This window comes from Aeromonas sp. Y318-1 (genome assembly GCF_027706125.1).
GTDB lineage: Bacteria > Pseudomonadota > Gammaproteobacteria > Enterobacterales > Aeromonadaceae > Aeromonas > Aeromonas hydrophila.
The window spans coordinates 485,461-543,131 of sequence record NZ_JAPDCM010000001.1 but is presented as its reverse complement, the minus strand read 5'-3'; the positions used below and the strand labels follow the sequence as shown (position 1 = coordinate 543,131).

The 57,671-nt window shown below is 64.1% G+C and carries 41 protein-coding genes and 1 tRNA gene (2 of these 42 only partly in view); 18 read left to right on the top strand and 24 right to left on the bottom strand.

What is annotated here, in order from left to right; genetic code table 11:
* From OKB87_RS02350 to OKB87_RS02340, 3 genes are all read left to right on the top strand, one after another.
* Positions 1-1,017, top strand: partial view of an inosine/guanosine kinase gene (locus OKB87_RS02350; RefSeq protein WP_011706316.1) — the 3' portion only. 288 nt of this gene lie to the left of the window's left edge; 1,017 of the gene's 1,305 nt are visible here — the last part of the coding sequence; its start codon lies off the left edge, out of view; the stop codon is at positions 1,015-1,017.
* Positions 1,018-1,204: 187 nt separating this feature from the next.
* The gene (locus OKB87_RS02345; RefSeq protein ID WP_010674427.1) at positions 1,205-1,567 is read left to right on the top strand and encodes a DUF2750 domain-containing protein; all 363 of its coding nucleotides are present in this window, start codon (positions 1,205-1,207) and stop codon (positions 1,565-1,567) included.
* Between the two features lie 168 nt (positions 1,568-1,735).
* Entirely contained in the window at positions 1,736-2,230 is a 495-nt protein-coding gene (locus tag OKB87_RS02340; RefSeq protein WP_017408190.1) for a hypothetical protein, read from the top strand.
* Here the strand turns inward: OKB87_RS02340 and OKB87_RS02335 are convergent.
* On the bottom strand, positions 2,193-3,833 hold the full coding sequence (locus tag OKB87_RS02335; RefSeq protein ID WP_226031814.1) for an EAL domain-containing protein: 1,641 nt from the start codon (positions 3,831-3,833) through the stop codon (positions 2,193-2,195). The two genes, OKB87_RS02340 and OKB87_RS02335, sit on opposite strands and share 38 nt — an antisense overlap.
* Before the next feature lie 188 nt (positions 3,834-4,021).
* On the opposite strand from OKB87_RS02335, the gene glgC reads away from it, so the two are divergent.
* Positions 4,022-5,296 (top strand): glucose-1-phosphate adenylyltransferase, encoded by a 1,275-nt coding sequence (gene glgC / locus OKB87_RS02330; RefSeq protein WP_011706313.1) that lies wholly within the window; start codon positions 4,022-4,024, stop codon positions 5,294-5,296.
* A gap of 77 nt (positions 5,297-5,373) precedes the next feature.
* Here glgC and OKB87_RS02325 read toward each other — a convergent pair whose 3' ends face one another.
* Positions 5,374-7,374: a hypothetical protein gene (locus OKB87_RS02325; RefSeq protein WP_270826320.1), complete on the bottom strand. Its 2,001-nt coding sequence runs from the start codon at positions 7,372-7,374 to the stop codon at positions 5,374-5,376.
* Positions 7,375-7,519: 145 nt separating this feature from the next.
* Entirely contained in the window at positions 7,520-8,071 is a 552-nt protein-coding gene (locus OKB87_RS02320; RefSeq protein WP_024944003.1) for a lipoprotein, read from the bottom strand.
* A 325-nt stretch (positions 8,072-8,396) separates the two neighbouring features.
* Between OKB87_RS02320 and amoC the strand changes: the two genes are divergently transcribed.
* From amoC to amoH, 7 genes are all read left to right on the top strand, one after another.
* Positions 8,397-9,590 carry an amonabactin biosynthesis isochorismate synthase AmoC gene (gene amoC, locus OKB87_RS02315; protein WP_270826319.1) on the top strand — a complete coding sequence of 398 codons (1,194 nt, stop codon included), beginning with the start codon at positions 8,397-8,399 and terminating at the stop codon, positions 9,588-9,590.
* 76 nt (positions 9,591-9,666) lie between these two features.
* A complete protein-coding gene (amoE, locus tag OKB87_RS02310) occupies positions 9,667-11,328 on the top strand; it encodes an amonabactin biosynthesis (2,3-dihydroxybenzoyl)adenylate synthase AmoE (protein ID WP_270826317.1) in 1,662 nt (553 codons plus the stop codon).
* A 22-nt stretch (positions 11,329-11,350) separates the two neighbouring features.
* Complete coding sequence (amoB, locus tag OKB87_RS02305; protein ID WP_270826315.1) at positions 11,351-12,289, top strand: amonabactin biosynthesis bifunctional protein AmoB; 939 nt, start codon at positions 11,351-11,353, stop codon at positions 12,287-12,289.
* Complete coding sequence (amoF, locus tag OKB87_RS02300) at positions 12,286-15,390, top strand: amonabactin biosynthesis non-ribosomal peptide synthetase AmoF (protein ID WP_270826313.1); 3,105 nt, start codon at positions 12,286-12,288, stop codon at positions 15,388-15,390. The genes amoB and amoF overlap by 4 nt, the downstream gene beginning before the upstream one ends.
* 20 nt (positions 15,391-15,410) lie before the next feature.
* Positions 15,411-16,160, top strand: coding sequence for an amonabactin biosynthesis protein AmoA (gene amoA / locus OKB87_RS02295; RefSeq protein WP_095592612.1), 750 nt, complete (start codon positions 15,411-15,413; stop codon positions 16,158-16,160).
* Between the two features lie 14 nt (positions 16,161-16,174).
* A complete protein-coding gene (gene amoG / locus OKB87_RS02290) occupies positions 16,175-22,435 on the top strand; it encodes an amonabactin biosynthesis non-ribosomal peptide synthetase AmoG (protein WP_270826311.1) in 6,261 nt (2,086 codons plus the stop codon).
* Positions 22,432-23,976: an amonabactin biosynthesis glycine adenylation protein AmoH gene (gene amoH, locus OKB87_RS02285; RefSeq protein WP_270826310.1), complete on the top strand. Its 1,545-nt coding sequence runs from the start codon at positions 22,432-22,434 to the stop codon at positions 23,974-23,976. The genes amoG and amoH overlap by 4 nt, the downstream gene beginning before the upstream one ends.
* A gap of 93 nt (positions 23,977-24,069) precedes the next feature.
* Here amoH and pbpG read toward each other — a convergent pair whose 3' ends face one another.
* The 13 genes from pbpG to OKB87_RS02220 all read right to left on the bottom strand — a co-directional run bounded on the left by pbpG (position 24,070) and on the right by OKB87_RS02220 (position 39,311).
* Positions 24,070-24,990, bottom strand: coding sequence for a D-alanyl-D-alanine endopeptidase (gene pbpG / locus OKB87_RS02280; RefSeq protein WP_043122569.1), 921 nt, complete (start codon positions 24,988-24,990; stop codon positions 24,070-24,072).
* A gap of 402 nt (positions 24,991-25,392) precedes the next feature.
* Positions 25,393-25,848: an NUDIX hydrolase gene (locus tag OKB87_RS02275; RefSeq protein WP_270826308.1), complete on the bottom strand. Its 456-nt coding sequence runs from the start codon at positions 25,846-25,848 to the stop codon at positions 25,393-25,395.
* 136 nt (positions 25,849-25,984) lie between these two features.
* Entirely contained in the window at positions 25,985-27,175 is a 1,191-nt protein-coding gene (gene nrfF, locus OKB87_RS02270; protein WP_270826306.1) for a heme lyase NrfEFG subunit NrfF, read from the bottom strand.
* Positions 27,172-27,747: a DsbE family thiol:disulfide interchange protein gene (locus OKB87_RS02265; protein WP_270826305.1), complete on the bottom strand. Its 576-nt coding sequence runs from the start codon at positions 27,745-27,747 to the stop codon at positions 27,172-27,174. The genes nrfF and OKB87_RS02265 overlap by 4 nt, the downstream gene beginning before the upstream one ends.
* Positions 27,744-29,705: a heme lyase NrfEFG subunit NrfE gene (nrfE, locus tag OKB87_RS02260; protein WP_270826303.1), complete on the bottom strand. Its 1,962-nt coding sequence runs from the start codon at positions 29,703-29,705 to the stop codon at positions 27,744-27,746. The genes OKB87_RS02265 and nrfE overlap by 4 nt, the downstream gene beginning before the upstream one ends.
* Positions 29,706-30,012: 307 nt before the next feature.
* Complete coding sequence (gene nrfD, locus OKB87_RS02255) at positions 30,013-30,966, bottom strand: cytochrome c nitrite reductase subunit NrfD (RefSeq protein WP_270826301.1); 954 nt, start codon at positions 30,964-30,966, stop codon at positions 30,013-30,015.
* 87 nt (positions 30,967-31,053) lie between these two features.
* Positions 31,054-31,746: a 4Fe-4S dicluster domain-containing protein gene (locus OKB87_RS02250; protein WP_076360881.1), complete on the bottom strand. Its 693-nt coding sequence runs from the start codon at positions 31,744-31,746 to the stop codon at positions 31,054-31,056.
* On the bottom strand, positions 31,743-32,357 hold the full coding sequence (nrfB, locus tag OKB87_RS02245) for a cytochrome c nitrite reductase pentaheme subunit (RefSeq protein ID WP_187268545.1): 615 nt from the start codon (positions 32,355-32,357) through the stop codon (positions 31,743-31,745). The genes OKB87_RS02250 and nrfB overlap by 4 nt, the downstream gene beginning before the upstream one ends.
* Positions 32,358-32,408: 51 nt before the next feature.
* Positions 32,409-33,854 (bottom strand): ammonia-forming nitrite reductase cytochrome c552 subunit, encoded by a 1,446-nt coding sequence (gene nrfA / locus OKB87_RS02240; RefSeq protein WP_077096828.1) that lies wholly within the window; start codon positions 33,852-33,854, stop codon positions 32,409-32,411.
* Between the two features lie 604 nt (positions 33,855-34,458).
* Entirely contained in the window at positions 34,459-35,661 is a 1,203-nt protein-coding gene (gene glpC, locus OKB87_RS02235; protein WP_270826296.1) for an anaerobic glycerol-3-phosphate dehydrogenase subunit GlpC, read from the bottom strand.
* Positions 35,662-35,712: 51 nt separating this feature from the next.
* Entirely contained in the window at positions 35,713-36,993 is a 1,281-nt protein-coding gene (glpB, locus tag OKB87_RS02230; protein ID WP_270826294.1) for a glycerol-3-phosphate dehydrogenase subunit GlpB, read from the bottom strand.
* Positions 36,983-38,662 (bottom strand): anaerobic glycerol-3-phosphate dehydrogenase subunit A, encoded by a 1,680-nt coding sequence (gene glpA, locus OKB87_RS02225; RefSeq protein WP_226033454.1) that lies wholly within the window; start codon positions 38,660-38,662, stop codon positions 36,983-36,985. Before glpA ends, glpB begins: the two co-directional genes overlap by 11 nt.
* Before the next feature lie 193 nt (positions 38,663-38,855).
* Complete coding sequence (locus OKB87_RS02220; RefSeq protein WP_270826292.1) at positions 38,856-39,311, bottom strand: YchJ family protein; 456 nt, start codon at positions 39,309-39,311, stop codon at positions 38,856-38,858.
* A 131-nt stretch (positions 39,312-39,442) separates the two neighbouring features.
* Here OKB87_RS02220 and OKB87_RS02215 point away from each other — a divergent pair, with 131 nt between their 5' ends.
* The 4 genes from OKB87_RS02215 (at position 39,443) to OKB87_RS02200 (ending at position 44,699) form a co-directional block, all read left to right on the top strand.
* Positions 39,443-41,110: a methyl-accepting chemotaxis protein gene (locus OKB87_RS02215; protein WP_039215216.1), complete on the top strand. Its 1,668-nt coding sequence runs from the start codon at positions 39,443-39,445 to the stop codon at positions 41,108-41,110.
* A 131-nt stretch (positions 41,111-41,241) separates the two neighbouring features.
* Positions 41,242-42,453, top strand: coding sequence for an ROK family transcriptional regulator (locus OKB87_RS02210; RefSeq protein WP_270826291.1), 1,212 nt, complete (start codon positions 41,242-41,244; stop codon positions 42,451-42,453).
* The gene (locus OKB87_RS02205; protein ID WP_270826290.1) at positions 42,450-44,033 is read left to right on the top strand and encodes an ATP-binding protein; all 1,584 of its coding nucleotides are present in this window, start codon (positions 42,450-42,452) and stop codon (positions 44,031-44,033) included. The genes OKB87_RS02210 and OKB87_RS02205 overlap by 4 nt, the downstream gene beginning before the upstream one ends.
* Positions 44,034-44,699, top strand: coding sequence for a response regulator (locus tag OKB87_RS02200; RefSeq protein ID WP_252377097.1), 666 nt, complete (start codon positions 44,034-44,036; stop codon positions 44,697-44,699).
* A gap of 78 nt (positions 44,700-44,777) precedes the next feature.
* Here the strand turns inward: OKB87_RS02200 and OKB87_RS02195 are convergent, their stop codons facing one another.
* The 6 genes from OKB87_RS02195 to OKB87_RS02170 form a co-directional block, all read right to left on the bottom strand.
* Positions 44,778-46,310: a tripartite tricarboxylate transporter permease gene (locus tag OKB87_RS02195; RefSeq protein WP_270826288.1), complete on the bottom strand. Its 1,533-nt coding sequence runs from the start codon at positions 46,308-46,310 to the stop codon at positions 44,778-44,780.
* 9 nt (positions 46,311-46,319) lie between these two features.
* Positions 46,320-46,781, bottom strand: a complete 462-nt coding sequence (locus OKB87_RS02190; RefSeq protein WP_010634132.1) for a tripartite tricarboxylate transporter TctB family protein — start codon at positions 46,779-46,781, stop codon at positions 46,320-46,322.
* A gap of 42 nt (positions 46,782-46,823) precedes the next feature.
* Complete coding sequence (locus tag OKB87_RS02185; RefSeq protein WP_029301042.1) at positions 46,824-47,789, bottom strand: tripartite tricarboxylate transporter substrate binding protein; 966 nt, start codon at positions 47,787-47,789, stop codon at positions 46,824-46,826.
* Positions 47,790-48,019: 230 nt separating this feature from the next.
* On the bottom strand, positions 48,020-49,552 hold the full coding sequence (locus tag OKB87_RS02180) for a lytic transglycosylase F (RefSeq protein ID WP_270826287.1): 1,533 nt from the start codon (positions 49,550-49,552) through the stop codon (positions 48,020-48,022).
* 214 nt (positions 49,553-49,766) lie between these two features.
* Positions 49,767-51,452 carry an aspartate:alanine antiporter gene (locus OKB87_RS02175; RefSeq protein WP_011706282.1) on the bottom strand — a complete coding sequence of 562 codons (1,686 nt, stop codon included), beginning with the start codon at positions 51,450-51,452 and terminating at the stop codon, positions 49,767-49,769.
* A 775-nt stretch (positions 51,453-52,227) separates the two neighbouring features.
* A tRNA-Asn gene (locus OKB87_RS02170) sits at positions 52,228-52,303 on the bottom strand.
* A 135-nt stretch (positions 52,304-52,438) separates the two neighbouring features.
* Between OKB87_RS02170 and uvrB the strand changes: the two genes are divergently transcribed.
* From uvrB to OKB87_RS02155, 3 genes are all read left to right on the top strand, one after another.
* Complete coding sequence (uvrB, locus tag OKB87_RS02165) at positions 52,439-54,451, top strand: excinuclease ABC subunit UvrB (RefSeq protein ID WP_270826286.1); 2,013 nt, start codon at positions 52,439-52,441, stop codon at positions 54,449-54,451.
* A complete protein-coding gene (locus OKB87_RS02160; RefSeq protein ID WP_270826284.1) occupies positions 54,448-54,717 on the top strand; it encodes a YkvA family protein in 270 nt (89 codons plus the stop codon). Before uvrB ends, OKB87_RS02160 begins: the two co-directional genes overlap by 4 nt.
* 156 nt (positions 54,718-54,873) lie before the next feature.
* Positions 54,874-55,527 carry a DedA family protein gene (locus OKB87_RS02155; RefSeq protein ID WP_011706279.1) on the top strand — a complete coding sequence of 218 codons (654 nt, stop codon included), beginning with the start codon at positions 54,874-54,876 and terminating at the stop codon, positions 55,525-55,527.
* A gap of 87 nt (positions 55,528-55,614) precedes the next feature.
* Here the strand turns inward: OKB87_RS02155 and dsbB are convergent, their stop codons facing one another.
* A complete protein-coding gene (gene dsbB, locus OKB87_RS02150; RefSeq protein ID WP_016350563.1) occupies positions 55,615-56,136 on the bottom strand; it encodes a disulfide bond formation protein DsbB in 522 nt (173 codons plus the stop codon).
* 85 nt (positions 56,137-56,221) lie between these two features.
* Positions 56,222-57,671 carry the 3' portion of a Na(+)/H(+) antiporter NhaB gene (gene nhaB / locus OKB87_RS02145; protein WP_016350564.1) on the bottom strand. The gene runs 131 nt beyond the window's last position, so the window shows 1,450 of its 1,581 coding nt (coding positions 132-1,581); the start codon falls outside the window, past its right edge — the gene reads right to left on this strand; the stop codon is at positions 56,222-56,224.

Genomic DNA, 57,671 nt, shown 5'->3' with positions numbered 1-57,671 from the left:
AACACCATGCACAACTACTCGGTGCTGGCGGACTCCCACTCCATCCTGCTCGGCGTCATGAGCCAGGACATCCGCATCGGCAGCTACGCCTACCGCTACCTGTGCAACACCTCGTCACGGGTCAACCTCGACTACCTGCAGCCGGTAGACGGCCCGGTCGGCCGCTGCTTCACCTTCATCACCGAAGGGGGCGAGCGCAGCTTCGGCATCAACGCCGGCAAGATGGACCATCTGGATGTGGCCCACATCCCCGAGACCATCATCAAGGAGTCCTCCGCCCTGGTCATCACCGCCTACCTGGTGCGCGGTGAAGATGGCACCCCGATGAAGGACGCGGCCATGACCGCGGTACGCTATGCCCGCGAGGCCGGCGTGCCGGTGGTGCTGACCCTGGGTACCCGCTTCGTCATCGAGTCCGACCCCCAGTGGTGGCGCGATTTCATCAGCGAGAACGTCACCGTGCTCGCCATGAACGAGGAGGAGGGCGAGGCCCTGACCGGCTTCTCCGATCCGCTGGCCGCCGCCGACAAGGCGCTGGACTGGGCCGACATGGTGCTCTGCACCGCAGGGCCGGTGGGGCTCTACATGGCTGCCTACACCGAAGAGGACTTCAAGCGCGAAACCACGCTGCCACTGCTGCCCGGTGTCATCCCCGAGTTCAACATGTACGAGTTCAGCCGCCCCATGACCCGCAGCGGCTGCCGCGTGCCCAAGCGCATCTACTCCCACATCTCTCCCTACATGGGCGGGCCGGAGAAGATCAAGAACACCAACGGGGCAGGGGACGGGGCCCTCTCCGCCGTGCTGCACGACATGGTGGCCAACGCCTATCACCGCAGCGCCGTGCCCAACTCCGCCAAGCACGTGGCCGAGTTCCTCACCTACTCCTCGCTCTCCCAGGTGTGCAAGTACGCCAACCGGGTGAGCTACGAGGTGCTGGCCCAGAGCAGCCCGCGTTTGTCGCGCGGTCTGCCGGAGAAGGAAGACAGCCTGGAAGAGGTGTACTGGGAGCGTTGATCTCGCCCCTTGCGCTGAAAACGCCTCCTTCGGGAGGCGTTTTGTCAGGTAAAACCCGGCCGCAGGCAGTTTTTTGTGTGATAAACCCCAAGATGCTTGAGTCCATGTCACTTTTGCGACACCATTTGGCCACCGCATTGCCACTCGGCACTGCCGTGGCCGCAGCACCCGATAGAGAGAGAGCCCCATGAGTAAGTTAACTGACAATCTTGACGCCAATTTCCAACTGTTCATCGAAGAAGTCCGCGAGTCGGGTCAGGTATGGGGCTTGCGTTACGGTGAAGACTGGGTCGTCTGCCGCTCTGCCGAGTTCGAAGATGCCGACGTGATGCCGCTCTGGTCTGCCGAAGGGGATGCTCGCCTGCACTGCGTGGACGAGTGGGCCGACTACGAGCCGGAAGTGATCGAGCTGGAAGAGTTTCTCGACATCTGGATCAACGATCTGGACGAAGACGACGTGCTGGTCGGCCCGAACTGGAACGCCGATCTGGAAGGGCAGGAGCTCGAACCCATCGAGCTGGCCAAGGCGCTGGTGGAACTGGACGCCTGAACCACACTGCATTGAGCCGGGCCTTGGCCCGTCTGATTAGAACCGATATCCGCGAGGATGTCGGTTTTTTTATGGCCGGCTTGCAGAATACTGAATGAAAAGGCGATTTGGCTTTGCACCCGTCAGAGGGATGGTCCATCATCAACCTTTTGCCGAGCGGGAGGAGCCATGTTTGTATTCGACGTCACCGGCGTTGCAGGGGCGCGAGCCGAGATCCGGGTTCAGGCGCTGGACTGGGGGCAGAGCGGCCCCGTCACCTTCCGCTGCGATGACGATCAACTGGCGGTACTGCTGCTGACCGACTGCCGCTGCGATGCGGTGGGTTTCTTCAATCTGCTGGCGGGCTGCAAGCCGCTCTACCTGGAGCAGTGGCTCAGTTATCTGCAGGAGACCGGCCGCATCGCCAAGCAGAGCTGTCAGCTGGAGAGCCCGGCCCAGGAGGATTACCTCGCCAAGGCCGGTCTTGAACACGAAGAGCTCAATGCTCTGCTGGGGCAGGTCTATCAGGTGGCGGGTTTCAACCGGCTGCAGATCAACCGTTACCTCAAGAATCGCCACAATCCCACCACCCTGGCGACCCGTTACGATCAGAAGGAGCTGGAGCGCTATCGCCAGCTCAACGACATCATTCTGACTCTGTTGAAGTTGAAGCATCCTCAGTAAACAGCCCGAGCTGGCTGATATCCGGTCGCAGCTGCTGGGGCTTGGCGATGAGATAGCCCTGCAGCCCGTCCACATACATGCCCTGCAGCAGCTGCTTCTGACCCAGCTGCTCCACCCCTTCCGCAATCACCTGACAACCCATCCTGTGTGACACGTCGACGATCATCCGCACGAACTGCTGGTTGGTCAGATCCTGCTCCAGCCCGGTGATGAGGGCGGGATCCAGCTTGATGTAGTCGGGCTTGAGCTCGCGAAACAGGTTGAATGACCCTATCCCCTTGCCGAAGTTGCAGATGGCGGAGCGGCTGCCGTTGCGCCTGAGCAGCTCGAACACCCGCTTGGCCCCGGTCAGGTTGCGCTCCAGATGTTCTTCATCCAGTTCGAACACCAGGTTGGCGCTGGTGTTGGGGTCGTTGAGCAGCTGTCGGTCCAGCCAGATCAGAAAGGCGCTGTTTTGCAGCAGGTTGCTGGAGAGGTTGATGCCCCAACGACTCTGATTCGAGCCAAAGGCCCGGTACTGGCGCATGACGTGGGTCACCAGCATCTGTTCCAGCCGCATCACCATGTCCAGCCGCTGGGCCATGGCGAACAGGGTGTCGGTGGGCAGCACAGTGCCGTCGGCACTGCTGAAACGGGTGTAGATCTCGTTGTAGGCCAGCATGCTGCGGTGCATGGGCTGGATCGGCTGGTAGGTGAAGCTGATCCGCTCCTGCTCCAGCAGCTCGGTCAGCACCAGCTTCCAGTGATGCTGCCCCTGCAGCTCCACCACGCTGTCATCCTGCTGGATGGCCCAGCCGTTGACCGTCTCGGTCTGGGCGCGGGCCAGCGCCAGATCCGCCCTGGCCAGAATGGCCTCGATCTTCTGGCCGCTGCTGAGCCGGGTCAGCCCGGAGTAGGCGGCGCTCTCCAGTTCATGCTGCTGCTGATAGTGATCGAAGGCGATCTTCAGATCCCGCCCGAGCAGGGGGGGCGGGATGTTGGCGACGGGCTGCACCAGCACCGCGAAGTCGGCACCCGAGATGCGATAGACCTGATGGCCGGGGAAGCGGCTCACCACCCTGGTGATGATATTGGCGATATCCTTGATGTAGGCATCCCCCGACTGAAAGCCGCGCTGGGCGTTGAGCTTGCCGAGTTCGGTAGCGCGGATCAGCACCAGGGTGGCGGTCTGGGTGTCCTGATCCCGCTGCAGCAGCTCGGTCATGTCGCGGCGAAAGGCGTGGCGGTTTTGCAGCTGGGTCAGCTCGTCCTGGGTGGCCTGGTTGTGCAGCTCGCTGATCTGGCGGTGGGCGTCGCGCTCGGCTTCGTTGAAGTGGGCGAGCAGTTGCTGCAGGGCGGCCTGGGCCTCAGGGGTGGTCAGACAGGTGGGGTCGCGCAGCTGCAGCGCCCGGCACCACACCTGCTCCTGATGGCTGTGCTCTGCCTGCTGGAGGCGCAGGGTCAGCATGCTCAGCAAGCCAAAGCCGAGCAGGCTGGTGGCGAGGATGATAAACAGGGTCAGCAGCGTGCTGGTGAAGGCGAGCCAGAGCCCCTGCAACAGCAGCAGGGGAGCGCAGAGGAGAGCGATCACCAGCAACTGGTTGCTCCCGAGCTTGTTCAACATGGTGTCATCCTTGATGATGTCGTTGATGCTGAAATTCTAACCAAGCTCGCGCCGCAAAGCATGAGATCCCGCTCAACTCCTGGAAAAGGGCCAATTGAAATCAGTTAAATGTGAGTGAAACCACTTTCATGGCGCCGGAAACAGGCGAAGATGAATCGAAAATGGACCAAAACAAGGCAGAGGTAATTATGTTGTTAGAACCCGTAAATACTGCCAAAGCACGGCAACTATTGAACCAGAGTATGGCCTTGGTGCTCGCGGGGGGACGGGGCAGTCGCCTGAAGCAGTTGACCGACAACCGCGCCAAGCCTGCCGTCCATTTTGGCGGCAAGTTCCGCATCATCGACTTCGTGCTCTCCAACTGCATCAACTCCGGCATTCGCCGGGTCGGGGTGGTGACCCAGTACAAGTCCCACAGCCTGCTGCGCCACCTGCAATCGGGCTGGTCCTTCCTGCGTTACCAGATGAACGAGTTCATCGACTTGTTGCCCGCCCAGCAGCGGGTGGACGAGGTGCACTGGTATCGCGGCACCGCCGACGCCATCTACCAGAACGTCGACATCATCCGTGACTACGGCCCCAAATACATAGTGGTGCTGGCGGGGGATCACATCTACAAGATGGACTACGCCGCCATGCTGCTCGATCACGTGCGCCTCGGCGCCAAGGTGACGGTGGCCTGCATCGAGGTACCGCGCGCGGAGGCCTCCGCCTTCGGGGTGATGGACATCGATGAGCAGCGCAAGATCCGCGCCTTCGTGGAGAAGCCGGCCAACCCGCCCGCCATGCCGGGCAACGAAAACGTCTCCCTGGCCTCCATGGGCATCTACATCTTCGAGGCGGAGTATCTCTATCAGCTGCTGGAAGAGGACATTCACAACCAGGAGTCCAAACACGATTTCGGCATGGACGTGATCCCGCGCATCGTGGGAGAGGGCAAGGCGTTTGCCCACCCGTTCACCATGTCCTGCGTGGGGGCCAAGGAGGGGCAGAAACCCTACTGGCGCGACGTGGGTACCCTGGATTCGTTCTGGGAGGCCAACATGGATCTCGCCTCCGTGGTGCCCGAGCTCGACATCTATGACGAGAACTGGCCCATCTGGACCAGCCAGACCATGACGCCGCCGGCCAAGTTCGTACAGGACAGAAACGGCCAGCACGGCATGACCATCAACTCCATGTTCGCGGGGGGCTCGATCGTCAGCGGCTCCTTCGTGCTCAACTCCGTGCTGTTCACCCATGTGCGGGTGCACTCCTTCTGCACCCTGGATCAGGCCATCATTTTCCCTGGCGTCGAGATTGGCTCGGGTTGCCGGTTGCGGCGGGTGGTGGTGGACAAGGGCTGCAAACTGCCTGACGGGCTGGTGGTAGGGGAGAACGCCGATGAGGACAGCCGCCGCTTCTATCGCTCCGAGCAGGGTATCGTGCTGGTAACCAAGGAGATGCTGGCCAAGCTGGGGTGATGTCACGCCCAACGCCAGACGCCACAACTAAAAAGGGAGCCGATATGGCTCCCTTTTTCTATTCAGCGAGTGGCTGATTATTTTTCGGTGATCAGCGCCTTGGCGGCCATCACCATGGCGGTGCCGTGCTTGCCACCGGCGGCGGTCACTTGCGGGACGCCATCTTCGTCGGTGTCGCCACCGGCCCCTTCGATGACGTTCTCGCCGGAGTCGCCGATCCACTCGGCCATCTGCATGCCGCCGTTGACGGTGCCACGGAACCAGCTCACGTAGCGCTGGGTCAGCTGGGCCAGCTCCAGCGCCGGAGCTTTCTCGCCGCCTTCGTTGCGCAGGTTCAGCATGGCGGAGCGCAGGGCGCCGGAGATGGCGGCCTGGGTCCAGGGGGTGTATTCACCCTGCTTGCCGGCGAGCCAGGTACCGGCCTTCTGGTTGAAGTAGGCCTTGTCGGCGGCGATGAACAGCTCGCGCGCCGCCGTGCGGTACTTGGCATCCGAGGTCGCCAGGAAGGCGGCGGTCAGGCCGCGGATGGCGGCAAATTGCGCATCGATGGACTGGCCGGCATCGAGCTTGCCACCCAGGGTGATCCCATCGTGCACCAGCCCATTTTTGCCCTTGAGATTGGCGAGGATGAAGTCGGCCTGCTGGCGGATCAGCACCAGCGCCTGCTGGCCCTGAGCGGTCTTCAGGTTCAGCTCGCCATTGTCACCGGCGGCGTAGCCGACCGGCAGCGCATCCTGGGCGCGCTGGAAGATCTGCAGGGCGACCAGGCTGTAGGCGGCGTCAAAGGTGGTGACGTGCTTGCCCTGTTTGCCTGCTTGCCAGCTATCGACCAGGGTGCCGGCCTTGGGCTCGAAGTGCAGGGCATTGAGGTTCTTGAACACCATGCCGGAGAGGTTCAGTGCCAGGGAGAAGGCATCGTCACCCGCTACTAGCTTGGTGGCATCGCTGCCCTTGTTGGCGGCCGGTGTGGCGGCGAACGGGGCACCGTCGAACACGGCGTGGAAGGCCGGGTTCTGGTTGGTGTTGGCGCTGCGCTGATCGGTGAAGGCGTAGAACTCGGAGAGCGGCCACAGCATCATCCAGGCGTCGCGCAGCTGGGCGGAGCCGTCCACCACCTCGAGCTTGCCGATGGCGCCGACGTCGTTCTTGCCGGTCTCGGTCACTTTTACCTGATGGGGGAAGTAAACGATACCCTTGGCCGGATCGTACTGCGGGGTGATCTTGGCGCCCAGCTGCTTGCCGTCAAAGCCGAGCTGACCCTGCAGGATGGCCAGCTTGTCGATGGACTGCTCGGTCAGCATCATGCCGTTGAAGCCGTCGGCGGCAGAGACCCCCAGCTTGTGCTTGCCGTCCTGATCCATGGTGGCGGACGCGGCTTCCACCTCTTCATCGGTCTCGGCCACGTGCATGCCACCGAGGAAGTCCTGGGACCACATCACCTCTTTGAGCAGGATGCCGCCCACGGCCGCCGGCACCAGCAGATTGTCACTGCCGCTCCAGCGCAGGGTGGTGTAGTCGCGGAAGTAGGCCGGCACCTGGGTCTTGACGCTCTTCTCGTTGCCCTTGGCGGTCTTGATGGTGATCTGGTCGCCGTTGACCGGGGTGGCGTTGACGGCTTGCGCGAACTCTGGGTTGGCGGAGGAGTAGGGCAGGGAGAGGGGATACATGCCCTGCGGCACTTCATCGGCCGGGAAACCGACCGCATCGGCCATGGCCAGCACCCGCTGGCCGAGGGAGGCCATGGTGCCACCGCGAGCCTGGTTTTGCGGCCCGTTCACCAGATGGGGGCCCATGCCGGATTGGTAGTTGAGGGCGTACATCGCCTCTTCGGAGTATTCGTAGGATTCGATGCCGGCGGCGAAGTCGAACGGAGTCGGCTCATCGGCGCGGTTGGCGTCCAGTACATCCAGATCCAGACCGAGGGCCTCGGCCAGCGGCTCGCCGGAGAGCTCGAACTCGGTGTAGGCCAGCATGTTGGCGGCGGTGTTGAATGTCTTGTCTTCTACCTTGACGGCGGCGTGTGCGGCGCCGCTCAGGAGCGCGCAGGCGATCGCCTGGACCAGTACGGTTTTTCTCATGTCCCTTCTCACCATATGTTTGATTTTATTATGACGCTTCTCATGAATCTAAATGAGAATGGTGTGCATTATGAGGCAAAGGGGGGAGCTTGAGAAGAAAAAACCGCGCCCCTGGAGTTGAAGATAAGAGGGGCGCGGTTGGGGATCAGAGCAGCTTGAAGGGGATGACCAGTCGGCCCGGTTCCACCTTGAGGGCTTCGACTTTATCCTTGATCCTGGCTTCGTTCTTGCGACTGCCGTCAAGCCGGTAGACGGGGGTCTGGGAGAGGAACAGCGAGAGCGACTGGTTGAAGGTGGGCAGCAGCGGGGTGAGGGCGGTGCCCACGTCGGCCGGCTCGGTCTTGACCGAGATGAGCTCGAGATCGCGCAGGTAGATGGCGCCCTGCTCGGCCACGTAGTCGGGGCGGGCGCTCAGGGAGAGGCGGATCTTCATCTGCTGGCTGCCAAGGGGGCTCGCCACCTGCAGATCGCCGGCGGCATCCAGTTCGACCCGGTCGGCCTGGCGGCGACCGATGCGGCTTTGCATCTCATCGAGGCGGATCTTGCTCGACATGATGCCGGGGATCCCCAGCTGCTTTTCGAAGGCGACCCTCTCTTTGAGGTATTGGTTGATCTCCCCTTCGCTGACGTTGTACTGGGTGAGTGAACAGGCGGCCAGCAGCAGGCTGAGGGGGAGCAGAAGCAGGTGCTTTAACATCGAGGATCCTGTGGGTTGAGGCAATGGTCATAAAGATGGCGCCATCTTAGGGGGAAATGGCGTTCGCTGCCAGCGCGGGCGGCGAGCCCGCGGTTTTTGTCGCAGCCTCATATGGGGGGTTGGCTGCGGTGCTCATACGGACAAGGCTGGCCGGACCTGCACGGTGGGCCGCAGCAGCCGTGGCACCCGCCATATCCACAGATAAGTTCCAGTTTTATCGGCATAAAAATCCCATTGACCGGGGGATTTCAAAGCGAGTATTTTACCGCCGCACAAATACAAACTGATAATCATTATCATTTTGAATCATATTTGAGGGTGTAACGTGGATACTCTTGTGATGGAAAATAGCGCGCCTGCCCAGGCTGCGTCTTCGCCCGAATTCTTGTTTACCTCGGGTCAGGGTACGCTCAGTGCCACTGATCTGGGCCTGCCTATCACCACCCCCGCCTGTGAATGGCCTTTGCTAGAACAACAGATCGCCGACGCGCTGGCAGCGGCCAGTGCCGCCGGCCAGGCCAACCCCCTGCTTATCGGTGCCTTCGCGTTCGACCCGGCGGAAGCCTCCTGCCTCTATGTGCCCGGTCACTATGAGCGGGGCGATCGCCCTGTCCCGCTGGCACAGGCGCCGGCGACAGCGGCGATGGCAGAGCAGGCCATTGAGGCCAACCGGGTCATCTCGGTGCAGAGCACCCCGCCGGCCAGCGAATTCCAGGCCTCGGTCAGCGCAGCGCTGGATGCGTTTGCACAAGGTCGGCTCGCCAAGGTGGTGTTGTCGCGCAAACTCACCCTTACCCTGCATCAGCCCGCCGACCCTAAGCAGGTGATGGCCCGTTTGATGGCCCAGAATCCCCACGCCTTCCACTTCTCCCTGCCGCTCGGCCAGGACCGCCGCCTGCTTGGCGCCAGCCCGGAGCTGCTGCTGAGGGTCAGCGGGGGAGAGGTGTTCACCCACCCGCTGGCGGGCTCCGCCCGTCGGGCGAGCGAGCCGGCGCAAGATGAAATGGTGGCCCGGGATCTGCTGGCCTCTCGCAAGGATCAGCATGAGCACCGCCTGGTGATCGACGAGATCCGCCGGGTGCTGACGCCCCACTGCCGCGAGCTGGCGATCCCGTCCAGCCCCTCGCTGATGAGCACGGATACCCTCTGGCATCTGGGCACCCCCATCGCCGGCCGGCTCAATGGCGACGAGGCATCGGTGCTCTCTCTGGCCTGCCAGCTTCATCCCACCCCGGCCCTATGCGGCTATCCCACCGATCTCGCCCGCCAGTTCATCCGTGAGCAGGAGCCCTTCCGGCGCGCCCTGTTCAGCGGCATCGTCGGCTGGTGCGACAGCCAGGGCAACGGCGAGTGGGCCGTGGTGATCCGCTGCGGCGTGCTCGACGGCCATCAGGTCGAGCTGTTCGCCGGCGCCGGCATCGTCGCGGGCTCGGATCCTGCCATGGAGTGGGCCGAGACCGGCACCAAGCTGGGCACCATGCTCAAGGCCCTTGGCCTGGATTTGGAGGTAGCGCAATGAGCCGGCTTCAATATATGGGTTGGCAGAGTGGGCAGCCGAATCTGCAAGCCCTGGGCCTGGATTTGGAGGTAGCGCAATGACCCAGTCCAACCGCTTCCTGCCCTATACCCGCTGGCCCGATGCCTTGGCCCAGCTGTACCGCGCCAAGGGCTATTGGCGCGGCGAGCCGCTGACCGCCATGCTGGCGCGTCAGTGTGAGTTGGCCCCCGACGCCGAGGCCATTCTCTGCGGCGAGCGCCGCTTCAGTTATAGCGAGCTGGACGCCGCCTCGAGCCGGCTGGCCGCGAATCTGGCCCGCCATGGCCTGGGGGTAGGGGACACAGCGCTGGTGCAGCTCCCCAACGTGGCCGAGTTCTATCTGGTGTTCTTTGCCCTGCTTAAAGCCGGCATCGCGCCGGTCAACGCGCTCTTTAGCCACAACCGGCTGGAGCTCCTCTCTTATGCCGAGCAGATCACACCGCGCCTCTTTATCGGCTCGCTGGCCCATCCGCTGTTTGCGAACAAGGGGGGCGAGAGCGAGCTGCTGACAGCCATCGGCGCCGAGCTGGTGCTGCTGGATGGCGACGCAGGAGAGCTGGGGCTGACCCGCTGGTTGGCGAAGGGGGCTGAGAGTGAGCCGGTGAAATCAGGCCCGACCCCGGCGGACGAGGTGGCCTTCTTCCAGCTCTCCGGCGGTAGCACCGGCACCCCCAAGCTCATTCCCCGCACTCATGACGACTACCTGTACAGCGTGCGCCGCAGCAACGAAATTTGTGGCCTCGGCCCCCACACCCGCTATCTGTGCGCCCTGCCGGCGCCCCACAACTTTCCCCTGAGCTCCCCTGGCGCTTTGGGAGTATTCGAGGCGGGCGGCACCGTCGTGCTTGCCCCCGACCCCAGCCCCATCAGCTGTTTCCCGCTGATCGCCCGCCACCGGGTCAATCTCACCTCGCTGGTGCCGCCGGCGGTCTCGCTCTGGCTGCAGGCCGCGGAAGCGGATCCCACCGCGCGCACCCAACTCGAGAGCCTCGACTTGCTGCAAGTGGGCGGCGCCAAGCTGGGGGAGGCGGTGGCCAGCAAGATAGGGCCGCTGCTCGGTTGCCGGCTGCAGCAGGTGTTCGGCATGGCGGAAGGGCTGGTCAACTACACCCGGCTGGACGACCCCGACGAGAAGGTCATTCACACCCAGGGCCGCCCCATGAGCCCGGATGACGAGGTGCGCATCCTCGATGAGGCGGGCAACCCGGTTGCCCCCGGCGAGCCTGGCGCCCTGCACACCCGTGGCCCCTATACCTTCCGCGGGTACTACCAGAGCCCGGCCCACAACGCCCGGGTGTTCGATGCCGAGGGCTTCTACTGTTCCGGCGATCTGGTGGTACAGGATGCCGATGGTTACCTCACCGTGGTCGGGCGGCAGAAGGATCAGATCAACCGGGGCGGCGAGAAGATCGCGGCGGAAGAGGTGGAAAACCAGCTGCTGCACCACCCGGCCATCACCCATGCGGCCCTGGTCTCCATGCCCGACAGCGCCATGGGGGAAAAGAGCTGTGCCTTCATCGTCAGCACGGATCCCGCCTTGAAGCCGCTGGCCTTGCGCAAGTTTCTGCGCGAGCGCGGGGTGGCGGACTTCAAGCTGCCCGACCGTTTCGAAACCCTGGACGCCCTGCCCATGACGGCGGTGGGCAAGATTGACAAGCAGGGGCTGCGGGCGCGCATTGCGCACGCCATCGCCGCCAACCAGTCCCTGACAACAGCATAAAACTAAAAGGAATCATGACGTTATGGCTATCCCAACCCTGAACAATTACGCCATGCCCAGCCAGTGGAAGGCCAACAAGGTCAACTGGTCTCTGGATCCCAAACGCGCCGCCCTATTGATCCACGACATGCAGGAGTACTTCACCGCTTTTTATGGTGAAAACAGCCCGCTGATCCAGGCGCTCACCGAGCGCCTGGCCGCCGTGCGCAAGCAGTGCAAGGCCCTCGGCATCCCGGTCTTCTACACCGCCCAGCCCAAGGATCAATCCCCTGAAGATCGCGCCCTGCTCAACGACATGTGGGGCCCGGGGCTCAACAAACGGCCCGAGCAGCAGCAGGTGGTGGCAGCCCTGCGCCCGGAGCGTGACGACACCGTGCTGGTCAAGTGGCGCTACAGCGCCTTCCAGCGCTCCGAGCTGGAGCAGATGCTCAAAGAACTGGGGCGGGATCAGCTGATCATCGGCGGCATCTACGGCCATATCGGCTGCATGATGACCGCCTGCGATGCCTTCATGCGCGACATTCAGCCCTTCTTCCTGGCGGACGGGGTGGCGGACTTCTCCCTGGCCGATCACCAGATGGCGCTCGACTACGTGGCGACCCGCTGCGGCAAGGTGATCCGCTGCGAGGAGGTGCTGGCCCTCGCCCCGGCCTCCGCTTCTGCCACCCAGAGCAATTCGTTGTCCGCCAATCCATTACTGACCAATCCGTTGCTGACGTATGAGGGGCTCAAGGCACGGCTGCTGAGTCACATCGACGAGGACGAAGATGAGTTTGACCCCGACGAGAACCTCATCGACTACGGTCTGGATTCGGTGCGGATCATGGCCCTGCTCACCGAGTGGCGCGCCGCCGGGGTGGAGCTCGGCTTCGTGGATCTCGCCAAACTGCCGACCCTCAACGGCTGGTGGCGCCTCATCGAGGGCAAGCTGGCAGCCCAGGCGCTGGAGGTGACCCCATGAACCGCTTCCCCTTGACCATCCCCCAGCAGGGGCTCTGGTCCGGACATCTGCTCAACGACGACAAGGCGATGTTCAACACCGCCGAGTGCATCGCCTTCGACGGCAAGGTCGATGCGGCCGTGCTGGTCGCAGCCCTTGCCAAGGCGGTGGGGGAGTGCGAGGCGCTCAAGGGCCACTTCGAAGACGATAAGGAGAGGGTCTGCTTCGTCTCGCATGAGCTGCCCCTGGCCTATGAAGAGGTCTCTCTCGAGCGCGACGACGAAACGCTGGCCCGCGCCTGGGCCTGGGCCGATCTGCGCCGCCCGTTCGAGTTGACCCAAGAAGCGCCCTGCCGTTTCGCCCTGCTGCGCGGCCCCGGCCGCGATTATCTCTACAGCTGCGTGCACCACATCGCCCTCGACGGCTTTGGCACCACCTTGCTGTTCCAGCGCATCGCCGAGCTGTATGCAGAGGGGCTGGCCGGTGAGATGAACTCCCCATCCCCCTTCGGCTCGTTGGCGGAGGTGCTGGCCGAAGAGGCGAGCCGCGAGCAGAGCGGCAAGAACGCCGCCGCTCGCACCTTCTGGCAGGAGCAGCTGCAAGCCTGGCCCGAGGTGAAGTCCTTTGGCGAGACCCGCGCACCGATTGCCGCCGAATTTATCCGCGAGAGCCGTCCGCTGCCGGCGGCGCTGTGGCAATCCCTGACCGGCTTTGCCGACGAGCACAAGCTGGGCTGGCCCGATCTGCTGCTGGCCGGCCTCTCTGCCCAGCTGTCGCTGGCGAGCGGCCAGGATAAGACCCTGCTCGGCCTGATGATGATGAACCGCATCGGCTCGGCGTCGTTGACCGTGCCCTGCATGCAGATGAACATCACCCCCCTGGCTCTGGAGCTTGATGACGCGTTGGATCTGGCGGGGGCCGCCGGCGCCGTGGCCAAGGCCAAGCGCGGGGTGCGCAAGCACCAGCACTACCGCTACGAGCTGCTGCGCCGCGACCTTGGCCTGGTGGGGGGCGACAAACGCCTGTTCGGCCCGCTGGTCAACATCATGCCGTTCGATCACGCTCGCCGTTTCGGGCCGCTATCTGCCCATATTCTCAACATCAGCGCCGGCCCGGTGGAGGATCTCACCATCGAGGTGCAGGTCGGCGTCGATGGCCAGCCACGTCTGGATCTGGACGCCAACCCCGGCTGCTACCAGCAGGCAGATCTGGCGGCCATCGCCGATACCCTGTTCACCCTGCTGGGCCGCTGGCTGGCCGAGCCTGCCCAGACCCTGGGGACGCTCAAGGCCGACTGGCTGGCCGAGCAGCGGGCCAGGGCCCTGATCGCCGGCCCCACCCATGAAGTGATCAAGGCACGGCCGGTGCTGGAGGCGCTCTGCCACTTCGCCGCCCAGACCCCGGACAAGGTTGCGCTGGAGCAGGGAGAGGCCCGCTTCAGCTACGAGGCGCTGCTGGCCCGTTCCGAACAGATGGCGGCCGCCCTGCAAGCCGCAGGCGTCGCCCCCGGCGACAAGGTGGGGGTCATGCTGGCCCGCACCCCCCAGGCCATCTTCGCCCAGTTGGCGGTGCTGCTGGCGGGTGCCGTCTACGTGCCGCTCGACCCCGAGCAGCCGCTGGAGCGCCAGGGCCATATTCTGCGGCTGGGGGAGGTCAAGACCCTGATCACCCAGGCCGAGTACCGCCACAAGCTGGCCAGCCTGTTTGAGGGGCGTACTCTCTTGGTTGGGGATCTGCTGGCGGGGGATCTGGTGAGCGATAACCGCTTGAACCAGCCGGCCGCCGGCCGCGCCGTCGCCTACCTGATGTTCACCTCGGGCTCCACCGGTCTGCCCAAGGGGGTAGCGGTGAGCCACGGCGCGCTGGATCACTTCGCCGCCGCGGCCCGCTGCCGCTATCACCTGGATGAAGACGCGCGGATGCTGCAATTCGCCCCCTTCAACTTCGACGCCAGCATCGAGGAGGTGTTCGCCACCCTGAGCGCCGGTGCCACCCTGGTGCTACGCACCGACGCCCTGCTCGAATCCATGCCCGCCTTTGCGGCCGGGGTGGAGCAGATGGGGATCACCCACCTCGACCTGCCCACCGCGTTCTGGAACGAATGGGTGGTGGCGTTGACGGCGGGTCAGGCCCATATCCCTGCCAATCTGGCCACCGTCATCATCGGTGGCGAGGCGGTCTACCCCGAGCAGCTGGCCCAGTGGCAGCGCCAGGGCCGCTCCGATGTGCGCCTCTTCAACACCTACGGCCCCACCGAAACCACCGTGGTGGTGACCAGCCAGGAGCTGCAGCAGGAAGATCCGAGCCAGGCCCAGTTGCCCATCGGCCTGCCGCTGCCCGGCATGCAGGCACTTATCCTGGGGGCGGGGGAGCAACCTGCCGAGGAAGGAGAGTTGGTGCTGCTCGGCCCGCAACTGGCCAACGGTTATGTGGGGGGCGTGCAAGGCAGCTTTGGCACCCTGCGGATCGGCGAAGAGGAGCTGCCTGTCTATCGCACCGGCGATCGGGTGCGCTTGGTGGCTGGCCGGCTGGTCTACCTCGGCCGGCGCGACAACGAATTCAAGATAAGCGGCTATCGTATCCAGCCCGGTGAGGTGGAAGCCCAGCTGCTGGCCCTGCCGGGAGTGGATGAGGCGTGCGTGCAGGGAGTGAGCATCGGCAGCGTGCGCCGGCTGGTGGCCTTCGTGGCCGGGTCGGAGCGCGACAGTCGGGTCATCAAGGCGCAGCTGGCCAAGGTGCTGCCTGCCGCCATGATCCCCACCGACTATCGCCACTATGACCAGCTGCCCCGCACCGGCTCCAACAAGCTGGATCGCAAGGCCCTGCTGGCCGCCTACCAGGCGGGCGGCGAAGCCCTGAGCCTGGGTAGCGAGACCGAGAACCGGGTCGGCACCATCTGGCAGCAGATCCTGGGGCTGGCCACCATGGCGCCTGCCGACAACTTCTTCGAACTGGGGGGCCAGTCCCTGCAGACCATCCAGATCGTCAACCGACTCGGCGCCGAGTTCGGGGTGCAGGTCAAGGTCTCCGATGTGTTCGATCACCCTCGGCTGGATGACTTCTGCCGTTTCCTCGACGGCCTGCTTGCCGAGGACGAAGAGAGCGTGGAGATGGTGTGGTGATGGATAAGGAGCAACAAGCAATGGCCTTTGATTTCACTGGCAAGCGGGTCTGGGTAACCGGGGCCGGGCGTGGCATCGGCCGCGAGGTGGCCACGCAGTTCGTGGCGGCCGGAGCAATCGTGGTGGGGCTGGATCTGGCGTTTCCCGAAGCCGATTACCCCTATGCCACCCGGCTGCTCGATATTGGCGATTCGAAGGCGGTCAACGCCTGCTGCGCAGCGCTGCTGGTAGACGGCGGGCTCGATGTGCTGGTCAACGGGGCCGGTGTGCTGCGCCTCGGCTCCACCGAGACTCTGAGCGATGACGACTGGCACGACTGCATGACGGTCAACGCCAGCGGGGTCTTCTATCTGCTGCGGGCCCTGGTGCCCCACTTCAAGGAGCAGCGGCGCGGCGCCATCGTCACCATCGGTTCCAACGCCGCCCATGTGCCGCGCATGCAGATGGCAGCCTATTGCGCCTCCAAGGCGGCGGTCACCAGCCTGACCCAGACGGTGGGGCTGGAGCTGGCCCCCTTCGGCGTGCGCGCCAACCTGGTGTCGCCGGGCTCGACGGATACCCCCATGCTGCGCGGCATGCTGCCAAGCGAGGAGGCCATGGCCCGCACCATTGCCGGGTTGCCGGAGCAGTTCAAGCTCGGCATCCCCCTGCGCAAGGTAGCCACTCCGGCGGAGATCGCCCATACCGTCCTCTTCCTGGCCTCGGATCTGGCCAGCCACATCACGCTGCAGGATCTGGTCGTCGACGGTGGCGCCACCCTGAGTGCCTGAGGCTTGAGAAACAGATGAACAATATGATTTTGCTGTTGAAACAGCTGGAACGGCAGGGGGTTAAGCTGGCACTGAACGACAAGGGCCAGCTTATCTCCCAGTCGAGCAAGGAGGCGGTGACGCCGGCCATCGGCGCCACCATCAAGGCCCACAAGGATGAGCTGGTGCGCTGCCTCGCGGCCCGTGCCGCCTTCGAGGCCCCTATCGTCGCCGAGGGCGCCCGGCAGGGGCCGCTCTCCTCGTCCCAGAGCGGGCTCTGGTTTATCGAGCAGTACGAGGAGGCCTCCCACCTCTACAACATGCCGGTCTATTTTCGCGTCAAGGGAGAGCTGGACACGGCGGCGCTGGAGTTTGCCTTCGACCACCTGTTTGCCCGCCACCCCAGCATGCGCACCCGCTTCATCAAGGACGAGGCGGGCAGGGGGGCGCAGGAGATCCTGCCCCACACGCCCTTCACGCTGCAGATTGAGGACGTGAGCGCAGAGCCCATTGCCGAGCGCGAGGCCTATGTGGCCCGCCGGGTGCGCGAGGAGATCGGGCGCCCTTTCTCCCTGACCCAGGGGGATCTGAGCCGGGTGCACCTTATTCGGCTGGGCAGCCGCGAGCACGTGCTGCTGATCACCCAGCACCACATCATCTCCGACGGCTGGTCGGTCAAGAACATGTTCGCGGATCTCAAGCGCGCCTTTCTTGCCCATCAGAACCGCGAGCCCCTGCAGGTGAGCGAGCTGCCGCTCACCTACATCGACTATGCCCGCTGGTTCAACTCACCGCGTTTTCTCGATTATCACGCCGAGTTCAAGCCGTTCTGGGTCGATCGGCTCGGTGGCAGCCCCGAGGTGCACGGTCTGCCGCTCGACAAGCCGCGCCCGGCCCATCAGGCCAGCGGCGGCGAGCTGGTCTTCTCCACCATTGACAACACGCTGTGGGAGAGCTTCAAGCGCCTGTGCCAACGGCACAGCACCTCCAACTTCATCGGCCTGCACGCCCTGTTCGCCCTGCTGATGGTGCGCCAGAGCGGCGAGAAGGAGGTGGTGATCGGCACCCCGCTCGCCTATCGCGAGCGCCACGAGATCGAGTCCCTGGTGGGCTTTTTCGTCAACACCCTGGTGCTGAGAACCCAGCTGACAGGGCGGCCCAGTTTTGTCGACTATCTGCAGCAGTGCCGGGAGGAGGATCTGGCGGCCTTCGATCACCAGCTCTACCGTTTCGAGGCGCTGGCCGAGGCCATCGGCGCCGATCGCACTACTGCCATCAACCCCATCTTCCAGATCATGCTGGTCTATCAGGCCAAGGTGGACTTCAACGATCTCATCCCCGGCTGCCAGCTGGTGGAGGAGACCTCGCCTGTGCTGCCGGCCAAGACCGACATCTCGGTCAAGGTGACCGAGCTGATGGACTCCGTCAGAGTGGACTGGCTGTTTGCCACCGCCCTGTTTGAACGAGAGACCATCCAGGCGCTTGCCGATCGCCTGCTGCACCTGATGCGCGCCGTGGTGGCGGCCCCCGAGACCGACATCTGGCAGTTGCCGCTGGAGGCGGGCACCGACCAGGCGGCGCTCGCCGCACAGCTTGCCGACTTGCCGCGAGATTACCCGAGCCGTGACACCCTGCTCTGTCATATCGAGCGGCGCGCTATTCAGTTGCCGGACGCGCTGGCGGTGAGCGACGGCGAGCAATCGTTGACCTATGGCGAGCTGGAGGTGCGTGCCAACCGGCTGGCCCACTGGCTGCTGGCTCAGGGCGTCACCCCGGGCGCCGCCATCGGCATCCAGGCCAGACGCGATGTCGCCTTCGTCATCGCCCTGCTCGCCTGCTGGAAGGCGGGGGCGGCCTATGTGCCGCTCGACCCGGCCTATCCCGCCGAGCGGCTGGCCCATATCCTCACCGACGCTGGCATCAGCCTGGTGTTGGGGGGCGTGCCGGATCCGCGGCTTGGCGAGGCGCTGGCGGGCACGACTGCCGAATATCATGATCTGCACCAGCTTGCGCTGGACAAGGTGCCAACCAGCACACCCGCACTGCCCCGGGACGCAGCCATGCTGGCCCAGATCATCTACACCTCCGGCAGCACCGGCCTGCCCAAGGGGGTCATGGTGGAGCAGGGCAGCCTGGTCAACCTGATGGCGGATCACGGTGAGCGCATTGCCCTTGATCAGAATGGCGCCATGTTCAACTGCATGTCCCTCTCGTTCGATGCCGGCAACATGACCAGCTTGCTGCCGCTGTACTGCGGCGCGGCCCTGCACTTCGGCGAGCCGGGCGAGGGGGTGATCGGTGCCGCGATCGCTTGTGGTGCCAGCCATATGATTTTGCCGACCGCCCTGCTCGCGAACCTGCTGCCAGCGGCGGATCTCGGTTCCCTCAAGGCCATCGGCTTTGGCGGCGAGGCGTGCCCGAGCAGCCTGGTGGAGCGTTGGGGGGAGCGGGTGGCCCTCTTCAACATGTACGGCCCGACCGAGTGCACCGTCACCGCGCTCTGCGCGCGGCTCACCCCGGGGACGCCCATCACCATAGGTCGACCGGTCAACCACCTGAAGGCGCTGATCCTGGACGAGGCGGGCAACCTCTGCCCGGTGGGGGTGCCCGGCGAGCTCTGCCTGGCAGGGTTGGGGCTGGCCCGCGGCTACCTCAATCTGCCGGAGCGCACCCAGGAGGCCTTTATCGAGTTGGCGCTGGCGGAACGTACCCATCGCCTCTATCGCACCGGCGATCGGGCCCTGCTGCGCCGCGATGGCAACATCCAGTATCTGGGCCGGATAGACGAGCAGATCAAGCTGCGCGGCTATCGTATCGAGCCGGGGGAGATAGAGACCCGGCTTGCCGAATTGTGCCCGGTCATCCGCCAGATCAAGGTGGTGGTGCAGGAGGGTCGTCTGCTGGCGTATGCCTGTTTGCAGGCCGGGGCAAGGGAGCCCGACGGCGACGCCCTGTTGCAGCGGGCCGGCGAGTGCCTGCCCGAATACATGGTGCCGGCACGCCTCTGCTGGCTGCCCGAGATGCCGCTCACCCCCAACGGCAAGCTGGACTTGCGCCGCCTGCCCGCCATCGTCTGGCAGCAGAGCAAGGGCGAGCCGCAAAACAAACTGGAGCAGACCGTGCTCGCCATCTGGCAAGGGGTGCTCAAACAACCGCTCGGGGTTGAGGATGACTTCTTCCGCCTGGGCGGTGACTCCATCCTCAGCATCCAGCTCACCACCCGGTTGCGGGATGCGGGACTGCACTGCAGCGTGAAGGACGTGTTCGAAGCCAAGACGGTGCGCCGCCTCTGCCGCCAGCTCGGCCAGCAGCAGGCCGTCAGCCACAGAAGCGAGCAGGGCAGCCTGACCGGCGAGTTCCCGCTCCACCCCATTCAGCACTGGTTCTTCGAGCAGGGCTTTGCCAAGTCCGGTCACTGGAACCAGGGGGTGATCCTGCGCCTGCCGGCCGGGGTGGATGATGAGGCCCTGCGCGGCTGGCTGGATGCGTTGCGCCAGCACCACGATGCCCTGCGTCTGGCGGTGACCCCGACCGGCCAGCGCTACCTGGCCGAACTGCCATTGCCGCCGCTGCCGACCCTGGATGCCGGCAGCCTCGATGAGGCCGAACTGCAGGCCCGCCTGACCGAGCTGCAGGGGGATCTCGACCCTGCCAGCGGCCACACCCTGGCCTGGGCCCGCCTGCGCAATCTCGCCCTCGAGGGGGATCGCGAGGGCGAGACGGTGGAGGGGCTCTTCCTCGCCTTCCATCACCTGGTCATCGATGCGGTCTCCTGGCGCATCTTGGCCGAAGATCTGGCACGGGTGAGCAGGGGCGAGCCGCTGCCAGCCAAGGGCAGCAGCTATCGCCAGTGGGGCGAGGGGCTCGCGGCCTACGCCAAACGGGAAGAGGAACAGCTTGGCTTCTGGCTGGCTCAGGGGGAAGGCAGCCAGGGTCACCTGCTGGAAGCGGCGCGCGCCGCCGATGGCCGCGCCGCCGCCAGCCTGCTGCAACTGAGTCAGGAGACCACGGCTCGTCTCATCGACGCCGCCAACCAGGCCTACTTCACCCGGGTGCCCGACCTGCTGCTGGCGGCCCTGACCCGTACCCTGAGCGAGCAGGGTTACGGCAGCCGTCACTGCGTGATGCTGGAAGGACACGGTCGTGAGGCCATCGATGCTGAACTGGACGTGAGCCGAACCCTGGGCTGGTTTACCAGCGCCTATCCGCTGGCGCTGGCGGATGCCAAAGAGTGGGACTCGCTGGTCTGCGCCACCAAGGAGCAGCTGCGCGCCGTGCCGGACAAGGGGGTGGGCTTCAACGCCCTGCGGCTGCACCACCCACGTGGCTGGGCACTGCCCGAAGCCCTGGTGGTCTTCAATTACCTGGGGGTCAGCCATCAGGGCGAGGCTGCTCAGCCCTGGCAGCCCCTGCCGCTGGCGCCGGGGGCCCCCACGTCCCCTGACAACCTGCCGCGCGAGCTGGTCAGTCTGCACGGTGGCGTGTTTGATGGCCGCCTCACCCTGCGCCAGGTGGGCGCCCTCAACCAGCAGGCGAGCGACGCCCTGATGGCACGGCTGGCGGACAATCTGACGGCGCTGGTGGAGCACTGCTGCACCGTGAAGGTCCCACGCCATACCCCGAGCGACTTCCCGGGGCTTGGCCTCTCGCAAGCCGGGCTCGATCGGGTGCTGGCCGGGCGCGAAGTGGAGACCCTGCTGCCCATGACCTCGCTTCAGCAGAGCATGTTCCATCACAGGGCGTTGCTACCCCGGGATCACGCCTATCACCTGCAGACCGAGATCGCCTATCACCAGCCGCTGGACGTGGCGGTCTACCGTCAGGCCTGGCGGGGGCAGATCGCCCTTTGGCAGGCCCTTCGCAGCGAACTGGTGCTGGCGGATGGGGTCGCGTTGCAGCGCATTCTCAAGCGCACCGAGTTGTCATTCCACTATGAGGACTTGTCCGAGGTGGAAAATGCAGAGGCACGGGTCCAGGCCTACCGCGAGCAGGATCTGGCCCGCCCGATCCCGCTCGAGCAGGCGCCCCTGCTGCGCCTTGCCTGTTTCAAATTGGCCCCCGATCACCACAAGGTGATCTTCAGCGCCCATCACAGCGTGCTGGATGGCTGGAGCGGCCCCGTGTTGTTGGGTTCCTTGCATCGCGGCTATCAGGCGCTGATGAACGGCCTGTTGCCGCAGGGCGAGCCGGATACCGCCTGGCTCGAGTTTGGCCGCCATATCGCCAGCCAAGCCCGCAGCGCCGACGCTTACTGGCAGGGGCGGGGCGAGCTCTTGGCCAAGCCCAACGATCTCGCCTGCCTGTTCGGGGTGACGCTGGACGCTAGCTCAAGCGGGCGCCATACCCAGCAGAGACCGGCGGTGTGCGCCACGGCGCTGCCGGCCGAGGTGGCGACCCTGCTCGCCCATCGTGCCCGCGACCTTGGCGTGACCGCAGGACTGTTGGCCCAATATGCCTGGCACCGTCTGCTGGCTCGCCGCTCTGGCGATGCCGTTACCCTGGTAGGCAACGTGACCCCGGGCCGTGACTATCCCATCGAGGGGATCACCGCGAGCGTCGGGCTCTACATCAACAGCCTGCCGTTGACGCTGGCGTGGCGCACTGAGTTGAGCCTGGCCGAGCATATCGCCCGGTTGCAGACCGATCTGATGGCGCTCAATGAGCACGGCACCCAGTCACTGGCGGCACTGACCAAAGGCCGGGTGCGTCTGTTCCAGAGCCTGTTCGTGTTTGAAAACTACCCCATGCCGGCGGCCCCTGCCGCCCCCGAACCTCACCAGCTGGTGCCGCGCTTTGGCACCGTGGTGGAGAAGGTGGAGCTGCCGCTCTCCTTGGTGGTCAGCAGCCGGGGCGAGACGCTCCAGCTGCGCCTCGAATTCGACGGCGAGCAGATCCCCGAGGCCCGGGCCGAGGCGGTGCTGGCTGCCTGGCTGGCCGAGCTCGACTGGCTGGCGCAGGCGGATCTGAGCCAGCCGGCCAGCGTGGCGGCGGCACCGTCCCCGGCGAAGGCGCAAGTGGCCGCCACCAGGGCTGAGCCCGGCCTGGCTCAGCCGCCGGCCGAGGCCCGCGCGCTGGTGGCCCTGTGGGAGCGCCAGTGCGGCGTGCCCGGTATCTGGCAGCAGACCCTGTGTGAACTCGGGGTGGATTCGGTGCAGCAGCTCGCCCTGCTGGCGGCTCTCAACGAGGCGTTTGGCCAGGAGCGGGCGCCGCTCACCCTGCAGACCCTCAAGGCCCACCCATCCCCCAGCCGGCTCTATCGGCATTGGCTGGTGCGCCAAACGGAGGCCGCGCTATGACAGTGACCATCAAGCATGAGGCTTCGCTCGTGCAAACCCGGCCTGCCCCCCGTGAGGGGGCGGCCAACCTGGGCGCGCGGCTGGCGGCATGTCTGGCCGCCACTCCGCTGGCCCCCGCCATCCGTATGGGCGGGGAGGGCATCAGTGAGGGCGGATCAGATGAGCAGTGGCTTAGCTATGGCGCGCTCAATGATCGGGTGGCCCAGATTGCCGCCCGCCTGCAGGGGCTGGCGGTGGGGGAGCGGGTCGGCCTCTATCTCTCCCGTAGCCCCGATCTGGTGGCCAGCTTGCTGGCCTGCCTGCGGCTCGGCCTCACCTTTGTGCCGCTCGAGCCGGACTTTCCGGTGGAGCGGCTGCAGGGGATCGCCCGCCAGGCGCGTTTGTCGGCGGTGATCTGCGACGGCGACAGGCCGGCCCCCGCCTTCGGCTGTCCGCTGCGCACCCTCGACGGGCCGGCAGCGGCAGGGGCCGTCTCCTGGCCCCAGGTGGATGACGCCCTGGCCGCCTACATGATGTTCACCTCGGGCTCCACCGGCGAGCCCAAGGGGGTGGTCATCAGCCGGCGGGCCCTGCTCTGCTTCCTCGACGGGATCCGCGAGCGGCTCGGGCTCTCACCGAGCGGCCATTGGCTCTTCATCACCACCCCGGCCTTCGACATCTCCCTGCTGGAGATGCTGGGGCCGCTTTGGGTCGGTGGCCGGCTGACGGTGGCCGGCGGCGAGCACAACAAGGATCCGCTGGGAATGATGGCGCTGCTCGAGGCCGATCCCTCCATCAACTGGCTGCAGGCCACCCCGGCCTGCTGGCGCATGCTGCTTAAAGCTGGCTGGCAGGGGCGCAATACCCTCACCGCCCTGTGTGGCGGTGAGGCGCTGGACTCGGGATTGGCCGAGCAGCTTTGTGCCCGCACCCGGCGACTGTGGAACTGCTACGGGCCGACCGAGGCCACCGTCTGGTCCCTGGTGAGCGAGGTGCGCTGGCCACCGACTGATGGCCAGATCACCATAGGTCACAGCCTGCCCGGCTATCGGCACTGGGTGCTGGATGAGGCGGGGCAGCCGGTGGCAGAGGGGGAGTGCGGCGAGCTCTGCATCGAGAGCCCGGCCCTGTGCGAGGGGTACTGGCGCAAGCCGGCCTTGACCAGCGCCGCCTTCCTGCGCCTTGCCACCCATCGCCTCTATCGCACCGGCGATCGGGTGCGGCGACTGGGGGCGGACCGCTTCCTCTATCTGGGACGGCGCGACGATCAGGTCAAGCTGCGCGGTTTTCGCATCGAGCTCGGCGAGGTGGAGGCGGGACTGCGCCGCCAGGCCGGGGTGCAGGAAGCGGCGGTGCGTCTGGTGGGTGAGGGGGAGGACGCCATGCTGGTGGGCTACGTGGAGGCGAAAAGCGGGGTGACCCTCAACCGGCTGGCCCTGCGCAAGGGGCTGCAGGCGACGCTGCCGCACTACATGGTGCCGGCGCGGCTCATGCTGCTGGATGCCCTGCCCAAGACCGGCAGCGGCAAGCTGGACAGAAAGGCGCTGCCGTTAAACGAGTAAGAGATATGTCGGAAGGCCATAAACCCGAAACAAAATAACAAAAGCCCCCGCACCTAGGTGCGGGGGCTTTTTTGACGAGGATGGCCGGGCGCGTTACTGGCTGCTGAACAGCTTGGTCTGGGGAGTGGACTGGGCGGTCAGGCTCATGCGACCGGAAGTCTCCAGCCAGGATTTGATCCGCTTGGCATCGGCCACCCGGGCGTTGGGGGTATCGGCATTGAGCAGCACCATGATCACCGGCTCGCGGTTGATCTGGGTGGCCATCACCAGGCAGCGACCCGCCTCGCGGATGTAGCCGGTCTTGGAGAGGGAGATGGGCCAGCTCCCTTCGCGCACCAGCCGGTTGGAGTTGAGGTAGTGCAGCTGACGCTTACCGTTGCGCACCATGCGCTCCTCGGTGGAGGAGTACTGGCGAATGAGCGGATAGGTGGATGCCGCCGCCACCAGCTTGGCGAGATCGTGGGCGCTGGAGACGTTGCGGGGGGTGAGGCCGGTACTGTCGGAAAACTGGGTGCTCCACATGCCGAGCATGCGGGCCTTGGCGTTCATCGCCTCGATGAAGGCACGCTGGCCACCCGGGTAGTTTCTGGCCAGCGCCGAGGCGGCACGGTTTTCCGACGACATCAGGGCGATGTGCAGCATGTCGGCCCGGCTCAGGCGCGAGCCCACCGCCAGCCGCGACCCGGTGCCCTTGAGTCTGTCCACGTCGGCCATGGTGACGGTCAGCATCTCGGAGAGCCGCTGGTTGGCATCGAGCACCACCAGCGCCGTCATCAGCTTGGTGATGGAGGCTATCGGCATCACCCGGTTGGCGTTGCGCTCCGACAGCACTTCACCGGTGCGCGGGTTGGCCACCACGAAGGCGGCGGAGCTCAGCGCCAGATCGTTGCGTTGCTCCAGAAAGCTGTTGGGGGAGTGGGGCTGGGCTGAAAACGGATTGGCCTGGGCGCTCTCCATGCTGACGGGAACAAGGAAGGCACCGAGCAACAGGGTAAGAAAAGGGCGAGTAATCATGATTTGACGCTACCGTACGGCTGACAGGGATATTTGGCTAAGTTATATGACGGTAATTGACGCTTCACAACGTCTAATGGCCCGATATTTCAATTTTATGGGATGGCGCACCTTGAAATAACGGTAATGGCGGCTATGGGTGGCTTCATACGAGTAATTATGGGGTGGGCAGGAGTGGGGAACCTGGTCGCGGCGCGCGGCTGGCGGCGCCTCCTGGCCACCAGATAGTCACTCTTTTACCTCTCTCTGCTGCTTGTTTCCTTCCTCTCGCTCATTCTGGGTGATCATCTCTGCTGAAAATGGCCTGATCAGGGGCGGCAACATGTGCTGATGGTCGCCATGGCCGGGTGTGGATCATCACAGGATCAAGGGGATAACGGCAGGGATCTTGGCATGCGTCCGCTATGGTGTCATGGCCACCCGCATCAGCGCCGAGGGGCTGTTTTCGACAAAGTAGTGCCAGAGGTAATCATAGAGTGCCTGCTGGCCGGGGAAGCCCGCCAGCGCCTTGGCCTCGGCCAGGCTGGACCAGAGGTACTCGGTGTGCTCGTGATTGAGGGTCACCGCCTGCGTTGGCGGGCAGTAGACCACGAACACCGGCACCAGACAGACGGTGTTGGTGGCGTGCTCGTAAAACTGCTCCAGATACTGGCCGTTGTAGAGTTCGTGCACGACGATGCCTGTCTCCTCGCGAAATTCGCGCACTATGGTCTGCCAACCGGTTTCCCCTGCCTCGACCGTGCCCGCCACATGACACCAGAAGCCGCCCTTGACCCGTTTCATCATCAGCAACCGGGTCTCGCCCTGGACGGTGGAGAGCGCGACGCCGGAGACGGTGTGACAGCGAATGGGGATCATGGGAGAGGCTCCAGAAACAGGTTCAATGGACGCCTATGTTCGGCCGCCGACGGGAGCTTGGCAAGTGATTTCCCTGCCGGCGGCGTTTGTGCTGGCCCAACGTGACAGGGGCAATCAGCCCCGGTCACGCGTGCGGTCAGCCCCCCATCATGCGGGCAGTCTGGATCGCCTCGATCAGCGCGGCCCGGTTGATGCGGGGGCGCTCCTCGTCCAGCAACTGCTGCCAGAGGGCGATGGCCTGGGAGTAGCGGCCGTGCAGGAAGTGATCGGAGGCGAGCAGCATCAGGGCGCTCACCTCACCCTTGTCCTGCTTGAGCGCGCTATCGAGCAGGCGCAGCGCCTCAGGGGTGAGCTGCTGGCCCGCCTGGTAGTAGAGCACGGTGGCCTGGGCGGCCTGGGTCGCCGCGCTGGCGCCCCCTTCTTGCAGGGCGAGGCGCTGGTAGGCGAGCAGGGCGTTGGCGTACTCGTCCCGATAGAGATAGAGCTGACCGAGCGCCGCCCAGCCGTCGAGATCGGCAGGGTTGGCTTGCAGGCGCTGGTGCAAGGCGCCCAGCTCCTTGTCCTGCAGATCCCGCGGGCTCAATCCCGCCAGCGGATCGGGGCGTGACTGATAAGCCTGCCACGCCTGATAGCGGCCGGTGCCGGCATAAATGCCGGCCATCAGCGCCAGCAGCAGGGCCCCAAGCAGTATCCATGAGCGCAGCCAGAGCTGTGGACGAGCGGTGCTATCTCTTACCAGCCGCTCGCGCAGGGCCTGCTCGGCAGGTGGGGTGGGGTTGGCGAGGCGAGCCAGCTCCAGCTCCCGGTAGAGGCGGCTGTGGGGGGCAAGCCCCGCCTGCTGCTCGGCCATGATCAGCCGGTTCAGCTCGGCCCTGGGGTCGTGGGCGAGCATCCCCTCGGCTCTGTCGCCGATAAGCGGCACCCGTGCCGGTTGCCGGCGATGCAGGCTCCTGCGCAGGCGATTGAGTGCCAGCAGCAGCAAGAGGGCGGGACCGCCCCACAGCAGCGCCGTGCTGGCCTTGAGGGGGGGATCGTAGCGCACGAAATCGCCGAAGCGCTCCGTCATGCGGGCGATCACCTGCTCATCAGACTGCCCCTCGTCCACCCAGCGGTAGACCTCGAGCCGCAGATCCCGCGCAATGGGGGAGTTGGATTCCACCAGGTTCTGGTTCTGGCACTGGGGGCAGCGCAGGGCGCGGGCCAGATCCTGAGCGCGGGTCTGCCGCTCGGGGTGGCGAAACTCATAGGTGTCGACCCCGCTGGCAAGGGCTCCGAGGCTCAAGGCCAGCAAGAGCGGCGCGATCAGGGCGTGGCCGAGACGGCTCATGGCTTGCTCTCCTGCACTTGTCTCTCCACTTCGGGCTGGCTGGCGGTGTTGCTGCGGGCCTTTGCAAGCAAGGGGGCAAACTGGCGTTGCCAGATCTCCCGGGTGAGCAGGCCGGTATGGCGGGTCAGCAGGGTGCCGTCGCCGGCGAAGAGATAGGTCTCCGGCGTGCCGTAGACGCCGAGCTCCAACGCGAGTCGGCCGTCGGGGTCGGCCAGCACGGCGCGATAGGGGTTGCCCGCCTCGGTGAGCCAGGCGCGGGCGGCGTCCCCCTTGTCCCGGTAGTTGAGGCCATAGAGGGGCACGGCGCTGGCCAGCTCACCCAGCAGCGGATGCTCGGCGCGGCAGTTGGGGCACCAGCTGGCCCAGACGTTGAGCACGAAGGGCTCCCCCTTGAGCGCCGAGGTGTGAATGGGGGCGCCGCCAAACAGATCGTCACTCTGCCACGCGGGCAGGGTGCGCCCTGCGACGGCCTCATCCTGGCTGTAGGGGTTGTTGCCAAGGCCGAGCCAGAGCAGGGCACCGAGCCCCAGGGTGAGCACGAGTGGCACGAACAGGCGCAGACGGGCGTTCATAAGAACTCCTGTTCGAGCCGAGGGTAGGGGGCGGTCGCTGGCGCAGGATGGTTAGCCAGCAGCGGCCGGCGGGCGAGCAGACGCACGGTGCCGCCCGTCATCATCAACAGGCCACCGAACCAGATCCAGCGCACCAGTGGCTTGTAGTGCAGCCGCATGGCATAGGCGCCGGGTCCCATCTTCTCGCCAAGCACCACGTAGAGATCGCCAAGCATTCCCCATTTGATCCCGGGTTCGTTCATGTTCATGGTACGCACGCTGTAGTGACGCCGCTCCGGCGTCAGCCGCGCCACCTCTTTACCGTCCTTATGCACGCTAAGCGTGATGCGCTCGGCGGTGTAGTTGGGGCCGATGAGCGGCTCGCTCCCCTCATAGCGAAACTCGAAGGCGCCGAGTTGATAGGGCTGGCCTGCGGCGAGCACCGCGCCCCCCTCCTGACTGTGGTGACTCACCTGCGCAATGCCGAGGGCGCACACCGCCACCCCGAGGTGGGCCAGCAGGCTGCCGAACTGATTGAGGGTGAGCTTGCGCAGGGCGACCGGGTGCAAGAGCGGGAGCAGCAGGCTGGCCATCAGCCAGAGGCTCAGCACGTTGGCCGCAAGCCCCAGCCAGTTTGCCCGCAACGGCTCGGGATAGGCGAGACTTAGCAAGGCGCCCCCCAGCAGGCCGAGCAGGCATGGGAGCAGCACCTTGATGCGGCGCTGGGCTGCCAGATGCTGCCAGCGCAGGCGCGGCAGCTGGGTCATCAGCGCCATCAGGCTGAGGGCCAGCGGCACGAAGATGGTATTGAAATAGGGGGCGCCCACCGAGAGTGAACCCAGATGGAGCGACTGGAACACCATGGGGTAGAAGGTACCGAGCAGCACGCTGGCGCAGGCCACGCTGAGCAGCAGGATGGCGGCGCCGAGCAGCCCCTCTTTTGACAGCAAGCCAAAGCGGGCATAGGGGGCGCGAATGTCCGCCCGCAAGGCAAACAGGGTGAGGGCGCAGGTCAATAGCAAGCCGAGCAGCAACAGGAGGGTGAGACCGCGGCTGGGGTCCACCGCAAAGGCGTGCACCGAGGTGAGTACCCCGGAGCGCACCACGAAGGTGCCGAGCAGGCTCAGCGAAAAGGTAAAGATGGAGAGCAGCAGCACGGTGTGACCGTAAGCGCCGCGCTTCTCGCACACCACCAGGGCGTGCAGCAGGGCGGTGCCGAGCAGCCAGGGCAAGAGGGAGGCATTTTCCACCGGATCCCAGAACCACCAGCCGCCCCAGCCGAGCTCGTAGTAGGCCCACCAGGAGCCCAGCACAATGCCAGCGGTGAGAAACACCCAGGAGCCGAGCGCCCAGGGGCGGCTCCAGTGGGCCACGGCGCCATCGAGCCGACCCGAGTGCAGCGCCGCCATGGCGAAGGCGAAGTTGACCGCAAAGCCGACGTAACCGAGATAGAGCAGGGGCGGGTGGATGATGAGGCCGATGTCCTGCAGCATGGGGTTGAGATCGCGCCCCTCCAGCGGCCCCGGGAACTGGCGGTCAAACGGGCTGGAGAAGATCAGGGTATAGAGGCCGAACAGCCCGACGATCAGCCCCATGATGGCCAATACCCGGGTTGTGATCAGCGGATCGACCCGCCTGGAGCAAAGGGCCACCAAAGCGCCCCACAGCCCCAGCGCAAAGACAAAGAACAGCATGGAGCCCTCGTGGCCGCCCCACACCGCTGCCAGCTTGAAGCCAAGGGGCAGGGCGCTGTTGGCGTGCTGGGCCACATAGACCAGGGTGAAGTCATCCTGGCCAAAACAGCTGGCGAGCAGCAGCAGGGCGGCCCCGAGCAGGAGCGCGACCAGGAGGGCCAGCGGTGTTGCGCAGCCGAGCAGCGGACGTGAGGCGAGCCGCAGCCCCAGCCAGGGCAGCAGCCCTTGCAGCAGGGCGAGCCCGGTCGCCAGCAACAGTGAGAGATAGCCGAGCTCCGCCAGCACACAACCTCCAGTCAATCATTTGTCTATGTTATGCCGCAGCGTCTGCACCGTACCGGCGCTGGGGAATAACATCCACATTTCTGGCAACAACCAATCGCAACAACTCATCGCAACAAATAAGCGCCAGTCACCCGAAGGGCGGCTGGCGCTTATCCCCAGCTTTCAATAACCGATTCACGATCCGTCGTGAGAGGTCGTCAGCAAGGTAAAGAGCAGCGCAGGAACCGGAGTGTATGTTAATACATGAGGATTCCGAGCAGCACATGAGCCTTGATCACGGCCTCGCAACAGGAGCGTGAACCGGTTTTTAAACTACCGTCATCTGGCCGGCATAAAGCACGAAGTAGCGCAGCAGCAGGATCCCCACCAGGGTCAGGCTGCAGACCAGCACCAGATAGCCGTTTTTGGCCCGCAGCGGCGCGGGGGCCAGCAGGGCCAGCAACTGGGGCAGCAGCATGCCGATGCCAACTACCCCGAGCCAGAACACCTGAGCCCAGAAGCCGCTGCCGATGGCGGCCCACATGGCAGCCTCCTTCTGGCCGCCACCGAAGTAGAGGCCGGTAAAGAAGCAGACCAGCAGCAATACCTCCACCGCCAGCACCGGCCGCTCGAAGCGGTGGACAAAGCTCACCCCCTGGCTGTGATGGTTCTCCTTGAACAGGGTGACAGCCAGCAAGATGGTGGAAGCGATGCCGGAGCTGACGCCGGAGATGAGGAACAGCACCGGCAGCACCGGGTTGTTCAACAGCGGATAGGTCTTGAGCGCCGACAGCAGAAAGCCGGTGTAGGCCCCCAAGAGCACGGCAAGCAGCAGCAAGAGCGGCGCCAGCAGCCGCTCGATGCGGGCAAGCCAAGCGATCAGACCATCCACAAAGGCGAACTTCTCTTGCAGCAGGTGACGGCGCAATGTCTCGATCTCGGAGCGAAACACCACCGCCAGCCAGGCGAACAGCACCGCCATGTAGACCTGGAACAGCATGACCCCCATCGACATCACGGAGTCGAACTGGTAGTGGAACATCAGCTTCCAGAAGGTCCAGGGACGGGCCAGGTGGAAGATGAGGATCAGTAACCCCAGCACCACGCTCACCGGCGCCAGAATGGCAGTCGCCTTGATGATGCCGCTCTCGCTGCCGGCTCCCTTGCGGCGCAGCAGCACCGAGAGGGTGGTGGCCCCGGCGGAGATGCCGAGCAGAAAGAGATAGATGGCGATCGGCCAGTCCCACACCAGCGAGGAGAAGTGAAATGCGTCATGCAACATGATCCATTCCTCCTTCTGTTACTGCGGTAGATGGCGATCGGACAAATCCCCAGACGAGGGAAGGGAAGTGAAACGCCTCTTGCATCGTCATGACTTTATCTCCCCTTTGGGCACGCGGTACATCTTGGGCGAGGTGCCGAGTGCCTGCTTGTAGCGATAGGTGGTCTCCTTTACCAGCCGTTTGGCGATGGGGCTGTCCGGGTCATCCAGATTGCCGAACACCAGCGCCTTGGTGGGACAGGATTCCACGCAGGCCGGCTCCTTGCCCGCCGCCAGGTTGGTCTTGCGGCAAAAGTCGCACTTGTCGGCCACCTTGGTCACAGGGTTGATAAAGCGCACCTGATAGGGGCAGGCGGCCAGACAGTACATGCAGCCGACGCAGAGATCCGGGTTGACGTCGACGATGCCATCCTCCTTGCGGATATGGGAGGCACCGGTCGGGCAGACGTGTACGCAGGGAGCGTTGTCGCAGTGCTGGCAGGACTTGCGAAAGAAGTGGTACTCGGCATCGGGGAAGGTGCCGATGGGGCCGGAGCGGATGATCTCGAGGCGCGAGACCCCCTCTGGCACCTGATTCACCTCCCGGCAGGCATCCATGCAGGCGGTACAGCCGATGCAGGCCGTTTCGTCGTGGAGCATGCCAAAGCGTACCCCGTCGATGGTCTGGCTGTGGGCGAGGGTGGTGGCAAGGGAGCGGGTGTTGGCACGAGCAGCCCCCGTCATCATGATGAGGGCCCCCGCGCTCATCCCCGCCATGAAGTGACGGCGAGAGCAGCTCATTGTGCCTCCTTGCCCGAGGTGGTGTTCGCCTTGGCCGCCTTGACGGCCTCATGCTGCTTGCTGTGGCAGTCGACGCAGAGCTTGATGCGGGACTTTTCCGGGATCGCCACCATGGGCTCTTTGGCCGGGTGAAGCTGGTGGCAGCTGGTGCAGGTGAGCTTGGTGGCGTGCACGTCGTGGGCCCAGAGCGCCTCGCGCAGCGGTTTGGGTTCGTGACAGCTCATGCAGACCCCGTTCTGCTCGGCGATGGGGTAGCTCTCGGTGCTCTGCTTGTCCTTGAAGCTGTCGCTAAAGCGCATCACATCCTTGACCCCTTCCCGGTGTTTGGGGGAGGGCTGACCATGGCAGTTGGTGCAGGTGACCGGCGCCAGGTTGTTGGGGTTGGTCGCCTGACCGTGCTTGCCGTGCATGCCGTATGCCTGCTCCTTGTGGCAGTCGGTACAGGCGGCATCGGGATTGCGCAAAAACTCCACCTCGTGTGTGGCAGAGACAGGTGTGGCGGGGAGGGCCGCAGGCGCATTGGCCGCATCGGCGGCCTGGCCCTGCAGGCTGGTCAGCAGCATGGCTGCCATCAGCATCAGTCGTAAGAAATCCATCGTTAAATCACCCATAGGAAGCCTCCATCCGGCTGCGGGCCCGACACTGCGGGCCCGCATGCCTCGTCATTGTGCGAGCCGTCCGGCCGCTTTGGCCTCGGCATCCCAGGCGGGGACTGTGGTCTTGAGGAACTGGGCCTTGTCGCTGTTGAACTGTTTCATGTCCATGCCAAGAGCGGCCTGGGCCTTCTCCTTGCTGGAGATGTCAGGAATGGCGATCTCGTGGCTGATCCCCTTGGCGGCCAGCAGACGTGCCAGCTTGGTGCGGGCATCGGCGGCCTTGTCCAAGGCGGTTCCCAGCATGCGCAGCGCCACTTCCGGGGCGTGCATCTGCACCCCGTGGGAGGCGATGGAGAAGTCCCAGCGCCATTGGGCGTGACGGATGTCCTGCAGAATGTCCTTCATCTCGGCCTCGGTGGCGCCGGCATCCCAGGCGGCCTTGGCTTCAAAGTGGGCGTGCACCAGCTGCTTCTCGACTTTGAGCTTGATTTCGGTGACGGCATCCTTGCGCTGCTTGACCACCCCTTGCAGCATCTCTTTGCTCTGGGTGTGGCAGTTGCGGCAGGTCTGATCGAAGCGATCGAAGGGGTTGCCCACCTTGTGATCGGTGTAGACCTTGCCCTGCTCGTTCTGCACCTTGGGCATGTGGCAGTCGACGCAGGCGACATTGTTCTGGCCGTGAATGCCGGCGCGCCAGGTCTCGTACTCGGGGTGCTGGGCTTTGAGCATGGGGGTCTTGGAGAGGGCATGGGTCCAGTCGGCAAAGCCTATTTCATCGTAATACTGCTCCATCTGCTCAACTGTGGTGCCCTTGTCCCAGGGGAATTTCACCGCCTTGGTCGGGCCGCTGAAGTAGTACTCCACGTGGCACTGGCCGCACACCTGAGACTGCTGATCGAAGCGCCCCTGCTCCTTGAACGGCTTGCCGATGGCAGTCATGGCCCGGTCGGCATAGGGACGGGAGAGGTGCAGGGCGGGTTTCCCTTCCTTGAACTCTTTCGAGGCGGTGTCGTGGCAGTCAGCGCAGCCGATGGTGTTGACGATCTCGGGGCCGCCTTTTGCCCACATGCCCTTGAAGTAGCCATCCTCACCCTTCTCGTCGATGACGCGGGCCACGTCCGGGCCTTTGCAACTCCAGCAGGCCATGGGCAGCGGACCGTCTTCGGCGGTCTTGGGGGCGCCGGTACGCAGGGTTTCCCGCACGTCGGTCAGCGCATAGAAGTGGCCGCGCGGCTTGTTGTAATCCTTGGAGAAGGGGTAGCCGGCCCAGAGCACCACCATCTGCGGATCTTCCGCCAGGGCATCGGTGCGCTCGCGGCTCTCGCTGGTGCCTTTCCAGCTGGTGAACTGATCGGCGTGATCCTTGGCGAACAGCTCGCTGCGCGCCTCGATCTTGCCCTTGGGCTGAGCCTCGTCGGCCGCCTGTGCCCAGCCGCTGGTGCCAAGGCAAGTGGTAAGCAGCAGGGCGGCGAGGCCCAGCCTGGTCTGTCTGTTGTGTGAACTCACGATCATCACTCCCAAATCGATCTCATTGCCAAGCCTGACCGTTCCATCCTGGATGTGGGCATCAGCCCCCGCACTAGGCAGGAGCAGGCAGGCCGATTAATTGTTATTAGTGAATAAAACCCATGTATTTATGCGATTGCTCGAGCTGGATATTACCAAATGGGTAAAACGAATGATGATTTATCGGGAGCGGGATTGCGCTAGATCAATTGTCGGAGCAGGCAACGAGCGGAAATGAGATCCCGGTTAAATTATGAGGAAACTCAACTTATTGCATCATTGTTAATGCGGTACACCACGCATCCTGGCGGCCATGGCCCGCCAGCCCGCGTCCCACAAGGGGAGACAACTAAAATTGCTTGCCTTCTATCCATTTGGAGATAATAAAAGCAATGTGAATAAATATGCTGTTGTGGCGGCACTAAAGGGGAGGGAATGGATCCTGTTGGTTGCCGGATTCAATCAGTGAGCTGCTCATGGGGACCATGGCTCATTCGAGCGATGCCCCAATAAAAAGAGCCGGCACTTGCCGGCTCTTTTTCTATCTGGTTTTTGCCGAGCGGGCCCTCAGGTGGATGGGGGCTCGCAAGCGGATATGGATGTGTTCATCTCAGGCCAAGGCTTTGGCCAGCAGGTGAATGGGGTGTTCACAGCGGAACGGCGTGCTCATCTCGATCTGCCACTTGCAGGTCTCGCAGTCGGTGATGACCAGATCGGGCTTGAGCCGGTTTATCTGATCAAACAGCCCTTCGCCGATGGCCTGGCTGGTCTGGTAGTTCTCCGACTTGAAGCCGTAGGTGCCGGCGATGCCGCAGCACTGGGAGTCCAGCACCGTCACCTTGACCCCTGGGATGGCGCGCAGCAGCTCGAGGGTATAGATGACGCCCCCCATCTTCTCCATGTGGCAGGGGGTGTGGTAGGCGATGTGCAGATTGAGCGGCTTCATCGCCGGCTTGTTGCCCTTGTAAAACTCGTTCCACAGGAAGCGGGTCACCAGCGAGATGCGATCGCGCACCTTGTGGTTGTCCTGCTCCAGCAGGTGCGTATATTCGTCGCGCAGGGTGAAGCCGCAGGTGGAAGAGGTGGCCAGCAGCGGCATCTCGTTGCCAAGCAGGGTGTTTTCCAGCTGCTTGATGTTGAAGGCAGCCTGCTGCTTGGCCTTGTCCATGAAGCCGTTGGCAATCAGCGGCACGCCGCAGCACTTCTCCCGCTCCAGCAGCTGGACGCCGATGTTCATGGCGTTGAGCACCTGCACCAGCTCCTTGCCGAGCTGCGGGTGGTTGTAGTTGACGTAGCAGCCGTGGAAGTAGGCGATTTGGCGCTCGAAGCGGGCCTGACTCGCTTTCTGCTTCTTGTACCAGCCGCGGAAGGTGCCCTGGGAGTATTTGGGCAGGTCACGGTGGGAGGAGACCCCCAGCGCCTTGTCCAGCACCAGCTTCATCGGTTTGAGGCCGGTGGTGAAGTTGACCACCGGGGCCATCAGGGTAGACATGCTGCCCATCAGATCGGTGTGGGAGAGCACGAACTCGCGGATCCCCGGCTTGAAGCCGCTGTACTGGTGCTTGGCCTTGGCGATGATGTCGCCGATGCGCACCCCGCTCGGGCAGGCCACTTCGCAGCGCTTGCAGTTGGTGCAGTATTTGAGGGCGCTGTCAAAGAGCTCGGGGCTCTTGATGCGCAGCCGCTCCCCATCCGGGCCCGCCTGCTTGGGGCCGGGGTAGGCCGGGTTGGCCTTGGCCACCGGGCAGTAGGCGGTACAGACGGTGCATTTGATGCACTGATCGAAAGTCTGGTTGGCATGATCCAGTAGCATGTCAGTTCTCCTCCCGTTGGGTGTGAAGGCACGGGATATGGGACAAAATCATCATTGGGCTGAACTCAAAATATGACCGGCAGCCTGCCAGCCGGTGGCAACTGCCACGCCTGAGCCGGAACCTTCTTTAATGGGGTCATAGTGCGCCAGCACGCTGCCCGCGCCGTAGAGGTTGGTGAGTGGCTTGCCGCCACGCAGCACTCTGAGCTTGTCGTCGGTCTTGACCCCGAAGCCCATGAAGGGGTGGTGGTCGAACAGGCGACGGCCGGCCCAGGCGTCCCGCTCGGGCAGGCTCAGTACGTCGGCGTTGAAGATGGGCTCGCGAATGCCACGCAGGCGCGACTCCAGCCCGCGGCTGAAGAAGCTGCCGGAGGCGAGCACGAAGTGGTCCGCCTCGAACAGCTGATCGTCGCCATTCTGGCTGTGCACGCCAATCACCCGATCGCCCTCGTAACGGGCGCCCAGCACCCGCTCGCTGGTGAGGAAGGTGCCGCCAAGGGCCATGAAACGGCGCTTGAGCGCCTCCTGCATCCGCATGCCGATGAGGGACGGCGGCATGGTGGCCACCTCCTTGATGATGCAGCCGGTGCGCTGCTCCAGCTCCGCCAAGCGCGGGCCGACCAGCCCGAGTGACAGGCAGGCGGGCAGCACCAGGTGGTGGCAGCGTGGCTCACCGCTCTCTTGCACCAGACGGCTGATCTCGCGGGCCAGATCCGTCAGCAGGTCACGCTGGCCATTGCCCTGCTTGTCGAACAGGCGGGCGATGTCGGCGGAGCGAAACTCGTGGGGATTGCGGCTGAACTCGGCCAGCTGGGGCAGGCGGAGCTCCCCGGTCAGGATGCGGCAGTGGGCGAAGCGCGTGTGGGTCGCCAGGTTGGCCGCCGCGAGCTCGGGGTGAAAATCGCGAAATCCCTCCAGGGTCGCCAGCAGGATGGCGTCGGGGGCCGGCGCATCGGTCACACAGGCGCAGGTGTCGGGGGAGAGCCAGGTGGCTTTGAGGGTGCCGATGGGGGTCAGCCGCTGGTGGTTGCGCTCCTGGCGAAACAGCGGCAATCCCTGCGCGGCGCAGTGGCGCTGCAGATCATCGAGGCTCGCCGCGATATGGGTCAGCCCCACCTTGTTGTAGGGATGCTCGGGGTTGGCGGCCATGAAGGCGGGCAGAGCGGCGCGGGGGTCCCCCTCGCTCTCCAGCAGATCGACCGAGCCGGAGGAGAAGTGCAGGGCGCTCTGGCCGGAGGCCATCAGCAGGGTCTTCTGGCCGGCCTCGGCCAGGCGCAGGGCCGCCGAGAGGCCCGCCATGCCGCTGCCGATAACGATGCTGTCAAATTTCATGGCTGCGCTCCTTGGTGGGATTTGCGGTGCTGGCATCGAGCGGGAAGGACGGCTCGGCCACCAGGTGGGGGGCCGTCCACTCGCCAAGGCCGAACAGCCCCTCGTAGATCCAGTAGGTAAATTCGGCTTCGCGCAGGGCATCGCCCCACAGCACGGGGCGGGTGCCCTTGTAGCGCTCCTCCAGGAACTGGCGCAGCATGACGCAGGCCTGACGACCGTCGGCCTTGCCGTACTCCTGCATCAGGCCGGCGGCGCGATAGGCGCACAACTCCCCCTGACAGGGGCCCATGCCGAGGCGGGTGCGGCGGCGCAGATCCACCAGGTTGTCCACATCCAGCTCGCGCAGGGCGTATTCAATCTCGCCGGCAGTGACCATCTCGCACTCGCAGATGAGGGCGTTGGCCTTGGGGTTGTCGCGGAAAAAGGCGATGACCCGCTCGCCGTGGCGGTACTGGGCCGAGCCTTCGGCAGGCACCGAGAGGCCGGGGGCGGAGACCTTCTCCGGATCCCGCGAGCCGGGCAGGCTCAGTTCGGCGGTGCGGCAGGGCTTGCTGTTGCCAAGCTTCTTGGCCAGCAGATCGGTGGCCCATTCGGCCATCAGCCGGTAGGTCATCAGCTTGCCGCCGGTGATGGTGTTGAACCCCTTGAGGCCGTCACGTTCGGCGTGATCCAGCAGCACTATGCCGCGGCTGATGTTGCGGCCGGACTCGTCGCCATCCACCGCCACCAGCGGGCGCACGCCGGCGTAGGCGCGCAGTAATCGGGTGCGGGCCATGATGGGGGCGAGCTTGATCCCCTCGCGCAGCAGCACCTCCACCTCTTCAGGCTCGACGGTGAGCTGGTCAATCTTGTGGTAATCGATGCGGCTCGAGGTGGTGCCGATGAGGGAGATGGTATCGCCCGGCACCAGGATGTCCGCGTCCGCCGGTTTGCGGGCGCGGTTGAGCACCAGCTGGTTGATGCGGTAATCCATGATGAGCAGGGAGCCCTTGGCCGGGAACATGCGGATGCCGAGATCGGCGTACTCGCAGATCTGCTGGCCCCAGATGCCGGCGGCATTGATCACCTCCTGGCACTCCACCTCGAACGCTTCACCGGTGCGGGTGTTGATCGCCTTGACGCCGTGCACCCGATCCTGGGTGCGCAAAAGCCCCAGCACCTTGCTGTGGGTGAAGATGCGGGCGCCGTGCTCCTTGGCATCCAGCACGTTGGCGGCGGCCAGGCGGAACGGATCGACCGTGCCGTCCGGCACCTGGATGGCGCCGATCAGCGCCGGGTTGACGTTGGGTTCGAGGCGCAGCGCATCGGCGGGATCCAGCTGGCGGGCGTCGATGCCCGCCAGGGCGCAGGCGTCCATGAAGGTATTTTGAAAATTGATGTCATCTTCCGGCAGGGTAATGAAGAGGCCGCCGGTGTCCTCGACGCAGTGGCTGGCGATCCGCTTGAGGATGCGGTTCTCCTGAATGCACTCGCGGGCGGACTCCTGATCCGTCACCGCGTAGCGGGCGCCGGAGTGGAGCAGGCCGTGGTTGCGGCCCGTGGTGCCGGCGGCGATGTCGTCCCGCTCAAGCAGGATGCAGTCGATGCCGCGCAGTGCGCAATCGCGCATGATGCCGGCTCCGGTGGCGCCACCCCCTATGATGACGACTTGTGTGGTTATTCTTTTCATTCTTGCCCGTCTCATCTCTTCCAGATGGTGCCAGTGTGGCCTGTCTCTGGGCGAAAATGTTTGATATGGGCCAAGTTAATGTTCGCAAACGCTCAAGTTGAGGGGTGTTAATGAGCAAATCGTGATTGTTGTCACACTCCAGCAACAGCAGAGGGGGCCGCTGGGCCCCCTCTGTCGACACGAGTCACGGCGCTCAGCCGCAGCACTTCTTGAACTTCTTGCCGCTGCCGCAGGGGCAGGGGTCGTTGCGCCCCACCCGCAGCGGTGCCGGATCCTGCTCGCCGTCGGTGTAGACCCAGCGCCCCTGATGGTGCACGAAGCGGGAGCGCTCATGCAGGCAGTGGCGCGCTTCACCTTCCATGAACCAGGCCTTGAACTCCACCATGCCAAGGGGGTCATCGGGGCCGCCCTGGCTGGCGATGATCTCGAGCCCGTCCCATTGGGTGTCGGTCTGGGAGAGCTGCTCCGCAGTCAGATCCCCCAGATAGTCAGGGTGCCAGCTGTGCACCAGGTACTCCCCCAATCCCAGCACGAAGGCGCTGTAGCGCGAGCGCATCAGCTGCTCCGGGGTCTGGGCGGCGGCTCCCCGGTGCAGTGATCCACAGCACAATTCGAGAGAAAGAGTTGAACCGCAAGGACATTTGTTCATGTGTCTGGCCATCAGAGTCGATAGATATAGAGGGCGGGGATTGTAGCGAAAGCGGGTCCCCGTCGACCAGCATCCTATACTGGTCTGGTAGGAACGGAACGCCCATAAAAATAGCTGCAAGGATGTGAAAGATGACGCTAAAGCAGAAAATTCTGTTGTTGGGAGCCGTCCCCGTGCTCCTGATGGCCCTGGTGGTCAATCTCAGCAACTACATGATTTCAAAGAGTGACCTGGAAGCCGATCTGGTGGTGGCGCGAGAAAATGCCATCAAGGAGCGCAAAGCGTTGCTCAGCAGCTACCTGATGCTGGCCAAGACTGCCGTCGACACTGCCTACAACCAGCCAGACACCCCGGAAGCGCGCAAGCAGGTCACCGAGATCCTGCGGCCGCTGCGCTACAGCAGTGACGGCTACTTCTTCGTCTACGACTTCCAGGGCAATACGGTATTGCTGCCGACCCGCCCCGAGATGGAAGGCAAGAACCGCTGGCAGGACAAGGATGCCAAGGGCAAGCTGCTGATCCAGGAGATCGTCAAGGCGGCGCGCCAGGGGGACGGTTTCTCCGAATACTGGACCGCCAAGCCCTCTATCGGCCGGGATGCGCCCAAGCTCTCCTTCAACCTGGTGCTTGACAAGTACCAGTGGGTCATCGGCACCGGTTTTTATATCGACGACATCGACAACGAGCTGGCGGTGCTGCGCACCGAGCGCGAGAGCAACATGCGCGACTCGCTGCAGAGCAGCGTGCTGCTGATCCTGGTGATCCTGGGGGTGACCCTGGCCGCCACCGTGGTGATCGGCAACCGGGTCACCCGGCCGCTGGCGGACGCGGTCTCGGCCCTCAACGACATCGCCGACGGGGAGGGGGATCTGACCCAGCGCCTCAAGGTGCAGAGCCATGACGAGATTGGTCAGCTGGCCACCGCCTTCAACCGCTTCGTGACGCGGATCCAGTCGGTGGTGAGCCAGGTGGGGGAGACCAGCAATCACCTGTTCAGCGCGGTGGAGAAGCTGCACCACCTGAGCGAGCACTATGACCATCAGATGCACGGCCACAGCCGGGAGACCGACCAGGTGGTCACCGCAGTGACCGAGATGAGCTCCACCGCCCAGGAAGTGGCGGCCAGCGCCTCCAACGCGGCCACCGCCACCAGCGACGCGGCGCGCGAGTCCGATGCCGCTCGCGGCGTGGTGGGTACCGCCATCAACAGCATCAACCGGCTGGTGGGCGAGGTGCACACCGCCTCCGGTGTCATCGAGCAGCTGGCGCAGGAGACCGCCAAGATAGGATCCGTGGTGGAGGTCATTCGCGGCATTGCCGAGCAGACCAACCTGCTGGCGCTCAACGCCGCCATCGAGGCGGCTCGGGCCGGCGAGCAGGGGCGCGGCTTTGCGGTGGTGGCGGACGAAGTCCGATCGCTGGCCGGTCGCACCCAGCAGAGCACCAAGGAGATCAACGAGATGCTGCAGCGCCTGCAGGGCGGGGTGAAGCAGGCGGTGGACGTGATGCAGGCGAGCGAAGAGCGCAGCCAGGAGACGGTGCAGGAGGCGAGCCACATCGCCACCTCCCTCGACAGCATGGTGATGGCGGTCAGCACCATCAACGACATGAACATCCAGATAGCCACTGCCGCCGAGGAGCAGCACGCGGTCTCCGAGGAGATCAACAAGAACCTGGTGGCCATTCAGCAGATCGTCAGCGAGCTGACCGACGCGGCGGTCGAGTCCAACAGCACCACCCGCGATCTCGCCAGCACCGGCGACAAACTGCGCAAGCTGGTCTCCCAGTTCCGCTACTGATGGGGTGACAAGAGGGGGATGTCCCTCACAAGATGCGGCCTGAACCCCGGTTCAGGCCGCACTTTATTTGGGGATTGACCAATAATATGTGAAAATTGGCCCCCTCTGTGTCAGCCCTTGCCCCGTACCCTATGAATGAGATCGTGAAAGGCAGTATCGATTTGATCCGTCAGCTCAACTATGGCCTGGTCTACGCCAGCCTGGAGGAGCACAAGGAGCTGTCCCGTACCGATCTCTCCCGCTTGACCGGCCTCTCGCCTGCCAGCATCACCAAGATCACCCGCGAATTGCTCGACGGCGGCCTGGTGGTCACTTGTGGCGAGAGCTCGGTGGGGCGTGGTCGCCGCCAGACCCTGCTGCGTATCAATGAGCGCCGCTTCCAGTTTCTCTCCATGCGCCTTGGCCGCGGCTATGTGGACATGGCGCTGTTCGATCTGGCCGGCCGCTCGCTTGCCCGTCATCGTCATGTCTTCAGCGAAGGGGAGCGCGCTGACCTGCTGGCCAGCCTGGTGCGGGCCATCGAGGGCTTCTTGCCCAAGAAGGCGCTGCGCCTCGCCTGCATCGCCCTCTGCTTGCCGGGGCAGGTGGAGCGCCACTCCGGCATGGTCAAGCACTTCCCCTTCTACGATCTGCGCAACTGGCCGCTCGGTCCCACCCTGCAGGAGGCCTTCGCGGTGCCCGTGCTGGTGAGTGGCGACGTGCGCACCTGGATCCAGGCCGAGCGCGAGTGGGGCGCCGCCAAGAACTGCGCCGATGCGGTGCTGGTGTTCGTGCACAACGACATCGGGGTCGGCATGGTGGTCAACGGCCAGCTCATCGAGAGCGAATCGGCCCTGCTCGGCGATCTCAGTCACCTGCAGCTCGAACCTTACGGTCAGCGCTGTTATTGCGGCGGCTTTGGCTGCGCCTGCACGCTGGTGACCAATCAGGCGCTCGAAGCCCAGTACCGGGATCTGCGCGAGCGGATGCAGGAGTACGATCTGCCCGAGAACGTCACCATCCGCGAGCTGTGCGAGCTGGCGCTGGCGGGCAACAGCCTCTGCCAGGACATCCTCCATCAGGCGGCGGGGCGGCTCTCCCGGGTGCTCTCCAACCTCATCTGCCTGCTCAATCCGGGCAAGCTGCTGCTGGGGGGCGAAATCACCCGCGCCGATCGGCTGCTGTTCCCCATGCTGCACCAGTCGCTGGCAAGCCAGCTGCCGGCCGAATACCTGGTGCGGCTGCAGATTGAATCCACCCACTTTTACGAAGATCCCACCAAGCCCACCTCGGTGCAGGTGCACAAGGCCCTGCGCGATGGCAGCCTGCTGCTCGACTTGTTGCGAGGCGACAAGGAGGCATGAAGCTGGGGTTGCAAGGACGCATCCTCCTCATGCTCTGTCTGGTCAGTCTGTTGCAGCTGGTGCTGCTGAGCGGGGCCAGTTACTACTATGTGTCCGAGCAGCGCTACCGCGAGGTGGGGGATCAGGCCCTCGACGTGGCGCGGCTGGTGGCCCGCGAGCCTGGCGTGCTGGCCGGGGTGAAGCGGGCCGACACCGCCCGCCTCAACGTGCTGGTGGAGCGGATCCGCGCCGAGGTCGGCGCCAGCTACATCGTCATCGGCGATAAAGAGGCGCGCCGGCTGGTGCACCCCAATGCGGATCGCATCGGCCAACCCATGATGGGGGATGATCCGAAGCGGGCGCTGCAGGGGGAGGCCTATATCTCCCGTGCGCAAGGGTCCCTCGGGGTCTCGGTGCGCGGCAAGAGCCCCATCCGCGATGAGCTCGGCCAGATCATCGGGGTGGTCTCGGTCGGTTATCTGGTGCGGGATATCGAGGCGGACCTGCAGGGTTTCCTGCGTTTCGGTCTCGCCATGACCCTGCTCATCGTGCTGCTCAACAGCCTGGCCGCCGCCTGGCTGGCCCGCCGTTACAAACGTGCCATCCTTGGCTTTGAGCCCGAGCAGATCGGCCGCCTCTATGCCGAACTCGACTGCACCCTGCGCACCGTGCGCGAGGGGATACTCACCATCGACGAGCAAGGGCGACTCACCTCCCTCAATCCCAATGGCATCCGCCTGCTGCGCCTCGACGAACAGACGGCCCGGGCTGCCATCGGCCAGCCCGTTACCCGGCTGCTGCCGGAGAGTCGGATGCTCTCCCTCATTCAGGATCCGCGCCCCCAGTTTGACGAGGAGATAGTGCTCAACGGCCAGTCCCTCATCGTCAACCGGCTGCCGCTGGTACGCGATGGCAAGCTGATCGGCGCGGTGTCGAGCTTTCGGCGCAAGGATGAGCTGGCCGAACTGAGCGCCCAGCTCTCCCAGGTGCAGGCCTACAGCGATCTGCTGCGGGTGCAGACCCACGAACACCACAACCAGCTCGGCACCATCGCCGGGCTCATCGAGCTCGGGGCCACCCGCGAGGCGCTTGCCTTCATCGGGCGGGAGGCGGCCACCGAGCAGAGCCTGCTGAGCTTCCTGATGAGCGCCATCGCCAAGCCCAAGGTGGCCGGCCTGCTGCTCGGCAAATATCACAGGGCTCACGAGCTGGGGCTGGTGCTGGAGGTGGACCCGGATTCCCGCCTGCACGACATTCCCCTTCGCGTCAGCGGCTCCCAGCTGGTGACGGTGCTGGGCAATCTCATCGACAATGCCTTCGAGGCGACCCGTCGCCACGGCGCCCCCTACCAGCCGGTACGGGTGGCGCTGAGCGATCTCGGCCAGGATCTGATCCTGGAGGTGGAAGACGGGGCGGGGGGGATCGATCCCGCGCTGGCGGATCGCCTGTTCGAGCGGGGCGTCAGCAGCAAGGTGGAGCCGGATCACGGCATCGGCCTCGCGCTGGTACGCAAGACCCTGGATGCTCTGCAGGGGACTATCACCATCGAAGCCACGATGCAGGGGAGTTGCGTCGTCTGTTACATTCCCAAGGAGGTGTGAGTGATCAAGATCCTGATCGTCGAGGATGACCCGGCCATTGCCGAGATCCACCGTCGCTTCGTGCAGCGGCTGGCGGGGTTCGAGGTGCTGGGGGTGGCGCTCACTCTGTTCGATGCCAGAGAGCAGATAGAGATCCTCAAGCCCGATCTGGTGTTGCTGGATGTGTGGCTGCCCGATGGCGAGGGCTTTGCCCTGCTGCGGGAGCTGCGCCAGGCGGGAGCTTCCCTCGACGTGATACTGCTCACCGCGGCGCGGGAGGCCGGCGCTCTGCAGGAGGCGATGCGGCTCGGGGTGGTGGATTTCATCCTCAAGCCCGTGGTGTTTGAGCGGCTGCGCGATACCCTCGACAAATATTGCCAGAGCCGCGCCGCCCTGGCGGCGCTGGCCGACATCGATCAGCAGGCGGTGGACACCCTGCTGGGGACGCCGTTGCAGCAGGTGGCGGCGGGCGGCCTGCCCAAGGGGATCGACGGGCTCACCCTGCAGCGGGTGCTGGCGGCGCTGGGGTCACAGGGGGCCAGCGCCGAGGAGATCGGCGGCCGGGTCGGGGTGAGCCGCACCACGGCGCGCCGCTATCTGGAGTTTCTGGTGGGCCAGCAGCTGGCGAGCCCGGAGCTGGAGTACGGCACCGTGGGCCGGCCGGAGCGACGTTATCGCCAGCCCTGAATGGAATAACCTCCTATCTTGTCTTGCCCATAAAAAGAGCGCCTATCGGCGCTCTTTTGCTGAGCGAGATCCGTCAACTCAGCTCGGCTCGGATTGCAGTGTGGCGGCCGGTGCACGGCGCGCCTGCCACCACTGCCACACCGGCAACAGCAGCATCACCAGGGTGATCAGGGTAAAGGTGAGGGTGATGGGGCGCTCCCACAGGAAGCTCAGGGAGCCGTCGTTGATCACCAGCGCCCGGCGCAGGTTGTCCTCCAGCATGCCCCCCAGAATGAAGCCGAGCAGCATGGGTGCCATGGGGAAGTCCAGCAGACGCAGGCCGATGGCGATCAGCGCCACCAGCGCCATCACATAGATGTCCATGGTGTTGAAGGAGACCAGATAGACCCCGATCAGCGAAAACAGCAGCACCATGGGGATGAGCACGGGGCGTGGCACCTGCAGGATCTTGGCCAGATAGGGGATGAGCGGCAGGTTGAGGATCAAGAGCACCACGTTGCCCAGATACATGGAGATGATCACCGACCAGAACACGTCCGGGTGCTCCATGAACAGGCGCGGGCCCGGCTGGATGCCGTAGGCGATGAGGGCCCCCAGCATCAGCGCCGTGGTGCCGGAACCCGGGATCCCCAGGGTCAGCAGCGGTACGAAAGCCCCGCTGGAGGCGGCGTTGTTGGCCGCCTCCGGCGCGGCGATACCGGTCAGGCTGCCCTTGCCGAACTCCTCCTGCCTGCGCTTGCTGGCGAAGTTGCGCTCGGCGCCATAGGCCATGAAGGAGGCGATGGTGGCGCCGGCCCCCGGCAGCACGCCGATGAGGAAACCCATCACCGAGGAGCGGGCGATGGGGGGCGCAATCTCTTTGACCTCGTCCCTGCTCAGCTTGAGGGAGCCGAGCTGCTGGATCTTGCGCGCCTCCTCCTTGCTGGTGTCCTTGCCCGGGCGCAGCACCGTCATCAGGATCTCCGCCAGGGCGAAGGTGGCCATGGCCAGCAGCAGGAAGGAGAAGCCGTCGCGCAAGTCCGGCAGGCCGAAGGTGAACCTGTCCACCCCGACGCTGCGGTCGATGCCGACGGTGGAGAGCATGATGCCGAACAGCGCCATGATCAGCGCCTTGAGCACCTGGCCCTTGCCGGCAAAGGCCGCCACCGCCGAGAGCCCCAGCACCATGAGGGCGAAGTAGTCCGCCGACTGGAATGAGAGGGAGACCTTGGCCAGCAGCGGCGCTGCCACCATCAGGAAGATGGCGGACAGGGTGCCGCCGGTGAAGGAGGCGTAGGCTGCGATGGCCAGCGCCTTGCCCGCCTGCCCCTTGCAGGCCAGCGGATAGCCGTCGATGGCGGTGATCATGCTGGCGGAGCAGCCCGGGGTGTTGATCAGGATGGAGGAGGTGGAGCCGCCGAACATGGAGCCGTAATAGACCCCGGCCATCAAAATGATGCCGGAGGCGGGATCCAGCCCGTAGGTGATGGGGATCATCAGGGCGATGGCGGTGACCGGCCCAAGGCCCGGCAGCATGCCGATGAAGGTGCCGACGAAACAGCCGACGATCACCATGAAGATGTTGATGGGCAGCATGGCGGTGCCCAGTCCTTGCAAAATGCCGTCTAACATGGGTTCTCCTTATCCCAGCAACTGGGTGAACAGCCGGCCTGGCTCGAGGTAGACGTTGAGCCCCTTGGTGAGCAGGGCCCAGAAGATGAGGGTGAACGGCAGGCTCACCTTGCAGGCGAAGGCGAGGCTCTGCTCGCCCATCAGCCGGATCCCGCCGATGAGAAACAGGGTGGTGGCGACCAGAAAGCCGAGCCAGCCAAGGGCCAGGCCGTAGGCCAGCATCAGCAGCAACAGGGCGAACACCAGCCGCCAGTTGCCGCTCTCCCGCTGCAGCCGCTCGCCGCCCGGAAAGCAGATCAGCAGCAGGGAGAGCAGGGCGCCGGCGCCGGCCAGGGCATAGGGCAGGGTGCTGGCGGTAAAGGGTTCATATTCGTCCCCGGGGTAGCCGGGGATCTGGGTGGCGTGATAGCCGTAGGCGAGGGAGAGCAGCAAAAACAGCAGCCCCCCGAGTCGCTCCTTGGTCAGATGCATGAGATGACTCCGATGGGCGGGCCAGGCCCGCCGACAGTGGGATTACTTGATGAAGCCGAGTTCGCGCATCAGGCCGCCGATCTGCTGCTCCTGCTGGATCAGAAAGGCGGTGAACTCGGGGCCGGCCTGATAGAGATTGGTCCAGTTGTTGCGGGCGCGGACCGTCTCCCACTCCGGCTTGTCATACATCTGCTTGAGCAGGGCGGCGAATTCGGCCGACTTGTCGGCGCTGACGGCAGGGGAGGCGAAATAGCCGCGCCAGTTGGCAAAGACCGTGGGGTTACCCTGTTCACTGAAGGTGGGCACCTCGCTCGCATCCGGCATCCGGGTCGGGGCCGTCATGCCGAGGATCCGCATCTGGCCCGATTTGACAGCCTCCATCGCCTCGCCAAAGCCGGTGGAGAGCACCTGGGTTTCTCCCGCCAGCACCGCCGCCATGGCGCTGCCGCCGGCGTCATAGGCCACGTAGCGCAGCTTGCCGGCATCGGCCCCGGCATTCTTGAAGGTCATGGCCGCTACCAGATGATCCAGGCTGCCACGGGCGGAGCCGCCGGCAATCTTCACCTTGGCGGGGTTCTCCTGATAGGCGGCCAGCAGCTGGGGCCAGCTCTGGTAGGGGGAGTCCAGCGGCACGGCCAGCGCCTGGTAGTCGGCGATGATGGCGGCCACCGGGGTGAGATCCCGGAACGATTGCGGCAACTCCTTGGAGAGGGATTTGACGATGATGGGGGTGGAGTTGACCATCAGGGTCTTGTCGGACTGGGCCGAGGTCTCGATGAGGTGGGCGATGGCCTTGGCACCGCCACCGGCCGAGATGTTCTGGTAGGAGGCGGTGGTGATGAGGCCGGATTTGGTCAGCGCCTCGCCGGTGCCGCGGGCGGTGTTGTCCCAGCCGCCGCCGGCGCCGCCCGGAATGAGGAAGTGGATTTCGTCGATCTTGGCCTGGGCGCCGAGGCTGGCGCCCAGCAGGCAGCAGAGCAACGTGCGTTTGAGGGTTCCTTGCAACATGGTGTACTCCTTGTGATTGTTGCGGGAAGGTTAATTAATCGTGATTGGTCGGCAAACAATCTGACCGTAATGGCTATTAAGACTGTTGTGGTCATTGTGTGCATTCTGGTCACGGCAGGGTGAGGCAGGGTCATGACGGGGCTGAAGGTCGCCAGAATGGTACTGCGGTGACGGCTGAAAAGGCACGTGGCTCCCCGTCAGGCGGGGAGCCACGCGGATGATGGGCTGGCTTATCCCTGTGATGCGGGTGCGGCGGAGACCTGGTCGCCGCCGGTGCCCTGCAGCTTGATGGCCTCGGTCGCCTGTTGCCTGCGCTGCAACTGCTCCATCACCAGCTTGTAGGCAATGTAGTACTTGTAAATGTTGCCGACGTAGGTGACCGTCTCCGGGCCTATCTTCTCCGCCGCCACATACTCGACGTTGTGAAACCAGACGTTGGGATCCAGCCCCCGTTTCTTGGCCTCGGTGCGCAGCCGTGCCACCCGGGCGGGGCCGGCGTTGTAGGAGGCGAACGAGAAGAGTGCCTTGTCGAGGGCCGTCATGGGCTCGTCTGCATAGTAGTGGTCGATCATCCAGCGCATGTATTTGACGCCGCCGTGAATGTTGGGCTCGAGCTGGCGGATGTCGCCCACTTTGAGCCCCTTGCCGGTGGCGGGCATGATCTGCATGATGCCGATGGCGCCGACGTGGCTGCGCGCCTTGTGATTGAGGGCCGACTCCTGATAGCCCTGGGCCGCCATCAGCAGCCAGTCCACCTCGTATTTCTCGCCATATTCGCGAAACAGATCCACCACCTGCAGAAACTTCTGGCGCTCGGCGTCGGCGGCGGCGCTCTTGACGAACTTGTTCTGCTTGAGATAACGGGCCAGGATGGCGTCGCCGCTGTGTTTACCGCGCAGGGCGGCTATCTGTTCATTGAGCATGGCCAGCAGTTGCGGGCTCTCCTTGCGCACCGCCCAGGCGATGACCCCCCCTTGCCGGAACACCGGCTGTTCATGGATGCGGATGGCGGGGAATATCTTTTGCCAGAACCGGGCCTTGTGTTCGTCCATGACGATGAAGGGCAGCAGGCCGGCATTGACCATCTCCACCAGATCTTCATCCTCCAGCGCCTCCGGGGCGGGCTGGATGTCGACAAGCGGCTCTCCCGCCGCCTTGCGCGCCTGGTTGTAGGCCGTGAGGCTCTCGAAATAGCTGGAGGAGGGGCGCACATAGACCCGTTGGCCAGCCAGATCGGCGGCGCTCTCCACCTTGGGGGAGGCAGGCCCCGAGATGAGCAGTTCCCGCACGTTCTCCAGCAGAGGGTCGGTAAAGAGCACCCCCTGTAGTTTGCGCCGCTCGGTGATGGTGAGGTTGGCGGCGGCGATGTCGCCCTTGCCTGCGATGAGGGCTTCCAGCAGGGCCTCGCGCGCGACCGGGATGAAGACCAGATGCAGCTTGAGATGGCGCTTGAGGCTCTTTTGCTTGCGCAACTGCTCGTTGAGCCGCTTCTCCACCTCGATGAAGGCGTCGTAGGTGACGCCCCGCTGCACCCCCTTGTAGATGAAATAGCCGGTCTTGTTGTAGGTGGTGAGCACCCGGATGGTGCGCCGTGCCAGCATGGCATCGAGATCGCCGAGCAGGGGCTGGGCCAGCTGGTCGCTGCTAAAAGCCAGGGCGGCCGGTTCGGAGTCGGCTTCCTCTGCGGGGGAGGTTTGCGCTGGCGTGGCGGCCTGCAGCGGGCCGCACAGCAGCCAGCCCAGAAGGATCCATAACCGTATCATGACGATGCCCTCGTGTGTTTCATTGAGTGTAAGCGGCATGGGGCGGGCGCTTTAGCTCAATGGGTTTGGTCGGTGAGGGGCGCATAGCACGATAGGCCCTATCCTGCGGGGGCGAGCCGGTGGGTGTTTGGGCGAAAAGGAGAGAGGCATGAACGAAAAGGGGAGCCATAGCGGCTCCCCTTGAGTTGGTTGGCTTGGTGCTAGATCGTCGGTGCTAGAACCAGAAGCCGATGATGAAGGAGCCCGCCAGAGTCAGCATGACGTTGGCCACCGCATAGGTGCCGGCATAGCCGAGCGCCGGGATGGAGCTGTTGGCCGCCTCGTTCACCACGTCCATGGCCGGGGCGCAGGTGCGGGCCCCCGTGATGGCGCCGAGCAGCAGGGCCGGGTTCATCTTCAGCACCCAGACCCCGAACAGGTAGCCCACCAGCACCGGCAGGGTGGTCACCAGCATGCCGGAGAAGAGCACCACGGCACCGACCTGGCTCAGGTGATCCAGAATGCCGCCGCCGGCTTTGAGGCCGGTGCTCACCATGAACACCGCCAGACCGAGATCCTTGGCCAGACGCAGGGCGCCCGGCGGCACGTAGCCGACCGTGGGGTGGTTGGCGCGCAGGTAACCCATCAGGATCCCCGCCAGCAGCAGGCCGACGGCGTTGCCCAGCCCAAACTCCAGCTGGCCGAACACCAGGGAGACGGAGCCTATCAGCAGTCCCAGCACGAAGAAGGTGGTGAAGGCCACCAGATCTGTGGTCTGGCTGTGGATGCTGATGAAGCCGATCTTGTTGGCCAGCAGCTTGACCCGCTGTTTCTCGCCGCTAATCTGCAGCACGTCGCCCTTTTGCAGCATGATGTTGCGATCGAACGGCATCTCGATCTGGGAGCGCACCACCCGGTTGAGGAAGCAGCCCTTCTCGGTGAGGTTGAGCTCCACCAGATGGCGACCCACCACCGCATCGTTTTTCACCACTATCTCTTCGGTGACGATCTGCAGGTCAAGCAGGTTGCGGTCGAACACCTCCTTGCCGTTGCGGTAGTTGACGTCGAGCTTCTCGTGGCTCTCGGGGTAACCCACCAGGGCGATCTCGTCCCCTTCCTGGATGACGGCATCGCCATCCGGGCTCGCCAGGATGCCGTTGCGGCGGATCCGCTCCACGTAGCAGCCGGTGTGGGGGTAGATGCCGGTCTCGCGCAGGGTACGACCGCCAATCCAGGCCGCCAGTTCCGGGCCGACCCGGTAGGCACGGATGATGGGCAGGTAGGTCTTGCGGCTCTCGTTGTCGGAGAGGCCGCGCTCGCGGGCGATCTTCTGCGCCTCGGTGTTGAGGTCGAGCCGTGCCAGCGAAGGCAGGTAGCGCACCACCAGCATCAGCCCCACCAGCCCCACCAGATAGGTCAACGCATAGCCGATGCCCATGTTGTCGAGCACCGACTGCATGTCGGTCTGATGGGGCAGGTTGAGCAGGCCGCTGCGCAGGGCATCCTGCGCACCCACCAGCGCCGGGGTCGAGGTGAGCGAGCCGGCGAGGATGCCAGCCGCCATGCCCGGCCCCAGGTTGAAGAACTTGGCCAGCCCGACGGTGAGGAAGAGGGCGGTCAGCAGGATCACCAGGGTGAGGGTGATGTAGTGGATGCCGTCACGCAGGAAGACGCTGAAGAAGTGCGGCCCCGCCTCTATTCCCACGCAGAAGATGAACAGCATGAAGCCGACGTTCTCCGTGGTGGCGGTGAATTCAAAACCCATCTGGCCGAACAGCAGGGCGGTAAAGAGTACGCCGATGGTGTTGCCGATCTGGAAGTTGCCGAACCTGACTTTACCGAGCAGCAGGCCGAAGGCCAGTACCACGAACAGCAGCAGGGAGTCGCTTTGATGTAGCAGTGTCACAAAATCTATGGTCATGCCCGGAAAAACCGAGGAAAAAAGTGGGGCCGATATTGTGCCGGATCCCTCACCAATAAAGAAGCGTCAAAGGAGGATTAATCGGCACTAACCCGCCACGCGACCCGCCTGTGTGAGGGAAACTGCGGGGCGGGTCTGGTGATGACCTCTATTTCCCTCTGCCAGCCCCGCTGTCAATTAGTGATTCCTGCTATCTGTGATCCTCGTCTTTCCGCTCTGCTTGAAAATTTATTCTCTGCTGTTTGACAGGGCGGTTTCCTGGTTTTTCAGCACATCTGACTGAAGGGGGTGACATGAGTCCGTGAGCCGATAGGTGGGTGTCGAGAGGGAGTGACCCACGTTGTGCGGGATGGCGAAAAGATATCTGCAAAAGGCATCTGTCGGCGGCGATGGCAACCCATTCAGGGGGGTGACCAAAAACAGCAGAAAATCAGGTCGGCAGGGAAAAACATCGCCCGTCGCTGGCAATGGCCTGCCAGCCTAGGCCGTCATTGGCTTTGCTCTACTTACCCACAGAATCTGTGGATAACCCTGTTTATGAAACTTGGTGATTAGGCTGTATCCCGCGCCAATACTGGGCTGTAAGGACTGTTCAAAAAATACCTGAGATAAATTGTTTCTATAAAAATCAAATAGTTATGCGCAGCAGAACAAAACGCTGCCGGGGCGGATGCGGAATCAAAAGGGAGGCGTCACCGCGGGAGGCGGCTTGTGCATTAAAATTGGCAGAGGAAAGCACTAAAGTGGATAACTTGCACCGAGATGGTGAGGAGATTGGCTCCCCCGACTGGACTTGAACCAGTGACATACGGATTAACAGTCCGCCGTTCTACCGACTGAACTACGGGGGAACATCAGGCAAGGAGGAGCATCATACAGAGGTTGTATTTCGAGGTCAATAGCCGCTTCTTCCGGCAGAGTGGATACCCAGTCCACCCCATCTCGGAGTACACTTCTGCTCTTGCGTTTTTTTGCCGGGAGTCGTCATGAGCAAGTTATTCCAGCTGGCCAGCCAGTTTCAACCCGCCGGGGATCAGCCAAGGGCCATCGCCCAGCTGCTCGATGGCATCGAATCCGGCCTTGCCCATCAGACCCTGCTCGGGGTAACCGGCTCGGGCAAGACCTTCACCATGGCCAACGTCATCGCCACCCTCAATCGCCCCACCATGATCCTGGCTCCCAACAAGACCCTGGCGGCTCAGCTCTATGGCGAGATGAAGGAGTTCTTCCCCGACAACTCGGTGGAGTATTTCGTCTCCTACTACGACTACTACCAGCCGGAAGCCTATGTGCCGACCACCGACACCTTCATCGAGAAGGATGCCTCCATCAACGATCACATCGAGCAGATGCGGCTGTCGGCCACCAAGGCACTGCTGGAGCGCCGTGACGTGGTGATCGTCGCCTCGGTGTCGGCCATCTACGGTCTGGGGGATCCGCAAGCCTACCTCAGCATGATGCTGCACCTGAAAGTAGGGGACCTGATCAATCAGCGGGATATCCTGCGCCGTCTCGCGGAGCTGCAGTACACCCGCAACGACATGGCCTTCCAGCGCGGCACCTTCCGGGTGCGGGGGGAGGTGATCGACATCTACCCCGCCGAATCGGACAAGCTGGCCCTGCGGGTGGAGCTGTTTGACGAGGAGGTGGAACGCCTCTCCCTGTTCGATCCGCTGACCGGCGCCATCGAGCAGACGGTGGTGCGCTACACCATCTATCCCAAGACCCATTACGCGACCCCGCGCGAGACCATCCTGGGGGCCATCGAGCACATCAAGGAGGAGCTCAAGAGCCGCCGTGAGCAGCTGTTGTCGCTGGGCAAGCTGGTGGAGGAGCAACGCATCAGCCAGCGTACCCAGTTCGACATCGAGATGATGCAGGAGCTGGGCTACTGCTCGGGCATCGAGAACTACAGCCGTTACCTCTCCGGTCGCGCGCCCGGCGAGCCGCCGCCCACCCTGTTTGACTATCTGCCGGGGGATGGCCTGCTCATCATCGACGAATCCCACGTCACGGTGCCGCAGATTGGCGCCATGTTCAAAGGGGACAGATCCCGCAAGGAGACCCTGGTGGAGTACGGCTTCCGGCTCCCCTCTGCGCTCGACAACCGGCCGCTCAAGTTCGACGAGTTCGAGGCGCTGATGCCGCAGACGGTGTTTGTCTCGGCCACCCCTGGCCCCTACGAGCTGGAGAAGTCCGGCGGCGATGTGGTGCAGCAGGTGGTGCGCCCCACCGGCCTGCTGGACCCCGAGATCGAGGTGCGGCCGGTCACCACCCAGGTGGACGACCTGCTCTCCGAGATCCGCAAGCGGGTGGCGGTGGAGGAGAGGGTGCTGGTCACCACCCTCACCAAACGGATGGCGGAGGATCTGACCGAATACCTGGCGGATCACGAGGTGCGGGTGCGTTATCTGCACTCCGACATCGACACCGTCGAGCGGGTGGAGATCATTCGGGACCTGCGCCTCGGCAAGTTCGACGTGCTGGTGGGGATCAACCTGTTGCGAGAGGGGCTCGATATGCCGGAGGTCTCGCTGGTGGCGATCCTGGATGCGGATAAAGAGGGTTTCCTGCGTTCCACCCGCTCCCTCATCCAGACCATCGGCCGGGCGGCGCGTAACCTCAACGGCAAGGTCATTCTCTACGGGGATACCATCACCAACTCCATGCAGGTGGCGATCGAAGAGACCGAGCGGCGCCGTGCCCTGCAGCACGCCCACAATCAGGAACACTGCATCACCCCGACGGGGCTCAACAAGTCGGTGGGAGATGTGATGGACATGGGAGGCAGTCGCAGTGCGGGCAAGAGTGGGCGGGGCAGTCGCAAGGCCGCCGAGCCGCAAGGGGAGTACCATGCCCGCTCCGCCAGCGAGATCAGCAAGGAGATCAAGCGGATGGAAGAGCAGATGTTCCAGCATGCACGGGATCTGGAGTTCGAGCAGGCGGCAGCGCTGCGGGACCAGATCCAGCGGCTGCGCAACGAGTTGATCGAGAGTTGAGTGCCTTGCCGGGTGCCCGACGCTGGCTGATCTGGCGGCGTTTGCGCCGCCTCTATCGGGGTTTTCGCCACCCCGGTACCCCCTGGTGGGCCAGGGGGCTGGTGATCCTGGTCCTGCTCTACGGCATCAGCCCACTGGATCTTATCCCCGATGTGGTGCCATTCGTTGGTTGGCTCGACGATGCGACCCTGCTGCTGCTCCTGTTGTGGGGTTGGGAGTTATGCCTGCCCGGTGCTGTGAGGGCGGTGCTCGCCGAGCAGGAATAGAGCACCTTGGCCGTGGCCGCTGCATCGCCATCGATTTGATGAAAAGTGTCATGCCGGTTGTGTTTGGGCGTGATAAGAAAGAGCATGGTGGGGGAGATTGTGGCGCTCAATGCATTGGCGTAGACTCCACGCCGTTCACTTTATGGGTATGAGAAAATGGATCTGATCCTGTTTGCGATTGATTTTATCCTGCACGTCGACGTGCACTTGAAAGAGCTGTTTGAAAACTATGGGATCTGGGTTTACGCCATCCTGTTTCTGATCATCTTCTGCGAGACCGGACTGGTGGTAACCCCCTTCCTGCCGGGTGACTCCCTGCTGTTTGCCGCCGGTGCGCTCACCGTGGGCAGCGTGCTGGATGTGCATACCCTGGCCGCCGTGCTGATCATCGCCGCGGTACTCGGCAACGTGGTGAACTACACCATAGGTCACTTCTTCGGCGAGCAGCTGTTTCGCAATCCTGACTCCAAGATCTTCCGGCGGGATTACCTGGACAAGACCCATGCCTTCTACGCCAAGCATGGCGGCAAGACCATCATCATCACCCGCTTCCTGCCCATCGTGCGCACCTTCGCGCCCTTCGTGGCGGGCATGGGCGCCATGACCTACCCGCGCTTCCTGGCGTTCAATCTGGTGGGCGGTCTGTTGTGGGTCCTTTCATTCGTCTATGCCGGCCACTTCTTTGGCAATCTGCCGGTGGTGCGTCAGAACTTTACCCTGCTCATCTTCGGCATCATCGGCATTTCGCTGCTGCCCATGGTGATCGGCATGGTGAAGGCCAGAATGAACGCCAGCAAGGCGGCTTCCTGAGCACCCTGCCACCTGGCTGATGAAGCAAAATGACATAAAAAAGAAGGGAGCCACTGGCTCCCTTCTTTTTTTGTACTGCTATCGGGCTTAGCTGCAGCAGCGACCCTTGACCAGATTGCCGATGGCCACCACGACGAACACCAGCAGGTAGGCGGCGAAGATGGCCACCAGCCACTGAGGCATGGAGAAGCTCAGGAACTGCCAGGTGACCTCGCTGCAATCGCCATCCGGGTAGAACATCCAGGGGATCCACTGATCCAGCGGCGCCCAGCTCGGGAAGTCGACAAAACCTTCGCAGACGTTGAAGGGGGAGGGATTGACCTGATAATCCACATGCTTGAGCGCCAGTTTCAGGCCCCAGAAGGCACTGGAGCCCCACAACAGCAGAGCGCTCCAGCGCACGTACCATTTCTGCGGTGCCACCATGCCGAGCAGCCCTGCGGTGAGGACTCCCAGCGTGGCGATCCGCTCATAGACGCACATGACGCAGGGATGCAGTCCCAGCACATGCTGGAAGAAGAGGGCGCTCAACTCGAGGAACAGGGCAGAGGCTGCAAGCAGACTCCAGGCCAGGCGATGGGCGGCAATACGGCGCAGAAACTCTATCATCTGGTTGATCTCACAGAAAAAACAGTGGCTGAATTAGAGCAGAGCAGGGGCCAAAAGGAAAGGGCCCGCATGGGCCCTTATGGTATCAATGCAGGGCGGGCAGCACCGCCGGCGTGACGTTGTCGAGCACCAGCCAGCCAGCCTGATAGAACCAGTCGGTAAGCGGCCCGAGCAGTATCTCCACCGAGAAGAAACCCACCAGTCCCAGCACCAGGGTATAGGGCAGCGCCATCCACACCATGCGCCCGTAGGAGAGGCGCAGCAGCGGTGCCAGCGCCGAGGTCAACATGAACAGGAAGGCGGCCTGGCCGTTGGGAGTAGCCACCGACGGCAGGTTGGTCCCAGTGTTGATGGCCACGGCCAGCAGCTCAAACTGTTCGCGGCTGATGGCGTTGTTGAGCAGCGCCGTCTTCACCTCGTTGATGTAGACGGTACCGACGAAGACGTTGTCACTGACCATGGAGAGCAGGCCGTTGGCCAGATAGAAGAGCGCGAGCTGGGCGTCCGGCTCGGCGGCCAGCACCCACTGGATCACCGGTTTGAACAGCTGCTGATCGATGATGACGGCGACCACGCTGAAGAAGACGGCCAGCAGGGCGGTAAAGGGCAGCGCCTCCTGGAATGCCTTGCCGAGGGAGTGCTCCTCGGTGATGCCGGTGAGCGAGGTGGCCAGCACGATGACCGACAGGCCGATGAGGCCCACCGCCGCCAGGTGCATGGCCAGCCCCAGGATCAGCCAGAGGGCGATCGCTGCTTGTACTATGAGCTTGGCCTTGTCCTGAGCAGTACGTCCGGCCTCTTCATAGCGGTTGTAATCTTCCATGATGCGGCGTACCGCGTCCGGCAGCTTGGCGCCGTAGCCGAACCAGCGGCACTTTTCGACCAGAACACAGGTGAGCAGGCCACAGATGAACACCGGCACCGTGACCGGAGACATGCGAATGGCAAACTCGCCGAAGTTCCAGCCCGCCTGCTCGCCGATGATGAGGTTCTGCGGTTCTCCTACCAGGGTACAGACACCGCCGAGGGCCGTCCCTATGGCGGCATGCATCATCAGGCTGCGCAGGAAGGCGCGAAAGTCGTCCAGATGTTGGCGATTGAGTTCGTTGACGGCGTCATCATCGGTGTGATCGTGCGGGTTGCCGAACTCCTTGCCGGAGGAGACCTTGTGATAGATGGCGTAGAAACCGGTGGCGACGCTGATCACCACGGCGATCACGGTGAGGGCGTCGAGGAATGCTGACAGGAAGGCGGAGACTAAACAAAATGCCAATGAAAGCAGGGTCTTGGAGTGGATCCGGATCAGCAGCTTGGTAAACACATAGAGCAGCAGCTGCTTCATGAAATAGATGCCGGCCACCATGAAGACCAGCAGCAGCAGTACCTCGATATTGGCCACCAGCTCATGCTTGACCTGCTCGGCCGAGGTCATGCCGATCAGCACCGCCTCAATGGCCAGCAGGCCGCCAGGTTGCAGCGGATAGCACTTGAGCGCCATGGCCAGAGTGAAGATGAACTCGACGACCAGCAGCCAG

Coding starts and splice junctions, on each gene's coding strand:
- amoF (WP_270826313.1), top strand. CDS start 12,286: ATGAACCGCTTCCCCTTGACCATCCCCCAGCAGGGGCTCTGGTCCGGA.
- glpA (WP_226033454.1), bottom strand. CDS start 38,662: ATGAAAAGAATAACCACACAAGTCGTCATCATAGGGGGTGGCGCCACC.
- amoG (WP_270826311.1), top strand. CDS start 16,175: ATGAACAATATGATTTTGCTGTTGAAACAGCTGGAACGGCAGGGGGTT.
- OKB87_RS02190 (WP_010634132.1), bottom strand. CDS start 46,781: ATGCATCTGACCAAGGAGCGACTCGGGGGGCTGCTGTTTTTGCTGCTC.
- OKB87_RS02210 (WP_270826291.1), top strand. CDS start 41,242: ATGAATGAGATCGTGAAAGGCAGTATCGATTTGATCCGTCAGCTCAAC.
- dsbB (WP_016350563.1), bottom strand. CDS start 56,136: ATGATAGAGTTTCTGCGCCGTATTGCCGCCCATCGCCTGGCCTGGAGT.
- OKB87_RS02335 (WP_226031814.1), bottom strand. CDS start 3,833: ATGTTGAACAAGCTCGGGAGCAACCAGTTGCTGGTGATCGCTCTCCTC.
- amoB (WP_270826315.1), top strand. CDS start 11,351: ATGGCTATCCCAACCCTGAACAATTACGCCATGCCCAGCCAGTGGAAG.
- OKB87_RS02325 (WP_270826320.1), bottom strand. CDS start 7,374: ATGAGAAAAACCGTACTGGTCCAGGCGATCGCCTGCGCGCTCCTGAGC.
- OKB87_RS02250 (WP_076360881.1), bottom strand. CDS start 31,746: ATGAGCTGCTCTCGCCGTCACTTCATGGCGGGGATGAGCGCGGGGGCC.
- OKB87_RS02180 (WP_270826287.1), bottom strand. CDS start 49,552: ATGATACGGTTATGGATCCTTCTGGGCTGGCTGCTGTGCGGCCCGCTG.
- glgC (WP_011706313.1), top strand. CDS start 4,022: ATGTTGTTAGAACCCGTAAATACTGCCAAAGCACGGCAACTATTGAAC.
- OKB87_RS02185 (WP_029301042.1), bottom strand. CDS start 47,789: ATGTTGCAAGGAACCCTCAAACGCACGTTGCTCTGCTGCCTGCTGGGC.
- nrfB (WP_187268545.1), bottom strand. CDS start 32,357: ATGGGTGATTTAACGATGGATTTCTTACGACTGATGCTGATGGCAGCC.
- amoH (WP_270826310.1), top strand. CDS start 22,432: ATGACAGTGACCATCAAGCATGAGGCTTCGCTCGTGCAAACCCGGCCT.
- glpC (WP_270826296.1), bottom strand. CDS start 35,661: ATGCTACTGGATCATGCCAACCAGACTTTCGATCAGTGCATCAAATGC.
- OKB87_RS02205 (WP_270826290.1), top strand. CDS start 42,450: ATGAAGCTGGGGTTGCAAGGACGCATCCTCCTCATGCTCTGTCTGGTC.
- OKB87_RS02155 (WP_011706279.1), top strand. CDS start 54,874: ATGGATCTGATCCTGTTTGCGATTGATTTTATCCTGCACGTCGACGTG.
- OKB87_RS02220 (WP_270826292.1), bottom strand. CDS start 39,311: ATGAACAAATGTCCTTGCGGTTCAACTCTTTCTCTCGAATTGTGCTGT.
- OKB87_RS02215 (WP_039215216.1), top strand. CDS start 39,443: ATGACGCTAAAGCAGAAAATTCTGTTGTTGGGAGCCGTCCCCGTGCTC.
- OKB87_RS02320 (WP_024944003.1), bottom strand. CDS start 8,071: ATGTTAAAGCACCTGCTTCTGCTCCCCCTCAGCCTGCTGCTGGCCGCC.
- OKB87_RS02265 (WP_270826305.1), bottom strand. CDS start 27,747: ATGAACGCCCGTCTGCGCCTGTTCGTGCCACTCGTGCTCACCCTGGGG.
- OKB87_RS02275 (WP_270826308.1), bottom strand. CDS start 25,848: ATGATCCCCATTCGCTGTCACACCGTCTCCGGCGTCGCGCTCTCCACC.
- OKB87_RS02345 (WP_010674427.1), top strand. CDS start 1,205: ATGAGTAAGTTAACTGACAATCTTGACGCCAATTTCCAACTGTTCATC.
- glpB (WP_270826294.1), bottom strand. CDS start 36,993: ATGAAATTTGACAGCATCGTTATCGGCAGCGGCATGGCGGGCCTCTCG.
- nrfF (WP_270826306.1), bottom strand. CDS start 27,175: ATGAGCCGTCTCGGCCACGCCCTGATCGCGCCGCTCTTGCTGGCCTTG.
- amoE (WP_270826317.1), top strand. CDS start 9,667: ATGACCCAGTCCAACCGCTTCCTGCCCTATACCCGCTGGCCCGATGCC.
- OKB87_RS02175 (WP_011706282.1), bottom strand. CDS start 51,452: ATGACCATAGATTTTGTGACACTGCTACATCAAAGCGACTCCCTGCTG.
- pbpG (WP_043122569.1), bottom strand. CDS start 24,990: ATGATTACTCGCCCTTTTCTTACCCTGTTGCTCGGTGCCTTCCTTGTT.
- uvrB (WP_270826286.1), top strand. CDS start 52,439: ATGAGCAAGTTATTCCAGCTGGCCAGCCAGTTTCAACCCGCCGGGGAT.
- nrfD (WP_270826301.1), bottom strand. CDS start 30,966: ATGTTGCATGACGCATTTCACTTCTCCTCGCTGGTGTGGGACTGGCCG.
- OKB87_RS02340 (WP_017408190.1), top strand. CDS start 1,736: ATGTTTGTATTCGACGTCACCGGCGTTGCAGGGGCGCGAGCCGAGATC.
- amoA (WP_095592612.1), top strand. CDS start 15,411: ATGGCCTTTGATTTCACTGGCAAGCGGGTCTGGGTAACCGGGGCCGGG.
- OKB87_RS02195 (WP_270826288.1), bottom strand. CDS start 46,310: ATGTTAGACGGCATTTTGCAAGGACTGGGCACCGCCATGCTGCCCATC.
- nrfA (WP_077096828.1), bottom strand. CDS start 33,854: ATGATCGTGAGTTCACACAACAGACAGACCAGGCTGGGCCTCGCCGCC.